Here is a 55,511-nt window from a genome sequence, read left to right on the forward strand (position 1 = left end):
CAATGGCCCAGATCGCCAGGGCGGCACCGGCCTCGATGGCCAGGCGGCGACGTCCCAGAACGTTCCGCTCCAGCCGCTCGGGCAGGGCGCGTGCCCAGGCGGCACCGGTCAGGCCAAGCGACAGCGTGAAGCAGATGTTGAGAATCAGGCCATCGGCGGCGCGGGGCATCAGCATGTAGGGCAACTGGGCGATGAGCCCGATCACCAGAACGCGTCGTGCATAGCGCAGCGGGTTGCGGGTGTTGAAGAGTCCGTGCCAGGCCACCATGGCGGCAAACAGCGGGAAGGCGATGCGCCCCAGCGATGAATCGACCCAACCCAGGCCCCAGGCGTCCGGGAACACGTAGCGGGCGAGGTGATCGAGCGTCATGGTGACCAGGGCCAGCCATTGGCCCCAGCCCGTCCAGGCGGACGAGGGGCGCGTGGCAGCAGCGGTGGATGCTTGAGGCATCATGATGTCCCTATCTGAAATGACGACCCCTCCACTGACCGACAGCGAAGCGCCGGGTTCCGCTGGCAGCGCGACTGTCGATTTCTTGCACCGGATGTCGCCGTTCGCGGGCGCTCAGGCAAGCCGGCTGCGCAGCAGGCGCAATCCATTGCCGATGACCAGCAGGCTGGCCCCCAGATCGGCGAATACCGCCATCCACAGGGTTGCCTGACCGGTGAAGGCCAGCACCATGAAGACCGCCTTGATGCCGAGCGCCAGCACGATGTTCTGGACCAGCACGGCGTAGGTGGCGCGGGACAGGCGCAGGAAGGTCGGCAGCTTGCCTAGGTCGTCGTCCATCAGCGCCACATCGGCGGTCTCGATGGCCACGTCACTGCCGGCCGCGCCCATGGAGAAGCCGATATCGGCACGGGCCAGCGCCGGTGCATCGTTGATGCCGTCGCCGACCATGCCGATCACACCGCGATGGCCGTGTTCCTCGATGATGGCGAGCTTGTCCTCGGGCAGCAGTTCGCCCCGGGCGCTGTCGATGCCGGCTTCCGTGGCGATGGCGCTCACCGCGTGCCGGTTGTCGCCGGAGAGCATCAGGGTCTTCACGCCCAGGCCATGCAGCGCCTCGATAGCCGCCAGGCTGGTGGGCTTGAGCGGGTCGCGCACGGCGAACAGCGCCAGGACCCGCTCGCTTGAGCCCAGTGCCACGACGCTGGCGCCGCGACGTTCCAGGGTCTCGATGCGTTCGGCAAGCGTCGCGTCGATCAGGCCCCGAGCTTCGGCCAGCCGGCGGTTGCCGAGCCATAGCGGCTGGCCGTCGACTCGACCCTCGACGCCCTGGCCGGGGAGTTCGCGGAAATCATCCACGCTGCCATCATCCGCATTCGGTGCGAGGGCACGATGAATGGCGGCGGATACGGGATGCGTCGAGCGCCCGGCGAGCAGGGTGGCCTGTCGCGCCAGGGCCTCGCGACTGCTGGCATCCGAGGGCTCGTCGAGGGGCTCCCAGTGTTCCAGTGTCGGCTCGCCCCGGGTCAGGGTGCCGGTCTTGTCCAGTGCCAGCCAGCTCAGGCGCCTGCCCTGTTCCAGAAAGCGGCCGCCCTTGATCAGGATGCCGGCCCGGGCGGCGGCGGAAAGGCCGCTGACGATGGTCACCGGGGTGGAGATGACCAGCGCACAGGGGCAGGCGATCACCAGCAGCACCAGGGCGCGGTAGATGCCGTCCAGCCAGGCACCGCCGGCGATCCAGGGCCAGGCCAGGGCCGTGAGCACCGCCAGGGCAAAAACCACGGGTGTGTAGACGGCGGCGAAGCGGTCGATGAATCGCTGGGTGGGGGCCTGGCTGGCCTGAGCCTGCTCGACGGCATGAATGATGCGCGCCAGGGTGGTGTCGCTGGCCACCCGGGTGGTGCGGATGTCGAAGTCGCCATCGTGGTTGATGGCACCGGCGAAGACGCTGTCGCCGGGAGCCTTGTCGACGGGGAGGCTTTCGCCGGTGATTGGCGACTCGTCCAGGCTGGGATGGCCGCGCATGACCTCGCCGTCCAGTGGCAGGCGCTCGCCGGGGAGCACCCGCACGATATCTCCGATGGCCACGTCCGCGGCGGCGACGTTTTCCCACTCACCGGATGGCGCGCGTCGCCGAGCCTGGCGGGGAGCGCTGTCGAGCAGGTCGCGAATGGCGCGGCGGGCGCGTTCCAGGGAGCGTGACTCGATATGCTCCGCCAGGGTGAACAGCACCATCACCATGGCGGCTTCCGACCAATGGCCGATCAGCAGGGCGCCGGTCACCGCCACGCTCATCAGAGCGTTGATGTTGAGGGTGCGGTGGCGGATCGCTACCCAACCCTTGCGCCAGGTCGGCAGGCCCACCAGGGTGATGGCCGGCAGCGCGAGCACCGGGGCCAGCCAGTCGGTCCAGGGCCAGGGCGTCCAGCCGACGATCTCGGCGGCCAGGGCCAGGAGGGCTGCCAGTATCAGCCGCCCCCAGGGCGTGTCGTCGCTTGCCGGCGGCTCGTCGCTCGGGTCGTCATCGGTATCCAGCGGGCGAGGCGTCATGCCCAGGTCGCGAACGCGTGCCTGAAGTGCCTCGGTATCGGCGTCGTGATGGTGGATGCTGAGTATCCTGGCCATCAGGTCGAATTCCAGGGCAGCGACGCCGGGCGCCGAGGTCAGGGCCTTGCGCAGCAGGGCTTCCTCGGTGGGGCAGTCCATCTCCTGGATGCGCAGGCGCAGCGTCTCGCTGTCCGCCGGGGCGGCCACGGCCTCGCGAGGCTCGGTGTGATGGCCGCCGCAGCAGCCATGTTCATGGGCATCGGACATCTCGGACTCCGTTCGTGGTATCTTGTGCCATGACACACCCTATAGTCTGTATAGGGTCAAGCCCTGGCTCCGAGTCGAGTGGAGGTCGATGATGAAGATCGGTGAGCTGGCGACTCGCACGGGATGTCGGGTCGTGACCATTCGCTACTACGAGCGGGAAGGCCTGCTGCCCGAGCCGGCACGCAGCGAGGCCAATTACCGTCTCTACGGCGAGACCCACGTCGAGCGCCTGGCCTTCATTCGCCACTGCCGGGCGCTGGACATGACGCTGGACGAGATCCGCGCCTTGCTGGACTGCCATGACCATCCGGCGCAGTCCTGCCAACGGGCCAATGTCCTGATCGATGAGCACCTGAGCCATGTGGAAGCACGTATCGCCCAGCTTCAGGCCCTGGAAGAAACGCTGGTGGCGCTGCGGGCCCGTTGCCAGGGGCAGCGCCCGGCCGCCGAGTGCGGCATCCTCAATGCCCTGGCGCAGCCGCCGCGGGACGAGCCATTGAATGAGGACGCCGAACACGTACCCGGTACGCATCCCCGCCTCTGAACGACGCCCACGCAGCGAGATTTGACGCCAGAAACGCCAGCGGCCCCGACAGTATCGGGGCCGCTGGCGTTTTGGGTAACAGGATGTGACACCGCCGCGAGATAAAAGTGCTCACTTTGTCGCATGCAGGCCCCTTTTGTTCGTATTCAGTGCCAGAGCAGTGACGGCTTTGTGAGAGGTTCTTAAGGAGTTTGCCAACCAAGGAAATCTGAAATGAAAAAAACAATTCTGGCAACGAGCGTCTCTCTGGCGCTGATGGCGACTGCTTCGCAGGCCTGGTCGGATGTCCGGACACTGAAGTTTCACAGCGGGCTGGCAGAATCACGGCCCGAGGCGGCGTCCCTGGAGCGCTTCTCCGAGCTGGTTGACGAGTATTCCGATGGCCAACTGCAGGTCGATGTCTACCATGCGGGGTCGCTGGGGCTGAAGGAAGCCGACATGCTGCGCATCATGCAGCGCGGCATGGTCGACATGGCGCTGATGTACGGGGAGTACTACAACCGCGATGCCCCGGAAATGGCGTCGATCTATGCTCAGGGTGCGATCACCGAGGCAGAGCAGCATCTCGACATCCTGCCCACCCTGCGCGAGCTGTATCGCGAGGGCTATGCCGACTGGGGCATCCACACCATCGGTGGCGTCGTCGCGCCGGTGTTCGATGTGGGCTTGCACTGCAAGGAGCCGGTCAATTCCCTCGAGGGTCTGCGCGACAAGAAGGTGCGCGTCTGGTCGGGCCATCTCGTCGAGACCTTCGATCGCCTAGGCATCTCGGCCCAGGTGATTCCCCAGAACGACATGTATCTGGCACTGCAGACCGGTGTCGTGGACTGTGCCTACTACCTCTCGACCGTGGCCAAGACGGTCTCGCTGCAGGAAGTGACCGACTACGAGGCCTATCTGCATCCCTGGGCAGCCTCTCCCTGGATGTTCGGGGTCAGCGATCGCACCTGGAACAGCCTGGATGAGCAGCAGCAGGAGATCCTGACGCGCGCCGGCGAGGAGATCTGGAAGGAGACTCGCGACCAGGCGGTGGACCCTGAGCGTGAGGCCGAGGCGCGTAAAGAGCGCGAGGCGATGGGCATCACGATGCTGCCGGCATTCTCGGACGAGGACGTACAGACCTTCGTGGATGCGGCCTGGGAGGCCTGGTATGAGATGGCCAGCAAAGCCGGCGACGAGGGCATTCGCTACTACGACACCGTGACCGGTGAACTCCAGAGCGATTCCCAGTAAGCCGTCATCGAGAGAGGCCTTTGATGAGAGTCTTGTCTACCTGGTTGGACAGACTGGTATACGGGGTATTCCTGATAGGCGTGTGTGGAGGGGTGTTCATGACCGGTCTCGTGCTGGTCAGTACCCTGATGAGATATCTGGCCGGGAGTCCCATCGGATTTTCCGATGAACTCTCCGGCCTGCTGTTCCTCTCCCTCTCGTTCCTGTCGCTCCCTCACGTACTGAATACCAGTCAGCACATTCGCATCGATCTGCTGGTGCGTACCTTTTCCCATCGTCTGGCCGTAGTGGCCGACATCTTCGCCAATGCGATCTTCATCGCCTTCGCCGGGATCTTCGCCTACGAGGCCTGGGACTTCATGGTGTTCTCGCTGCAGATCGGCGCGCGTTCCGAAATCAGCGGAGTGCTGCTGTGGCCCTGGATGGCGCTGATGCCGCTGTCGATGTTGCTGTGCATCCTGATCATCGTGAGAAACGGGCTGCGGGGGCTGTTTGGCCGAAATGCGTCATCATCCGAGGGGGGCCTGTCATGAGTTGGGCGATTCTAAGCGCCGGCCTGCTGGTCTTCCTGGGCAGCGGCGCCGTACTGGGAGCGGCCCTGGGGCTGACCGGCTTCATCCTGCTGCATTTCCAGGCTGGTGGAGCATCGGCGCTGGCGATCAATTCGGCGTGGAACCTGCTGACCGAGTTCACGCTCAGTGCCGTGCCGCTGTTCATCTTCCTGGGCGATATCCTGCTTGCCAGCGGCGTCTCCACTCGGGTCTACAACGGCCTGACGCCGCTGTTTCGACGGGTTCCCGGTCAGTTGCTGCATACCAATATCGCTGTCTGCACATTGTTCGGGGCGGTGAGCGGGTCGAGTACCTCCACCGCGGCGGCGATCGGTTCAGTCGGTTATCCCGAGCTGAGCCAGCGTGGTTATTCGCCGCGCATGATCGTGGGTACGCTGGCGGCAGGTGGCACGCTCGGGTTGTTGATTCCTCCCAGTCTGGCGTTGCTTATCTACGGGGCGACCCAGAACGTCTCGATCGGCAAGCTATTCCTGGCGGGCATGCTGCCCGGCCTGATGATCGCCATGGCGTTCTTCGGTTGGATCATGGTGCGCTCGAGCCTCGGTTCGTCGGTCGCACCACCGCGGGAAGAGAAGATGGACTGGGGCGCCGTGGGCCGCGGCCTGCTGGAAGTCTGGCCACTGCCGATCCTGATCTTCTTCGTGCTCGGCACCATCTACATGGGCATTGCGACGCCCACCGAGGCGGCGGCACTGGGGGTGACGGCCAGTATCGTGCTGGGCCTGACCTGGGGCGATCTCGACATGCCGAAGCTGTGGGGAGCCTTCAAGCACGCGTCGATGATGTTCGGGGCTATCGCCATGATCTTGATCGGCACCGTGATCCTGTCCCAGGCGGTGAGCCTGCTCGGCCTGCCCCGGGCCGCGGTCGATGCCATCGCCGGGCTGGGGCTGGATCGCTACGGCATCCTGCTGATGATCGTGCTCGTCTACCTGCTGCTCGGTTGCTTCTTCGACGGCATCTCCCTGCTGCTGATGACCCTGCCCATCACCTTTCCGATGGTCACCAGCCTGGGCTTCGATCCCGTCTGGTTCGGCGTCATCGTGACGCTGCTGATGGAGATCGGCATGATCACGCCGCCGGTGGGACTCAACCTGTTCGTGCTCTGCTCGATCACGCGCAATGAGGTGACGTTGCCCGATGCTGCCTGGGCCTCGTTGCCCTATTGGTTGATCCTGCTGGGGGCGGTGGGCACCTTCACGGCCTTCCCGGAGCTGATTCTCTGGCTCCCCAATCTGATGTAGTCCGACGCTCTCGGCGGTCACGCCGAGGGGCTTTCCAGGGGCACTGGGCGCGTCGACCACGCCTCGTGCCCCGCCCGGCACCTCTCGGGGCGGTGTATACCGGCCGCGCCGGCTACTCTTCCAACATCCCTTAATCAGGTCCGGTCGAGATGACAATGCTCACCGGTCACAGATATGGCGAAAAGCGCCCGATTCGACAGTCCCCTGATCAGCAAGAACCGGGCCTTCATCGAGGTGGAGACCGGCGAGGCTCCGATCGTCGACAGCCGGCGAATTGCCTTTGTCCTGTTCGAGCATTTCTCCTTGATGGCCTTCACCGGGGCGATGGATGCCCTGGTGACGGCCAATCTGGTCAAGGCACCGGTGGAGTACGAGGTTACGGTCGTGAGCATCGATGGTCGCCGGGCCATGAGCGACCTGGGCATCGAAGTCGCCGTCGACGATTCCCTGGAGGATCTCCAGGAAGAGACGCTCGATTACCTCATACTGTGCGGTGGCTATCGCCTCGAGATGCATGCAACTCCCGAGCTCAGGGTTAAACTTCGTGCCGCGGACTACGCGGGGTGCATGCTGGGAGGGCTTTGGAACGGCGCGTATTTCATTGCCGAGGCTGGCCTGCTGGATGGATACGAATGCGCCTTCCATCCCGACGGGCGCGCCATGATGCTGGAAGAGTTCCCGGCGGTGACAATCTCCTCGCAGAACCATGTCCTGGATCGTGACCGGGTGAGTTGCGCCGGCGCCAACAGCTCTCTGGACATGATGCTGTCGATCATTAGCCGGGACTGCGATATAGCCTGTATCAGTGCCATCGAGGAGGTGCTGAGCTGTGACAAGGCCGCGGAGGCGATCGATACCTCCGTGATCAGCATCGACCGGGACCTGTCGTTGCCGCAGTCGCTCAGGAATGCGCTGGAGCTGATGCACCACAATATCGACGAGCCATTGTCGATCGGTGAACTGGCGACCTGTGTCGATGTCTCGAGGCGCCAACTGGAACGCCTGTTCGGCCGCTGCCTGGAGACGACACCGGCGCGCTACTATCTGGAACTGCGCCTGACCCGGGCGCGACAACTATTGCAGCAGACCAACAAGGATCTCGCCGATATCGCCGTGGCGGCGGGGTTCGTCAGTATTTCCCACTTTCGCCGTTGCTTCAGTCAACTGTTCGGCGTTTCGCCCGGGCGCTTCCGCAAAGCGTCGCGCCAGGCCCGGTGACGGTCGCTCGGGCTGACTCGCATGAGATGCCCAAACGCACGCGGCCCCTGTTTCCAGGGGCCGCGAAGCGTCGATGTGCGGCAGGACGAGAGACTTACTCGCTGAAGTACTTGGACTCGATTTCGGCGTAGGTGCCGTTTTCCTTCAGAGTGGCGAGTGCCTCGTTGAAGGCCGCGGCCAGTTCCTCGTCGCGCTTGCGGAAGGCGATACCGAAGCCGTCGCCGAAGTATTGCTTGGGCTCGGTGATCTGCTCGCCCACGGTCTTGTAGTCACCCGCCTCGCTGTCGAGCAGGGTGGACTTGCCCACCGGGAAGTCGAGGAAGACGATGTCCAGGCGGCCGGAATCCATGTCCAGGACCATGTCGTCGGCGGTGGCGTAACGGTTCACGTCGGCCACGTCGCCGTACATGTCGGTGACATAGTTGTCCTGCAGCGTACCGCGCTGCACGCCGATGGACATGTCCTCGAGCGTTTCGGCGTCGGGCGTTTCGATTTCGCTGTCCGCCGGTGCGAACCAGGCGGAGGGCGGAGTGAAGTAGGGATCGGAGAACAGCACCTGCTCACGGCGTTTGTCGTTGATGGTCATTGACGACATGATGGCGTCGTACTTGCGGGCCATCAGGCCGGGGATGATGCCGTCCCATCCCTGAACGACCCACTCGCACTCGATGCCGATCTCTTCGCACATGGCGTTGCCGAGCTCGATGTCGAAGCCGGTCAGTTCGCCATCGGCCGTGCGATATTCCATGGGCTCGTAGGGCACGTCGACACCGATGCGGATGTCGCGGACCTCGGCGTTGGCGACACCGGCGATCATGCCGGCGCCCAGCACGCCGATGCTCAGGAGCTTGTTGAGTTTCATAGGTAGTTTTCCCTTTTTGTTGATAGCTTCACCGCGGGAGCGCGAGCCGCCCTGGGTGATGACCTATCCACCATAGCCGAAGGCCGGGTGGGTCGAAAGACCGTGAACGAACGCCGTGAACCAACGTTCGTTCGACGGTCGTCAGCCGCTGGCCGGCTTGAGATGGGCGAGTAGCCGCTTCTCCAGGTGGCGGAAGAAGTAGATGATCGTGAACGTCAGGCAGAGGTAGATGGCCGCGACGAACAGGAAGGCGTCGAAGGGCGCGTAGAAGCGCGCATAGACGAAACGGGCCGCCCCGGTCAGGTCCATGATGGTCACCACACTGGCGATGGCGCTGGCATGGAGCATGAAGATCACCTCGTTGCCATAGGCCGGCAGGGCGCGGCGGAAGGCGCTGGGCAATACGATGCGTCGCAGCATCAGGGCGCGGGACATGCCGTAGGCGCGGGCGGCTTCGATCTCGCCCTTGGGCGTCGACTTGATGGCGCCGCGGAATATCTCGGTGGTGTAGGCGCCGGTATTCAGCGTGAAGGCGATCAATGCCGGCACGAAGGGCTTCTCGAGGATGACCCACAGCCAGGTGTCCTGGATGCCCTCGACGAAGACCACGCCGTAGTAGATCAGGTAGAGCTGGACCAGCAGCGGCGTGCCCCGGAACACATAGCAATAGAAGAAGATCGGCAGGCGAATCCAGGCATGCTTGGAACCGCGGCCGATGGCCAGTGGCACGGCCAGCACCAGGCCGATGATCAGCGAGAGGAAGACCAGTTGGACGGTGGTCACCAGGCCTTCGCCATAGTAGGAGAGGGTCTGCAGGGTGAAGATGCTGTTGTCGGCCAGTTGGGCCTGCAGCCAGTTCATCAGGCTTTCCATCAGTCCGCCTCCCCGTAGCCGATGTCATAGCGCTTCTGCAGTCGCGCGAAGCCCCATTCGGAGACGCTGGCGATCAGCAGATAGACGATGGCGACGATGATCATGAAGGTGAAGGGCTCGCGGGTGGCCTTGGAGGCCTCGGCGGCTACCCGGACCATGTCGGAGAGGCCGATCACCGAGACCAGCGCGGTGGTCTTGAGCAGTACCATCCAGTTGTTCGAGAGCCCCGGCAGGGCGTGACGCATCATCTGCGGGAAGCGGATGCGGCGGAACACCAGCCAGTGGGACATGCCATAGGCGCGCCCGGCTTCGATCTGGCCGTTGTCCACGGCAAGGAAGGCGCCGCGAAACGTTTCGCCCATGTAGGCCCCGAAGATCAGGCCGATGGTCACCACGCCGGCGACGAATTCGTTGATGTTGATGAAGATGTCGATGTCGAACCGGGCGTAGAGCCAGTCGGTGAACATGTTGACGCCGATCTGGCCGCCGAAGAACAGCAGCATCATCAACACCAGGTCGGGCACCCCGCGGATCAGGGTGGTGTAGAGGGTGCCGAGGCGATGCAGCAGCCAGTTGCGCGACATCTTGGCGCTGGCGGTGATCAAGCCGAGTACGACGGCGAGTATCAGCGACAGAACCGCCAGTTCGACGGTGACCAGGGCGCCTTCCGCGAGGCGCGGGCCGTAGCCGTGCAGGTCGATCATGGGAGTCTCCTCATCCGGGTCGCCTCAGTGCTTGGGCGCCAGGAACTGCTTGAGCCGCTCGGAGGTCGGGTTGCCGAGGACCTGATCGGGCGGTCCGGCTTCCTCTACCTGCCCCTGGTGCAGGTAGATCACCTGGGTGGAGACGTCGCGGGCGAAGGCCATCTCGTGGGTCACCACGATCATGGTGCGGCCTTCCTCGGCGAGATCTCGCATGACCTTGAGCACGTCGCCGACCAGTTCCGGGTCCAGCGCCGAGGTGGGCTCGTCGAACAGCATCACTTCCGGATCCATGGCCAGTGCCCTGGCGATGGCGCCGCGCTGTTGCTGGCCGCCGGAGAGCTGTGCCGGATAGTAGTCGGCGCGGTCTGCGAGGCCGACACGCTCGAGCAGTTGCCGGGCGTGTTCGATCGCCTCGCGCTTCGACTTGCCGAGCACATGGACCGGCGCCTCGATGACGTTCTCGAGCAGCGTCATGTGGGCCCACAGATTGAAGCTCTGGAACACCATGGAAAGCTTGGCGCGCATGTCGACGACCTGCTTCCAGTCGGCCGGCTCGCGGCCGTGGCGCGTTTCCTTGAAGCGGATGGACTCGCCGTGAACGATCAACTCGCCCTCGTTGGGCTGTTCCAGCAGATTCATGCAGCGCAGGAAGGTGCTCTTGCCGGAGCCGGAGGCTCCGATGAGGGTGATGACGTCACCCTTGTGGGCCTGCAGGGACAGGCCCTTGAGGACTTCTGTATCGCCGAAGCGCTTGGTGATGTTGCGCACTTCCAGCGGGATCGGGGTATCGGCCATGAAGCGGACTCCAGTTCGGGTAAGGTCGCCTGGGTCGGGACCGGGCAGCGTGTGGGCCGGCGCGAAAAGGTGGGCGATTCTAACAGGCCAGACGGTTGTCGACAGGCCGTGTTGTGTCTTCGAGGGTGCGACCTTGGTCTATGGAGGCAGTGGTTCGATGCATAAAATAACTCCAAGTTGTTGTTATTTTGCAGTTTTATTGATCGTTTGAGAAGCGTTTAAGACGTGAATATCACGTCTCTTCATCCGGGACGGGTGTCACCAGCAGGGCCGCCCGAGCGCCGAGTTCGACCCTGGCGTTGGGGAATACCACACGCAAGGGGGTGTCGCCGACGGTGAAGGGGCCGGCCTCGGCATCCTCCGCCAGGCGCGTGCCGGGAGCGAATTCGGTGAAATTCGGTGTGTCGTCGGGAAAGCATAGCCGGAAGGCCTCGGCATGGCGGAACAGCTCGTGCTCGACCCGGAAGAAGGCCATCCGCGAAGGGGACGCCGAGGCGGGTTCGCGCCCCTCGAGCAGCGCATCGAGCAATTGACCCATGGGGGCCAGCGGGGCGAGATCGTTGGCACCGAAGGGCAGGGCGCGTCCCAGCTCCAGGGTGAAGGCCTGAGCGCCGTGGTAATGCTTGCCGTAGTGGGAGAAGGTCCAGCTATGGTCGTGCTGGTGAAGCACTGCCTGGATGTCGGCGCCGGCCAGCCATTGCCATTGCTCCGGCGTGGTGACGGCATCGGCAAAGGGCTCCACCGCGAAGCGCGGGTACTGGCTGTCGCGGATCGCCGTGTGCAGGTCGTAGTGCAAACGGGTACGGCCCGGGTGGCGGACATAGAAAGTATCCACCGCTTCCATCAGTTGGCGCGCTCGATCCGGCTCCATGCCGTCTTCGGCCAGGTCGCGACGGAACAGGCGATTGAGGTTGGTGTTGACGAAGCGCGTACCGGCGCGGATGGCCTCGAGGTTGCCTAGGATCACCAGCACGGGGCTGCCCAATCGCAGCAGGCCGGCTTCCAGGCGAGCCAGGCTGGCACCGAGCAGCTCGATGGGGGCCGTTTCGTTGCCGTGGATGCCGGCTGACAGCACCACCGCGGGTGTCCGTGTCTCGTCGGCAGTCGGCGTGAGTTCCAGCAGCCCCGGGCCGAGGACGCGGAAACGTCCGCCGGGGATGTCGCCCTGTACGGGTGCCGAGACCGATCCGTCCAGACTCCGTTCCAGCCAGTCAGCCAGCATGGCGGTCGTTCCGGCAGGGCGTGAAGGCGTTGTCGACGCTCGAGCGTCGCAGGCATGGCACGGTGATCATGTCGCTCCCGGTCGTGGTTTCGTTATTGGCCTGGCTACCTTCATCACTGTCGAGGGCAGGCTCAATACCCGGCGTCGACTTGATGAAAGAGGCGGGTGCGATAATGAAAAGCCACGCCGGGAGCGTGAGCGTCAGTCAGCGGGCTCTCAGGCGCCGCGAGCTGCGGTATACAGCGTATAGATCGACTGGCTCGCGGTCATCAGCAGACGATTGCGATCCTCCCCCGTGAAGCAGACGTTGGCGCAGATCTCGGGGAGCAGGACGCGGCCGATCAAGGTGCCGTCCGGGGCGAAGACACTGACGCCGTCGATGCCTTCGCCGCCGGAGGTTCCCACCCAGAGATTGCCATCCGCGTCGCAGGTCAGGCCGTCGTAACCTTCCTCGCGACTTTCGACGAGTCGTTTGGTGTTGTTCAGCGCCTTGCCGTCCTCGGTCAGGGTGAAGCGCGTGATGGTGGCCGGTTGGTCCGGATGGTGGGAAGGCGCGGTATCGGTAACGTACAGGCTGCGGCCATCCGGTCCCAGGGCGATGCCGTTGGGCTTGTAGAGTTCGGTGGTCAGTACCTTGGGTTCGGCCATGCCGTCTTCCCAGTAGTAGACCGCCGTGTCCAGTTGTAGCTCGCGGCGCTGCCCTTCATAGTCGATATGGGCGCCATAACCCGGATCGGTGAAGATCAGGCCTCCGCTCTCCAGGGCGACGACATCGTTGGGCGCATTGAGTGGCTTGTCATCGTAGCGTTCCGCCAGCACGCTCATGCTGCCGTCCCATTCGTAGCGTACGACGCGCGCGGGAGAATGTTCGCAGGCGATCAGGCGGCCCCGGTTGTCGAAGGTGTGGCCGTTCGAGTGGCCGACCTTGTGTCGCAGCACCGAGACCTCACCGGTCGTTTCGTCCCAGCGCATCTGCCGGGCCCGGGGGATGTCGCTGAAGACGGCATAACGACCCACGGCGTTCCAGGCCGGCCCTTCGAGCCACAGGCCGCCGGTCCACTGGCGTTCCAGGGGCGTGTTGAACAGCATGTAACGCTCGAATCGCTCGTCGATGACCTGCCAGGTGCTGTCAGGGTAACGCGATGGCGCCGTGTTGCCGGCCAGCAGGTTCGGCGCAGCGGCGGCTGCCCCGAGGGCCACGGAGGCGGTGAGAAACTGGCGTCGTTCCAGTGTCATGCGTGAGTTCCTTGTCGTTGTTGGACAGATCGGCGGACTGGGTTGCCCGTATCTTCAGCGTATGTGGTGGCAGCCAACATGTATGTTATACATTTTGACGATATGGCGTCGTCTCACCGGCCGGCAGTCCCGTCGTCATGGGAGTCAAGGGGAAAGGAAACGGAGACAACGGATGGCGCACGGTGACTATGGTGGCGATGGCGGGATAGAGCGGCCACGGGCAAGAGTATCGACGGATGCCGGGCGTCTGGCACGCCACTATACCGGTGCCGGAGATGCGGAGGGTGCGAGTGGTGAGGCGCTGGTCGAAAGGTTGCGCCGCGCCTTCATCGACAGCGGCCGGAACCCGGATCGTCTGGCCCTCGATGACATCGCCGGCATCGATCAACTGCATCTGGGCGGACGGCGAGCCAGTCGCTCGCTGGCTCGTCTCGGCGAGTTCTCGCCGGGTGTCCGCGTGCTGGATGTGGGATGCGGGACCGGCGGAGCCAGCCGGCTACTCGCCGAGGAATACGATGCCAAGGTGATCGGGATCGATATCACCGCTTCCTTTGTCGAGATCGCCGGCTGGCTGAGCCGTGCCACGGGCCTGGCGACACGCACTCGATTCTGCTGTGCCGATGCCGCTCGAGCGCCGTTGCCGGAGGCCTGTGTGGATGTCGTCTGGTGCCAGCATGCCTTGATGAACATGCCGGACACCACGGCAGTACTGGCGGAATGGCGTCGCCTGCTGGCCCCCGGAGGCAGCGTGCTGTTGCACGAGGTGGTGGCCGGCGACAATCCGGCCGCCTTGACGCTGCCGGTGCCCTGGGCCAGGGAGCGGGCGACCAGCCATCTGCAGACGCGATCGGCCCTGGAGCAGAAGCTGCAAACGGCGGGTTTCCGCCCGTGCAAGATCGCCGATGTCACCGCCGAGGCGTTGGCCTGGCGCCGCAAGCACGCGCGTCGCGAACCACAACACCAGGCCACGCCTGCGCTACCCGGGCCGGCCAGCCTCTTCGGCGACGGCTTCAGCGAGATGGGCCGCAACCTGCTCGACAACCTGGCCGACGATAGGGTGCGTATCATCGAGGGAGCCTGGTCGAGGCCGTAGGCATATCAGGCGTCGGCGGCGATTCCCCAGGCGAAGGGATCGGTCTCGTCGATGATCAGTGAGGCTTCGGCGCTGATATGGGCTCTGCCGCGCAGGTAGGGACGAATCCGTTCGCCTTCCGGTTCGTAATGGGCCACGAATTCGCTGCCGGTGATACTGGCCTGACGCCAGGACTGTCCGGGGGCCAGCTTGCCGTCGGCCGCCAGGCAGGCCAGCTTGGCGCTGGTACCGGTGCCGCAGGGCGAGCGGTCATAGGCCTTGCCGGGGCAGAGCACGAAGTTGCGGCTGTCGGCGTCAGGGTCGTCGGCGAACAGCTCGATATGGTCGATCTCCCCGCCATCCTCACCGGTGATACCCCGTGTCTCGAGCGCTTGTCGAATCGCCCAGGTGAAATCGGTCAAGGCATCGGTGTTGTCCAGTTCCAGGCGTTGGCCGTGATCGCTGACCAGGAAGAACCAGTTGCCGCCCCAGGCGATGTCGCCATGGACACGACCATGGCCGGGCACCTCCAGCGGAACCGCTCGCCGATAGCGATAGGCCGGCACATTGCGCACGGTCACGCTGCCATCCTCGTGAAGCTGCGCTTCGATGGCGCCGACCGGCGTATCGATGTGATGCAGGCCGGGCGCCAGGCGGCCATGATGGGCCAGGGAGGCCACCAGTCCGATGGTGCCGTGGCCGCACATGCCCAGATAGCCGCTGTTGTTGAAGAAGATGACGCCGCAGGTGGCTTCTGGTGTTTCCGGCTCGCAGAGCAGGGCACCGACCAGAACGTCATGCCCCCGTGGCTCCAGCATGCAGGCGGTGCGCCAGCGATCATGCTCGCCGCGCAGCCGTTCGAGCTTCTCGCGCAGGCTGCCTGCGCCGAGATCGGGAAAGCCCTCCAGCACGAGCCGCGTGGGTTCTCCGCCGGTGTGGGAATCGATCACCTGGATGCGCTTCATGCATCGTCCTCTCATTGTGTCTCGGGGTGATGGCTGGGCCTGTGATCCTGGTCGGCCATGCTTGCCAAGATAGATTATATATTTTATACATTCAACGGAACGCACTTCAGGCGAGCGATGATCATGACCCAGGCGAGCCCCGATCCAAAGGCCTCCTCACCAACCCGAGCCGCGGCGGATACCGGCCTTGACGATGCCGACATCGCGGTAGTCGGTGCCGGCGTGGTCGGCACGGCCTGTGCGCTGGAGCTGGCTCGCCAGGGCCTCCGGGTGCGGGTGCTGGACAGCGATGCACCGGGCATGGGGGCCTCCTTCGGCAATGCCGGGCATCTGGCCACCGAGCAGGTCTTCCCCATTGCCGATGCCTCGCTGTTGAAGCGTATCCCCGGGATGCTGATGGATCCACAGGGACCGCTGCGGCTCGACTGGCGATACCTGCCGAAGGCGACTCCCTGGCTGATGCGGCTGCTGTGGAACCTGCGTTCTTCTCCCTACCGGCACAGCGTGGCGGGCATCCGGGCGCTCAACGAAGCGAGTCTGGCGGCCTGGCAGGAGCTGCTGTCATCCATCGGGCGACTCGATCTGCTCTGTGGGCACGGTTCTCTGCTGGTGCACGAGAAGGCCGAGACGGCGGATGCCCTGGAGGCGTCGGCGGCACGTTTCGCCGCTCAGGGCGTTGCGCTGGAGCGTCTGAGCGGAGAGGAAGTCCATCGTCGGGTTCCCGAACTTTCCGAGCGTATCCGCGGTGGCCTGTTCTTTCCCGAGACCGGTCATGTGATCGACCCGCACCGGGTGGTCCAGGCGTTGGTGGAAGCCGCCGAGGCCGCTGGAGTGCGTTTTTCCCGGGCCGTCGTGCAGGGCGGCCAGGCCGATGCCGGTGGAGTTCGTCTGGAGACGAGCCAGGGCAGGCTGACGGTGCCTAGGGTGCTGGTCGCCGCCGGTGCCCACTCGGCGCCTCTGGTCACCGCTTTGACAGGAGTACGGGTGCCGCTGGACACCGAGCGCGGCTATCACCTGATGCTGCCGCGGGAAGTCGAGCGGCTGCCCATGGCGGTCACCTCCCTGGAGCGGCGTTTCATCATGACGCCCATGGCCGAGGGGCTGCGCCTGGCCGGCACCGTGGAGTTCGCCGGCCTCGAACGGCCTCCGCGCATGGAGCGTGCCTGGCGGCTCCGGGAGCTAGCGCAGGGCATGTTCTCCCGGCACCTGGACGAGACGGACGCGACTCCCTGGATGGGATTCCGCCCGTCCTTGCCGGATTCGCTGCCGGTCATCGATCGGACCGGGCCCGAGGGCCGGGTCTGGCTGGCCTTCGGGCACCACCATCTCGGCCTGACCCAGGCGGCGATCACCGCCCGCCTGGTCGGCCGGTTCAGTTCTCCCGAGCGGGAGTCCACGGAAATGGCATTGCCCTCGCTGGCCCCCTACCGGCTGGCACGCTTTGCCCGATAGTCAGGCCGGCGCTGGTCGGCAACGAATCAACACACATTGCGACAACAACAAGCGGAGTGAGTCATGAACGAGCAGCAAGCGGGGGGCCGCCTGCCCTCCATGGGTGAAGTGGGTGCCGTGATGGTGGGCTTCATCGCCATCATGTTCCTGTTCATCAACGTTTTCGAGTTGCCTATCCAGCTGGCACTGTTCACGTCCTGGTTCCTGGTGATGGCCCTCGGGGTGAAGCTCAAGCTTTCCTACGAGACCATGCAGAAGGGGCTGATCGACGGTATCCACAACGGCATGGAAGCGGTGTTGGTGCTGATCACTGTGGGGGCGCTGATCGGTACCTGGATCGCCGGTGGCATCGTACCCAGCATCATCTATTACGGGTTGTCGGTGATGAGTCCGCAGATATTCCTGTGTGCGGCCTTCATCATCTGTGCCATCACTTCCCTGTCAACGGGAACCTCCTTCGGCACGGCGGGGACGGCCGGCGTCGCCATGATCGGCATCGGTCACAGCTTCGGTATTCCTCTGCCGCTGGTGGCCGGTGCGGTGATCTCCGGCGCCTATGTGGGCGACAAGATGTCGCCGCTGTCCGATACCACCGTGATGACGGCCTCGCTGTGCCGAGTGAAGCTGGTGGATCACATCCGTTCCATGTCGCTGGTCAGCGGCCCCGCGGCGCTAATCGCCGCCCTGCTGTTCCTGGTGGTGGGTTTCTTCTATGTCGGTGACGACGTCGATACCCAGCGTGCCGACATGGCCATGCAGGCCCTGCAATCGCATTTCACCATCAACGGCTGGCTGCTGCTGCCGGCCGTCGTCGTCATCGGCTTGCTGATCCGCCGCTATCCCGCCATCCCGGTGATCACCTTCGGGGCCGTGATGGGGATTGTCTGTGCCTGGCTGGCCCAGGACGTGGCGCTGCTCGACGCAATGCGGACCGCCTATGTCGGCAATGCCATGCAGTCCGACGTGGACTTCCTCAACACCCTGCTCAACCGGGGCGGCATCGAGTCCATGCTCGGCGTCATTGCATTGATCCTGTTCGCCCTGGGGCTCGGCGGGCTGATGGAGCGCGTCGGTGTGCTGCAGGCGATCAGCAACAGCTTCCTGCGTTGGGCCGATAATGCCGGTCGCCTGACGCTGTCGACCATGCTGGGCGGTTTCTTCGGCAACTTCTTCGGTGGGGCGGCCTATGTCTCCCTGATCACCGCCAGCACCATCACCGAGAAGAACTACGACAAGCAGGGCATCGACCGTCGGGTACTGTCCCGCAACGCCGAGGCCGGCGGCACCATCACCACGCCCATGGTGCCCTGGACGGATGGCGGTGTCTTCATGGCCATGACGCTGGGCGTCTCGACGCTCTCGTACCTGCCGTTCCTGTGGTACCACATGCTGGTGCTGCTGATCACTCTCTTCTACGGCTACGCCAATATCGCTATCTGGCGAACCGGCGAGCCTCAGGAGGACACCGCTGTCCCGGGTGTTGCCATGAAGTCCTGAAGCGTTTGTACCTGCCATGCCGAGAATGTCTCGGTGTGGCCTCTACCGTTGTCGGGGCTCACCAAGCCAATATTACGTCTTGTTTATTGAGGGGCAGACTTTCCCAATGGGCCAGGATGATGTCCTGGCTTTCCAATACGCCCTTGAGGCGATAAATAACCACTACAGTGATGAGGTTAGTCATAATGAAAACAATGACCTGGTTTTCCACTGCTCTGGTGACGGCGGCATTTGCGTCTCAGACTCTAGCTGCCGATATCGAGTGGCGTGTTCCCACCTCAGTGCCGGATGGCTCGCCGTTCTTCGAGAATTTTCTCGAACGTTTTGCTGATAATACGGCGTTACTCACGGAAGGAAGGGTAGAAATCCAGCCTTTCGGTGCGGGAGTGATTGTGCCGGCCCTGCAAGTCTATGACGCGGTCAAGGAAGGTACCGTCGATGCTGGTCATTCGACGCCGAGCTACTTGGTCAACCAGAATCCCGTGAATGCTATCTTTGCTGGCTTTCCTGGCGGCATGGGTCCTCAGGCCTACATCAACTGGATCTACGAGGGTGGTGGTCAGGAGAAACTGCAGGAACTGCGTGCCAGTGAGGGCTTGCATTCATTGATCGTAGGGATCGGTTCCACAGAGATCTTTGCTCACTCCAACGTGCCCATCAATGGCCCCGAGGATCTCAAGGGCTTGAAGTATCGAACCTCTGGTCCATGGGCGGAGGTCATGCGCGAATATTATGATGCCGTGCCCACGGTAGTGCCGCCGGGTGACACCTATACGCTGCTGCAGCGAAAGGGTGTGGATGCCGTGGAGTGGGCGACACCATCCAGCAACCAGCTGGAAGGTTTCCATGAGGCTGCCCGTTATATCGTTGTCCCGGGAGTTCATCAGCCGACGTTCCTGTGGGAAGTGGTTGTGCGCCAGGAGACATGGGATCAGCTCCCCGACGATCTGAAGCCGCTCCTGGAAGCTGCCGCCAAACTGACAACCTACGAGGGGCTTGGCAACTTCTATCACCAGGACCTGCTGGCGATGGAGGAATACCGGGCCGGGAAGAATGAAGTCATCAGCCTGGATGAGGAGTTCATCAAGGAATTGTCCGATAACGGTCGCGCCTGGGTGGCGGAGCGTGCCGAGGAGGCGAGCCAATCCGGTGACTCGAGAATGGCCGAAATTCTCGAGGAGTATCAGGCCTATCAGCAGCGCTGGAATGCCCAGAAGGACTATCTCATAACTGACTGAACGACGCTCGGCGGGAGGCTGAATGTGTGCCACCCGCCGAGCCTCGATGTGAGAAGACAGGATGATGATCTTCAAACTGATAGACCGGCTCTCCAGTCTTTCGGCTTGGCTGAGCAAGGCGGCACTCATCGTACTGAGCGTAGCGATGCTTTATGAGGTCGTTGCACGCTACGTCTTTAATGCTTCGACGATTTGGGCTTTCGATGTCTCCTATATGGCAACGGGCATTGCTTTCATGTTTGGTGTGGCCTGGACGGCAAAGGTAGATGGCCATGTCAGAGTGGATGTATTCAGCAGTATGATGCCGCCACGTCTTTTCCGCCTCATCAATGGCGTGGTGTACACCTTGCTGATGTTTCCTGTCCTGTCCCTCATGGCCTGGCATGGCTGGAAGAAAACAGTGAATGCCTTCTTGAGTGGTGAGGTGGAGATGGTCAGCATCTGGGCACCGAAAATGTGGCCATTCTACTCTTGTATCGCTTTCGGCTTGTCTCTCCTGGCTCTTCAAGTGCTGGTCATAGGGCTGCGATCACTCATGAACGAAAACACTTGCCGGGAGACGATTTGATGGATGCGACCGTAGCCGCCCTGATGTTTCCAGGACTTTTTCTGCTTATATTTCTGGGCATTCCGATCGCCTTTGCGTTGACCATTGTTTCGGTGTTCGCCGGCTGGTTTGCCTTCGGTCCTATGGTGTTTCAGCAACTATATGGCAGCGTATTCAGTGCTGCTTCCCACTATGTTCTCTCTTCCATTCCGTTGTTCGTACTAATGGGTGCCATTCTGGAAAAGTCCGGAATCGCCAGGAACCTGTTCGATGCCATTCAGATCTGGATCGGGCGCTTACCTGGTGGATTGGCGCTCACCACTATCGCCATGGCGGCAATCTTCGCCGCGGCTTCGGGTGTGGTGGGAGCGGTGGAAATCATGATTGGCCTGATGGCTATTCCAGCCATGCGCGCCTACAAGTACAACAACACGCTGATTACTGGGACCATCTGCGCGGGAGGGTCTCTGGGAACGATCATTCCACCGACGGTCATCGTTGTCGTCTATGCAGCCTTGGCTCAGTTATCCATTGGTGCACTCTTTGCGGCCATCATCGTGCCAGGTCTGTTGATGCTGTCTCTTTTCGCCCTCTATATCGTCGGGCGTTGTCTGCTGCGTCCCCAGGATGGCCCGGCTGCAGTGGCGAGTGGTGATGACTTGCCGCTGAGTGAAAAGATCGGAATTACACTCAAGGCATTGATTCCGCCACTGTTGTTAATGTTTGCCGTGCTGGGGTCGTTGCTGGGTGGAATCGCTTCTCCCACCGAGGCGGCGGCGGTAGGAGTTGCCGGAGCGGTGGTTCTGGCAGCTATCAATGGTGGCATCTCGTTCGGTGCCATGGTCGAGTCCTTCTCGCTCACTGTGCGTATCACCGCGATGATCTTGCTGATCGTAGCAGGTGGCACCATGTTCACCGGTATCTTCGCCGTCAACGGCGGAGGGGACATGGTGGCCGATATTGCTGCAGGCTTGGGAGGAGGAACTACGGGCGTCATTCTGTTCTTTCTCGGGGTGACCTTCCTGCTCGGTTTCGTTCTCGATTGGACGTCCATCGTGCTGATCTGTGTGCCCATCTTTACACCGATCGTCAAACAGATGGGTATTGATCCGATCTGGTTCGCCACCCTGGTGTTGGTAACGATTCAGACGAGTTATCTGACACCGCCGATGGCTTCGTCGATCTTCTACCTCAAGTCGATTGCCCCGAAGGATATTACTTATGGGCAGATGTGCCGGGGTGTGTTGCCCTTCATAGCCGTGCAGCTTCTCACCCTGCTGTTGGTCGCACTTTTCCCGGCAACGGCAACTTGGTTACCTGACAGGATCGTGGGATTCTAGATGCTGCATTCTTGATGGGAGGTTGCAAGAGGGCTGGTTGGATAACAGAGTTGAAATAAAGAACGCGGATGATGGATCGTAATAATGCGCCAGTGCGCATCGCCAAGATAAACGATAAGAAGGATGAAGCATGACATTTTGCATGAAGCAAAAGACGGCAGTCGGCCCTCTGGTTGGCGGGATGTTGCTTGCCTCGGTCGCGGCGCCGGCCAGTGCCGCCGAGGTCAAGAACGTGATCCTGATGATCGGGGACGGCATGGGGCCCCAGCAGGTGGGGCTATTGGAAACCTATGCCAACCAGGCTCCCGATTCCATCTACGATGGCGAGCCGACGGCGTTTCACCAATTGGCCAAGGAAGGCGTCGTCGGTTTTTCCCTGACGCATCCCGAGGATGCCGTCGTCGTGGATTCCGCCTGTTCCGCCACGCAGTTGGCGAGTGGCATCTACTCCGGTAGCGAGGTGATCGGTATCGATGCCGAGGGCAATCCCGTCGAGACGGTACTCGAGCTTGCCCAGGCCCGGGGCAAGGCGACCGGTCTGGTTTCGGACACTCGCCTGACCCATGCCACGCCCGCAGCCTTCGCCGCCCACCAGCCCCATCGTTCGCTGGAGAACGAGATCGCCGTGGACATGCTGGAAGTAGGGCCCGACGTCATGCTCTCGGGCGGACTGCGCCATTGGGTGCCGCAATTGGCGAGCGAGGATGCCGAGGTCACGAGCCTGATGGATGGCGCTTATGAGCCGGCGTCCAAGCGTCAGGACGATCGAAACCTGCTCGCGGAAGCCGTCGAAAAGGGCTATGGCCTGGCGTTCAGCCGCGAGCAACTCGAGGCCGATCAGAGCGACAAGCTACTGGGCCTGTTTGCCAACTCCGGCATGGCCGATGGTATCGAGTATCGCAATACCAGGGACGACGCCGACCGCCTCGAGCCGACCCTGCACGAGATGACGCAGGCCGCGCTGAACAGGCTCGAGCAGGACGAGGACGGTTTCTTCCTGATGGTCGAAGGCGGTCAGATCGACTGGGCGGGGCACTCGAACGATGCCGGCACCATGCTCAACGAGATGGTCAAGTTCGAGGAGGCGGTTCAAGGTGTCTACGACTGGGCCAAAGGACGCGAGGACACCGTGATCCTGGTTACCGCGGATCATGAAACGGGCGCGTTCGGGCTCAGTTATTCATCGGCCGACCTGCCGGAGCCGCAGTCGAAGTCGGGCCCTGCCTTCGCGGAACGGGACTATGCGCCCAACTTCAACTTCGGCGACTTCGCGCTTCTCGATTCCCTCTATCAGCAGAAGGCCAGCTTTTCGACCCTGCTGAGTGAGTTCGGGGCACTCGAAGAAGAACAGAGAACGCCGGCTCGTCTGATGGAAATGGTCAATGCCAACAGCGATTTCCAGATCGACGAAGAGCAGGCGGAAGCGGTCCTGGCCGATAAGCCGAACCCCTACCACGTGGAGGGTCACAGCTATCTCGAAGCCGAGGAGGTCCCGGCCATCCAGGACTTTGATGCGTTCTACCCCTATAACGATCGGGGCAATGTACTGGGGCGTGTTCTGGGTACTGCACAGAATGTCGTCTGGGGCACCGGTACCCATACCCACACTCCGGTGAATGTCTTCGCCTGGGGGCCGGCCGAGACCATTCTGCCGGTATCCTCGATCCAGCATCATTCCGAGGTCGGTCAGTACCTCAAGTCGCTGGTCGAGTGACTCGGTACGGGTGGCCCTTCTTGCTGCACTCCGGTGAAGGAAAGGGCCGTCCCGGAACGTGATGCCGATTACAGCTGGGCGGTGTCCGGTGTCTGACTGGCCTGGACCCGCCCCTCCAGCACGGCGACGATCCCTTCGCAGGCTTCCAGGATGTGCCGCTCCAGCAGTTGGCAGGCGGCGTCGGCGTTGCCTTGCCTGGAGAACTCGAGCAGGTCGTGGTGTTCGCGTTCGGCCTTCTCGATCTCCCGGGTATAGAGAAGCTGCATGCGGATATAGCGGTCCGACTTGGTATTGAGCTGCGATACCAGGTTCATGGCCTCGGGAAGATCGGCGGGGCTGTAGAGCGCCTCGTGGAAGGCGAAGTTGTAGTCGCTCCAATTGTCGATCTGGCTGCCGCTGTCGAGGGCGGCATCGTACTCCAGGAGGATGCGCTCGGCCTTGTGCAGGGCGGATTCGGTCATCAGGGGGATGGCGTGGCGTAGCAGGTGGCTTTCCAGCAGTACTCGCAGGTCGAAGAGTTCGCGGATCTTGGCTACCGAGAGTTCGGTGGTGAAGGCGCCGCGGTGCGGGTAGAACTCCACCAGGCCTTCGGCCTCCAGGGTAAGCAGTGCCTCGCGCACCGGAATCCGGCTGACGTCATAGTCCGCTGCCAGGGCATCCTGGCGGAGCTGGGTGCCCCCGGGGAACTCGCCGTTCAGGATGCGGTGGCGGATATCATCGGCAACGAACTGGGCGCGGGTCTTGTAGGCCATGATGGGTTCGGCGACTCGAAAAAGAAGTTTTATACAGTATACATGAGCCTTTGGTCATTCTGGAAAATCGTCATGCACGCCCCTCGATGAGGATGTCGTTCTTGAGCATGAGGTGAGGTTTCCATGGGATGGGGGCTTTTTTTGGCCGGCGAGGCTTTAAAAGTCTTTTTGAAGATTGTATAAAATATAAAAAGACATCGACAGCGGACGGCAACCAAGGCACTGGACTGACCCGAGAACCCGGAGGAAACAATGACGAACGACAATATCTTCACTGGCTGTATTCCTGCCCTGATGACGCCCTGCACGCCGGAGCGCAAGCCGGACTACGATGCGCTCGTCGCCAAGGGGCGCGAACTCATCGATATCGGCATGAGCGCCGTGGTGTATTGCGGCTCGATGGGGGACTGGCCGCTGTTGAGCGAGGCCGAGCGCCAGGAAGGCGTGGCGCGCCTGGTCGCCGCCGGCATCCCGACGATCGTGGGCACCGGTGCGGTGAATTCCCGGGAGGCCGTGTCCCACGCCACCCACGCTGCCGAGGTCGGCGCCCAGGGGTTGATGGTGATTCCCCGCGTGCTGTCGCGCGGTACCTCGGCGGTGGCCCAGAAGGCCCATTTCTCCGCCATCCTCAAGGCAGCGCCCAATCTGCCGGCGGTGATCTACAACAGCCCCTATTATGGCTTCGCCACCCGTGCCGATCTGTTTTTCGCCCTGCGGGAAGAGCATCCGAACCTGATCGGCTTCAAGGAGTTCGGCGGCGCCGACGACCTGCGCTATGCGGCGGAGAACATCACCTCGCAGGACGATGACGTCACCCTGATGGTCGGCGTCGACACCACGGTGGTCCATGGCTTCGTCAATTGTGGCGCGACCGGTGCGATCACCGGCATCGGCAACGCGCTCCCCCGGGAGGTCCTGCACCTGGTCTCGCTGAGCAAGCAAGCCGCGCGAGGCGACGTCAAGGCGCGCCGTCAGGCACAGGAACTCGACGCCGCCCTGGGCGTGCTGTCTTCCTTCGACGAGGGGCCGGATCTGGTGCTGTATTACAAGCACCTCATGGTGCTGAACGGCGAGCGCGAATACGCCTTGCACTTCAACGAGTCCGATGCCCTCAGCGATGCACAGCGCAACTATGTGGAAGCGCAGTACGCGCTGTTCCGCGAGTGGTATGCGCAGTGGTCCGCCGACATTCGCGACGGCCATTGAATCGAAGCGAGGCAGCTGCAAGGAGACGAATATGACATTGGAAGGCAAGTTGCTGATCGGCCAACAGGCCATCGAAGGTAGCCGCGCGGCGATCCAGGCCATCAATCCGGCCACCGGCGAGCGCCTCGAGCCGGGCTATCCGGGCGGGACTCAGGACGACGTCGAGCGGGCCTGCGAACTGGCCTGGACGGCGTTCGACACCTACCGTGAAACCTCGCTGGAGGCGCGTGCCGGCTTTCTCGAGGCCGTCGCCGACGAGATCGAGGCCATCGGCGATGCGCTGATCGAGCGTGCGGTGGCCGAGACCGGCCTGCCGAGGGCGCGCATCCAGGGCGAGCGTGGGCGTACCTGCGGCCAGCTGAGGCTGTTCGCCAGGACCGTGCGTGCCGGCGAGTGGCTCGATGTGCGCGTCGATCCCGCGCTGCCGGATCGCCAGCCTCTACCACGCGCCGATCTGCGTCAGCGTCATGTCGCCCTGGGGCCGGTGGTGGTGTTCGGCGCGAGCAACTTCCCGCTGGCCTTCTCCGTTGCCGGTGGCGACACGGCATCCGCCCTGGCCGCCGGTTGCCCGGTGATCGTCAAGGCGCATTCCGCGCACCCTGGTACCAGCGAGCTGGTCGGGCGGGCCATTCAGGCGGCGGTCAAAAAGTGCGACCTGCCGGAAGGCGTGTTCTCACTGCTGTTCGGCTCCGGCCGTGAAGTCGGTCAGGCCCTGGTCACCGACCCGCGAATCAAGGCGGCCGGCTTCACCGGTTCGCGCAGTGGCGGCCTGGCGCTATGGCAGGCCGCCCAGTCGCGTCCCGAGCCGATTCCCTTCTACGCCGAAATGAGCTCGATCAATCCGGTGTTCCTGTTGCCGGCAGCGCTCGAGGCGCGCGGCAAGGCGCTAGGCGAGGCCTTCGCCGGTTCGCTCAACATGGGAGCCGGTCAGTTCTGCACCAATCCGGGGCTGGTGCTCGCGATCAAGGGTCCGGCACTCGATGACTTCGTTGCCGCCGCCGGAGAGGCGGTCGCGGCCAGTGCTGCCCAGACCATGCTCACCCCGGGGATCTTCGAGGCCTATGAAAGCGGCGTCGCCGCCCTGGCCGACAGCGACAGGGTGCGTGAAATTGCCCGCGGCCAGAAGGGCGAGGGGCCCAATCAGTGCCGGACCGGTCTGTTCGCGACCTCGGCGGAGGATTTCCTGGCCAGCGAGACGCTGCAGGCGGAAGTCTTCGGCCCCACCTCGCTGGTGGTCGAATGCTCGGATGCCGCCGAACTGGCCAGGGTAGCCGAGCATCTGGAAGGCCAGCTCACGGCCACGCTGCAGATGGACGATGCCGACCTGGATGCCGCCCGCGCATTGCTGCCAACGCTCGAGCGCAAGGCGGGGCGCATCCTGGTCAACGGCTGGCCCACCGGCGTCGAAGTGTGCGACGCGATGGTTCACGGCGGCCCCTTCCCGGCGACATCGGATTCCCGCACCACCTCCGTGGGCACTGCGGCGATCTTCCGTTTCCTGCGCCCGGTCTGCTACCAGGACATGCCGGATGCGCTGCTGCCGGATGCACTCAAGGCACATAACCCGCAGGGGCTCGACCGGCTGGTCGACGGCCGGCGTGAGGGCTGATCGCGCCTGAGCCCTCGTCGGCGTTGCGGTCAGCCCGCGATGCGCTCGGCGATGGCGCGGCCCAGGGCCTCCGTCGAGCCCTGGCCGCCGAGGTCCGGCGTCAGGAGGCGCTCGTCGCCTTCCTCGAGCACCGCTTCGATGGCGGCGAGCATGGTGCGGCCGGCCTCGGGGTGACCCAGATGTTCGAGCATCATCGCCCCGGACCAGATCTGGCCGATGGGATTGGCGATGCCGCGCCCGGCGATGTCGGGCGCGCTGCCGTGCACCGGCTCGAACAGGCTCGGGAAGCGTCCTTCCGGGTTGATGTTGGCCGAGGGCGCCACGCCGATGGTGCCGGTACAGGCCGGGCCCAGGTCGGAGAGGATGTCGCCGAACAGGTTGCTGGCCACCACCACGTCGAACCAGTCCGGATGCAGCACGAAGTTGGCGGTCAGGATGTCGATGTGGAACTGGTCGACCGAGACCTCCGGATAGCCCTCGGCGGCGGCCGCCACTCGCTTGTCCCACCAGGGCATGGTGATGGCGATGCCATTGGACTTGGTGGCCGAGGTGAGTTTCTTGCGGGGGCGGCTGGCGGCCAGGTCGAAGGCGTATTTCAGGACGCGGTCGACACCGGTGCGGGTCATCACCGTTTCCTGGATGACCACTTCGCGGTCGGTGCCCTCGAACATGGTACCGCCGACGCTGGAATATTCCCCCTCGGTGTTCTCGCGCACCACGTAGAAGTCGATGTCGCCGGGCTTACGGCCGGCCAGCGGGCTCTTGATGCCGGGCAGCAGCCGGCAGGGCCGCAGGTTGACGTACTGGTCGAACTCGCGGCGGAACTGCAGCAGCGATCCCCATAGCGAGACATGGTCCGGCACCTTTTCCGGCCAGCCCACCGCGCCGAAGAACAGGGCATCGAACTCGCCCAGGGTGTGGCGCCAGTCCTCGGGCAGCATCCGGCCGTGTTCGAGGTAATAGTCACAGCTGGCGAAATCGAAGGTCTCGAAGTCGAGCGCGATATCGAAGCGTCGTGCGGCGGCCTCCAGGGCGCGCTGGCCCTCCGGCGTCACTTCGGTGCCGATGCCGTCTCCGGGGATGATGGCGATGCGATGGGTCATGGTGTCGCCTCTCTCGTCGTTTCGGGGTGATGTGGCAGGTCGTCGTGCAACGGGACGTCGGCTGCCTCGATCAGGAAAGTCTACTGCCTGGGCCGGGAGAGATAATCAGGCTAGAGTGAAAGGTATTATTGCGCATGAGTGGAGAATTCCTTGGCCCAACTCGATGACCTGGCATTCTTCCAGCATCTGGCCCGAGCCGGCAGCCTGACTGCCACCGCCCGTGAGCTGGGGCTCTCGCTTTCGGCGGTGAGCAAGCGGCTCAAGCAGCTCGAGGCACGCCTGGGGGTGTCCCTGGCCAGCCGCACCACCCGGCGATTGACGCTGACTGCCGAGGGTGAGCTCTACCTGAGCCGTGGAGCGACGATCCTCGACGAACTCGGCGAGCTGGAGGAAACCCTGGGCGATCACCGTGCCGAGTTGTCCGGTCCTTTGCGCATCAATGCCACCTTCGGGTTCGGGCGGCAGCATGTGGCGCCGTTGTTCTCGGCTTTCTGCCGTCGGAACCCGCGTATCGAGGGCAGTCTCGAGCTGACCAACTTCCCCGCCAGCCTGTTCGATCAAGGTTTCGACATCGGTATCCGGGTCGGTGAACCGCCGGATTCGCGCCTGGTGGCGCGTCGTATCCTCGCCAACCGGCGTGTGCTGTGCGCCGCTCCGTCCTATGTGGCGACGATGCCGCCGCTGCGCGATCCGCGCGACCTGCCGTCGCACCCCTGCCTGGTGATTCGCGAGAACGGCAGCGACTACGCCGTGTGGCGGTTCCAGCGTCGCGATGCGCCGGACGAGGAACGTGCGGTGAAGGTAGCGGGTCCCATGGCCAGCAACGATGGCGAAGTGATTCGCCGGCTGGCCCGCGACGGCCACGGTGTGGCGCTGCGTTCCTGGTGGGACGTGCACGATGACCTGGCCGCCGGGCGCCTGGTAGAGCTGCTGCCGATGTGGCGGGGCGTGCGTGCCGACTTCCATGCCGTGTATCATCAGCGCCGCCATGTGCCCTTGCGGATCCGTGCCTTCATCGCTTATCTCGAACGGGAGATGGCTGGGCGCGTGCCGTCGCGCGTGCCGCCCCGGAGTGTCATGACAGGAGAGTCGCCCCAGTGAATGTGCTGATGTTCACCAATACCTATCAACCGATCGTCGGCGGGGTCAGCGAGTCGGTGCAGCGGCTCAAGCGTCAGCTGTGCATGGCCGGCCATCGCGTGCTGGTGGTGGCGCCTCGCCTGGAGGGGCAGCCCGAGAACGAGACGGATGTGGTCAGGGTGGCGGCGGTGCAGCACTTCAACGGCAGCGACTTTTCCTTGCCGGTACCGATGCCCGGACAGCTCTACGAGGCCATCGAGGACTTCGAGCCGGACATCGTCCATTCCCATCATCCCTTCCTGCTGGGCGATACCGCCGCGCGTGCAGCCGAGACCTATGGCCTGCCGCTGGTGTTCACCCACCACACCCTCTATGAGCACTACACCCACTATGTGCCCGGGGATTCGCCGCGCATGCAACGCTTCGCCATTGCCCTGGCCACCCAGTACAGCTGGCTGTGCGACAGCGTCATCGCGCCCAGCGAGAGCATTCGCGACCTGCTGCTCGAGCGTGAAGCCAACTCGGCGATCCGCGTGGTGCCGAGCGGCGTCGACACGGCACGCTTTGCGCTCGGCAATGGCGAAGACTGCCGGCGTCGCATGGGGATTCCCGCCGATGCCTACGTCATCGGTCATCTGGGCCGGTTGGCCCGGGAGAAGAATCTACCCTTCCTGGCCGAGGCGGTGTCGCTGGCGTTGCTCGAGCGACCCGATGCGCATTTCCTGATCGTCGGCGATGGTGACGCCGCCGAGGCGATGCGCGAGATCGCCGAGGAGCAGGGAGTGGCGGAGCGTTTCCACTTCACCGGGCGGTTGCAGGGGCGGGCACTGATCGATGCCTATCACGCCATGGATGTGTTCGCCTTCGCGTCGCACAGCGAGACCCAGGGCATGGTGGTGGCCGAGGCGATGGCCGCCGGATTGCCGGTGGTGGCGGTCGCCGCACCGGGTGTCGTCGAAGTGGTGGTGGATGGCGACAACGGACGCCTGCTGCCGGAGGACGACGCCGAGGCACTGGCGCGAGCGCTTTGTGAACTGGCCGACGAGCGATGTCGTGAGCCCTTGCGTCGGCATGCCCTGGAGACGGCGGCGAACTACGACGAGCGACGCTGTGCCGAACGCTGCCTGGCGGTCTATCGCGAGGTCATCGCCCGGGGCGGGCCCTTCACCCACGCCGACGATGGTGGCTGGGATCGGGTGCGTGGCCGGCTGGGCGCCGAGTGGCAGATGCTGCGCTATCGCGGTCGCTTGCTGCGCCACCTGGTGCAGGAAGAGTGGGAACAGGAGCGTCCGTCCTGGTGGCCGAAGGGTCGCCATGACGAGCCCGGCGTTCCTTCGAAATGACCCGTTTCAGCAGCGGCGGCGTTTCTCCGCCCAGCGCTTGAGGCCGTACAGTACGCCCACGCCTGCCACCAGCCCCAGCAGGGAGAAAATCACTTCCTGACTGCTTTCCGCGGTGACCAACTCGCCGAGCTGGCTGCCCAGCAGGGTGACGCCGACCAGCCCCGGCACGATGCCGAGGGTCGAACCGATCATGTAGTCGCGAAAGCGCAGGTGGAAGGCACCGGCCATCATGTTGGTCAGGGTGAAGGGCGCCAGGGGCAGCAGGTTGACGACCGTCATGGTGCGGATGCCGCGGCCCGAGAGGTAGCGGGAGAGTCCCTTGAGGTGCTTGCCGCCGTGGCGCAGCAGGGCATCGCGCCCCAGCCGGCGACCGATCCACCAGGTCAGCACGGAGGCGGCCAGGGTGCCGGCCAGGGCATAGGCGAAGCCCCACCAGGGGCCGAACAGCAGGCCGGTCAGGGCGACCAGCAGACTCAACGGGAACATCACCAGCGAGGCGCCGGCGTAGACGGCGATCACCACCAGCACCGCCCAACTGGTGTCGCGCCAGGCCACCGAGCCCTGGACCAGGGCCATCAGGCTGTCCACGGTGAGCAGATCCTGCATGGCCAGCCATTGCCACAGCAGGCCGAGGGAAACGAGAGCCAGCAGGATGATGAAGAGAATGCTGAGAGGACGGGACATGGGGCGAGCGATTTCCTGGTGAACGTCTCGCCATAGCATACGGCAGAGTGCCCGATGGCCAAAACGGCCATCGGGTCGCGGCGATCAACGTGAGGCGAGGGCCTTTTCGACCGCCGGCCAGGCGGGATCGCCGTCGCGGGTCGTCACGCCTTCCAGCATGGCCTGGACACGCTCGGGATGCTCGCGCAGCCACTGTTGGGCCACGGCCTCGACGCCCCTTTCCTTCTGGCCGAACTCGCGAATCATCCAGCTCTGTTCCTCGGCGGAGAAGGTGAAGTTGGCGAAGAAGTCGACCAGGTTGGGATGGGCCTCGGCGTAGTCGCTGCGCGCCACGCTCAGCACCTGGCTGGCCCCGTTGTTCTCGCCGAACAGGTCCTGGGGATCGTCGAGATAGCGCATGTCCATCTCGAGGTTCATCCAGTGGGGCGTCCAGCCGACCCAGACGATGGGCTCCTCACGGGAGATGGCGTCGCGGGCGGCGGTGAGCATGCCGACCACGCTGGTGTCCACCAGTTGCCAGTCGCCCAGCCCCCAGGTGTCGTTGTCGATGGCCTCGTTGAGGATCTCGCTGGCCGCGGAGCCGGCGCCGAAACCGAAGATCTTGCCTTCGAAGCTGTCGCGGTTGGCGTCCAGGTCGGCGAAGCTCTGGATGCCTTGCTCGTAGAGGTACTCGGGAACGGCCAGGGTCATGCGTGCCCCGTCGACGTTGTTGGCCAGCGGAGTGATGGCGCCGCTCTCCTCGAGCGGGGTGTAGATGCTGTTCTGGGCCGGCAGCCAGCCGCCGAGAAAGACATCCAGATCACCGCTGTCGAGCCCTTGATAGACGACCTGCATGCCGAGCTCTTCGGCGCGTGTCTCGTAGCCGAGCGGCTCCAGCAACTGGGCGGCGATCTCGGTCTTGACGGTGATGCCGGGCCAGGCCGGTACGCCGAAATCCAGGGTGGCGTCGTCGGCCAGTGCCGGTGCGGCAAGGCCGAGGGCCAGGGGCAGGCTCAGCAGGGCGGATGTCGAACGGACTCGCATATTGTTGTCTCCTGATGGTCGGGCGGCAGGACCGCCCGGGGTGGGTTCAAGGGGGATGTCTCGTCTCAGGCGGAGCGCGCCAGGACTCGCAGACGCGACTCGAGCAGGTCGAGGTCGAGATAGGTGCCTTGCAGGTGACGGCGCCCGCTGTTGGGATCGAAGGCGTTGCGCCCATGCAGCACGCGGCGATTGTCGAAGGCGATCATCTGGCCGGGCAGCAGGCTGAACTCGAGACGCTGGCGCGGGTCGTGCACCAGGTTCCAGAACTCGCGGTAGGCGCGATACCAGGCGTCGGCCTTCTCCAGGGGCAGGCACAGGGAGTCGCGGATCCAGTTGTTGAAGCGCACCTCGAGCAACTGGCCGTCATGGTCCAGCGTCAGGATGGGCGCGCGCCAGGCGATGTCGTGCTCCTCATCCTGGAAACGGAAGTCGATGGGCGTCTCGCTGAGCAGCCGGAAAGACTCCGGGGAGCGCTCGCGCAGCGCCTCGGCGGCGGCGAAGCCGTCGGTGAAGGTCGACTCACCGCCCTCGGCGTCGTTTTCCAGGCAGTAAAGCAACTGGATGTCCGGCGGCTGGCGCCAGTTGGGCAGATCGGTGTGCAGCGGCAGGCCGATCGCCGTGTAGGCGGCGTTGTTGGGATTGGGCTTGGAGCGCACGTCGAAACGGGCACCGAAGTTGGTGGCGCGCAAGGGGCCGATGCGCTCGGCCAGTCGACTGACTTCCTCGTCGGCCAGGGGGCCGTTTTCGAGCAGCACCAGGCCGTCGCGCAGCAGGGCCGTCAGCCATGCGCGTTCCCCGGCAGCACCCGCCACGAAATCGGCGTGGTCGACACGCACCGGCTGGAAGTCCTCGGCCCAGGGACGACGTGCTGGAACATGGTCGCCACTTTCCTGGCCGGGACGGCGTTGCCGGAGCCAACCGGCGTCGAAGCGGCTGATGTGGCCGTCGGCCCAGGTCAGTTCGAGGTTGCCGTCCTCGAGGCGTGCCTCGGGAGCCGAGTCGGGAAGCTCGAGAGGGATGTACAGGCGCTCGCGGGTCGTGGTGTGGCGGCATTCCGTGCAGGGGCAGTGATCGCGCAGCCAGCTCAACGGGAAGTGGGCCTGTTGACGGTCCTCCCAGGTCAGCGTCACTCGGGCTCCGCTGGTCAGGGCGTCGACCAGGGCATGCTCGCCGCTATGATCGGTCAGCTCGCTCATCGGCCAGATGACGCGGGTGTGCCGGGCCTCGGACGGAGTGGCAGTCGTCATGGTTGCCTCCTGTGATTCGTGTGGTGCACAGGGTGGCGATTGCCCAGGGCACTGACAAACGATTAATCTGGCCCCTATGGCCAAGCTCAGCTTATGTGTGACTTTTTCATGGCAGGAGATGTTTCATGGCGGGATTGCCTCCCCTGGGATGGCTGCAGGCCTTCGAGGCCGCGGCGCGCACGCTCAGTTTTACCGCCGCCGGCCACGAGCTGGGAGTGACCCAGGCGGCGATCAGTCAACGCATTCGCCTGCTCGAGGATCGTCTCGGCCAGAAGCTGTTCGTGCGTCATCCCCGCAGCCTGAGCCTGACGCCGGCGGGCCAGGCCTGGCTGCCATCCATCCAGGATGCCTTCATGCGCCTCGGCGAGGGCACCAGCGAGGTGTTCGGTGGCGCGGTCGGCGATGCCCAGGTGACGCTGCGTACCACGCCCGTGATCCAGCAGAACTGGCTGGCACCGCGCCTGCCGGCCTTCCAGCGTGCGCATCCCGAGATTGCCGTACGCCTGGTCAGCGCCATCTGGCCCGATGATTTCGGACCCGAGGGGGCGGATATCGAGATCCGCTACGGGCGTGGCGACTGGCAGGGCGTCGACGCGGTGTCGCTCGGCGAGGAGTCGATGCTGCCGGCCTGTTCTCCGGCGTTGGCCCGTGAAATCGCCGAGCCGTCGGACCTGGCGGGGCACACCCTGCTGCACGCGGTCGGCTTCGCCGTGGGCTGGCCGACCTGGCTGGAGCAGGCCGGGCAACCGGGCCTGGAGGCGCAGTGTCCGTCATTGACCTGCGACAGTCAGGTCATGACCCTGGCCCTGGCCGGACAGGGCGGAGGCGTGGCCCTGACGCACCGACGCTTGCTCGAAGGGCGGGACGATCTGGTGGCACCGCTGGCCCTGGCGGTGCCCAGCGATGAAGGCTTTTGGCTGGTACGCCCGGCACGGCGGCGGCCCCGTGAAGAAGCGGCCCGGCTGTGGGAATGGCTGGTGGCTCGCCTGTCGTCTTGAGTCGGGGGCCGGCGGGTGGCAGGATAGCCGAGTTGCATGGGGACCATGCCTGCGGAATCTGACCATGATCGGGCTTGAGACGTTACGACATCGCACGCGAGGGAGCCGCCTGCTGGCGCTGCTCCTCGTGCTGGTCGTGCTGAGCCCGAGCCTGGCGACGCCTGCCATGGCGGCATGTGCCGCAGACTGCATCATGGCCCAGGCCACCCCGAGCGATGTCGATGACGAGCCGGGCTGCGTTGTCTGCTCCCCCGTGCCGACCCACGCCGCATTGCCGGACACGCGAGCCGAGCCGCTGGCTAGCGGCCCTGCGCCGGCAATGATCGATCATATCCCCCAGCCTCCTCGTCGCCCTCCCAGAGCCTGACCGCACGACCGACCATTGCTCGGTGGCGCGTCTGCCGCCGATATGTTCAATGTACGTTCGTCGAGGGTCATGCCATGACGACCAACGAATGTTTTTCCATGATGAGTGCCATGGGCTGGCTGAGCTGGATAATGCCCCTTGCCGTTCTTGCGCTGCTTGGCCTGGGCATCGCGGCCCTGATCAAGTATCTCTTCATGCCCCGTTCCCAGTCCGACCGAGGAGTTCGCTCATGAACCGCCGAATCGCTTCCCTGATGCTGTCCAGTGCACTGCTGGCGGGCCCTTCCTTGGCTCATGCCGCCTTGCCCGACGCGGCGACACTCTACAAGAACCCGCAGTGTGGCTGCTGCGATGACTATGCTCGGCATCTCGAGGAAATGGGCGTCGACGTGACCATCGTCGACGATGCCGATTTGAACGAGATCAAGTCGGCCGCTGGCGTGCCATATGGTCTCGGGGCTTGCCATACCATCGAAATGGGCAACTACTGGATCGAAGGACATGTGCCCATGGAGGCCCTGGAGGCATTGTATGAGCAGCGCCCCGATGCCGATGGCATCGGACTCGCCGGCATGCCGATCGGCACGCCTGGCATGCCCGGTCAGAAGCAGGATGACTGGGATGTCTATCGGTTTACCGATGGTGAGTCCGCTCCCTTCATGACCCTCTAGGGTCATCACGCTGTACCACGCGTTTCGCCCCCGGCCATGGCCGGGGGTTTTGCGTTTCGGGTGCAGGAATCGGTCAACCCTGAATCGCAGGGCGTTAAGAGTGGGTTAAGCATTCGTCTGGATGCTGTGGTCGTGACGGTTTTTCGGGAGCGACTGCATGTATCTGCTGACGGCGATTCGCCGCAATGAACGGATGAGACGACTGGGCAAGACGCTCGAAAGAAGCGCCAAGGCCTGGTGCTTCAGGCTGCTCTCCCGGCGTGGCGGTAATGCTCGGGCGGCGGGACCGGAGACATTGAAGGGTGTGCAGCGTGTCCTGCTGGTAAGGCCCAATTTTCGCATCGGCAATGCCGTGATCGGGGCTCGCTTCATCCAGGCATTGACTGAGAGCCGAGCGGATATCGAGATCGATTACCTGGGAGCGGACACGACCCGCGCGCTCTTCGAGGGGATGCCGCTTGCCCGATATCACGCCTTGAGTCGCTCCATGCCGCTTCGGCCCTGGCGACTGCTGCAGTTGCTGATGCGGTTGCGTCGACGTGACTATGATCTTGCCATCCAGGTCGGCGAGGGCTCTCTCACCAGTTGGCTGTGCATGCGTCTTTGCGGCGCTCGCCGGACTCTCGGGCAACGCGGCCGGCTGGAAGCGAGTTATGACTGGGTCGGTGATGTGTCCCGCGGTCACGCCTATGAGTGGGGGAGTGCCCTGGCGGCGTCGCTGGGTCTTGCGTGGGAACCTCGCCCCTGGATGGTGATATCCGCACGGGAGCGAGCTGCCGCCGCGTCCCTGGCCGGGGCAGGCGATTCAACGTCGCCCGTCGGCATCTTCGTCGGCGGTCACCTGGACAAGCGTTTTCCGTTCAGCTTCTGGCAGGCACTGCTGGGTGAACTCGAGCGTCGCCGACAGCCCTATCTGGTGCTGCTGGGGCCGGAAGAGGAGGCTGGTCGCGCCCGGCTGGAACAGGCCTGCGGCTTTCATGGTCGTGTGGTGCCAGCCGTTTCCCTGCGTTGCTGCGCTGCCTTGCTGGCCAATCTGTCACGGCTGATCACGCCGGATACGGGGCCCATGCACATGGCGGTCGCTCTGGGCGTTCCCGTGGTGGCACTGCTCAATGTCGACGGTTCCCGCAAGTTCACGCCCCGAGGGCCGGAAGATAGGGTGTTGTTTCGGCCGGCACCGGCAAGGGTCGCCGAACTGGTCTCCCCCGGAGCGAGGCGTGAGCGATCGCATGACGCGGTAAAAGCCCTGCCGTGTCGCCCATCTGCCCCGATGGATGCAGAGGTCGGTCTGACATGAAGCGCCCGCTCGGAGTATTCGGACATGCCGGGGGCGGGCCGCTCGCAAAATGGTGGGCCGTGCGAGAGCGGCTGCCGGCCTTGTCGCCGCAGGCGCTCACCCTGGCGGCCTGCCTGGCATTCACGCTGTTCTACAATGGGCGGTTCTGGTCATCGACATTCGGCGCGCAGCCGGTGGCGAGCCTCGCCGATTGGGCTCGGTTGCTGAGTGACGGCGTGCTCATGACCGCCTTGCAATTCGTGGTTGTGGTGCCGTGGATCAATCGGTTCAGTGTCAGGCCGTTACTGTCGATTCTGCTGCTGATGGCGGCGGCGATCAGCTATTTCACCGGTCACTACGGGACCTATTTCGATACCCACATGATCGACAATGTGCTGCAGACGGACACTCGGGAGGCCGACGAGCTGCTGACGTCGGGGCTGGCGCTCCATCTGCTGCTGTATGCCGGGCTGCCGATATGGGTCGTATGGTTCTGGCCGTTGAGGCGGCGTACCTGGAGGCGCGGTCTGGCCATGTCGCTGCTGTGGCTGGCGGGTGGTGTCGGCGTGTCGATCGTGGCGCTGCTGATTTCCTTCCAGAGCCTGTCGTCCCTGATGCGCAACCATCATGAGCTGCGCTACCTGGTCACGCCGGGCAATGCCATCGTCTCGACCGAACGGGTGATGACAGCCGAGGAGCCGTTGCCGGAGGAACGCCTGCCTGTCGGCGAGGATGCCCATCGGCTGGCCAGCGGCACCGACAAACCGCGTCTTCTGGTGCTGGTGGTGGGCGAATCCGTGCGGGCAGCCGACTGGGGGCTTTCCGGTTATTCGCGCCAGACGACGCCCCGCCTGGCGAAGCGAGACGTCCTGAACGTGGGCGAAGTGACGAGTTGCGGGACCAGCACGGCGGTATCCTTGCCCTGCATGTTCTCCCCCATCGGCAAGGCCGATTACGACGAGCGCTACATTCGCAGCCACGAATCGCTGCTGGATGTGCTGCAACGCGCAGGCTATCGGGTCATGTGGATCGACAATCAGTCGGGGTGCAAGGGCGTCTGTCGTGGCGTCGAACAATACGCGCCGGCGCCCGACGCCTATCCATCGCTCTGTGATGGGGACACTTGTCTCGACGGCGTCCTGGTCGAGGAGTTGAAGAAACGCATCGCCTCGCTGAATTCCGACACGGTGATCGTGCTGCATCAGCTCGGCAATCATGGCCCCAGCTATTACCGGCGCTACCCCGATGCCTTCAGGGCCTTCACGCCTGCCTGCGACAAGGCCGATCTGGCGGAGTGTTCTCGCGAGGCCATCGTGAACAGTTACGACAATGCGGTCCTTTATACCGATAGTGTCCTGGACCAGCTGATCGGGGTCCTGGAACGCCACGCCTCGATGGCCAGCGCTCTGTTGTATGTCTCCGATCATGGCGAATCGCTGGGCGAAAACGGCATCTATCTGCATGGATTGCCCTATGCCATTGCCCCGGAGGAACAGACCCGGGTGCCCATGATCTGGTGGTCATCCCCGGCGTTCGAGCGTTCTGTCGGACTTCAGCGAGACTGTCTGGCCCGGCACGCTGCCCAGGGGCTCAGCCATGATCATCTCTTTCATAGCCTGCTTGGCCTGCTGGGTGTCGAAAGTCGCAGCCGGGATCCTCGGCTGGACATTTCCCAGGGCTGTCGGGGAGCGGTGTCGGCGGAGCCCGCTGGTCGATTAAGCAAACCTTAAGAATGTATCCGTAGTGTCCCTCGCGTGGAGAACCGATGCTTCCCGAGGAGACTGCATCATGAGAACGCTGGCAATGGGCACTCGCGATTCATGGCTGACAAAGGAAAGCTGGCAGGTGGGCGTGTTGGTCCTGGTAGGCACGTTGCTGCTGGCGGCAGGGCAATGGGGCCCGGGTTGGTCGTTGGTGGACCTGCCGCTGGGGCTGGCCAGCCTGGGAGCCGTGGCGGTCGTTCTGGTAGCGCCTGGCATGACGCATCCGGAAGAGTTGCTGGAGTCCACGAATAGCCTGCTATTATCCAGCCTGGCGACGCTCACCGGCTTTCACCTGTTTGCATGAGCGGATCGAAGGGCTCGGCGTGGAGCAGAAGCCGGGAAGCCGTCATTGGCTTCTCCTGCGCTTTTCGGTATTGGGAACGAGGCATGTATGCGGGTGCTGCTTGTGGAAGACGATCCCTTGCTGGGCGATGGCATCAGGACTGCCCTGCAGCGGGAAGGATATGCCGTCGACTGGCTGGAAACCGGCAGGGATGGCATTGCGGCAATCCGCCATGATGATTTTTCGGCGGTCATTCTGGATCTGGGCCTGCCGGATATCGACGGCATGGAAGTGCTGGACAAGATTCGACATGCCGGCTCCTTGCCGGTACTGATACTGACGGCCCGCGATGCGGTCGAGTCGCGCATTTCCGGCCTGGATGGTGGAGCCGATGACTATGTGCTCAAGCCCTTCGATCTTCAGGAGCTGCTGGCGCGTCTCCGGGTCATCATGCGCCGTGCCGAGGGACGTTCATCTCGCCTGCTCGAGGTGGGCGAGCTATGTATCGACGAGGCTCGGCACCGTGTCTCCTGGCAGGGAAACGACATCTCGCTCACCCGTCGCGAGTATGCCCTGCTGCTGGAACTGGCGCGTCATCCAGGCCGGGTGATGACCCGACCGCACCTGGAGGATCTGCTGTATGGCTGGGAGGATGAAGTGGCATCCAATGCCGTGGAAGTGCATGTCCATCACTTGCGCAAGAAGCTCGACAGGCATCTGATCGCCACGGTGCGCGGTGTCGGTTACCGCCTGGATACCGCAAGCGAATGACCTCGATACGTCGCTATCTGACACGCACCATGGCCCTGGTGATAGCGGGGGCGACCCTGCTTGTCGTCACGGCCGCCTACTTGATCACGGCCCATGAGACCGAAGAGATTCTCGACGCCCAGTTGAGCCTGCAGAGCCGGGTCGTGGCCGGCCTGATGGAAGGTGACACATCGACGGAGACCTATCGCCGGATTGCCGAACGACTGACCCAGCCCGGGCATTTCGCGCGTTTCTACCAGGATGGTCAGCCCCTGTCGGACGTGGATTCGGCGAATGCCGAGCTCTACCACCATGAAGAAAGAAAGCTGTCGGTGGGGTTCTGGCACCAGGATGGTTCGCCCCTGCTGATGGGTGCCGTATGGAGCGATGCCGGCCCCTTTCCTGCGCCCGAAGAAGAGGGCTATGCCTGGGTGGATTACGGTGGCGAAAAATGGCGGGTCTTCTCGATGTTCGACGAGTCGAGCCGGACCTGGATTCGCTCGGGCGTCAAGGCGTCATTCATGCAGGAACTGGAGCGCAAGGTGACGCTTGGCAATTTCGTGCCCATGCTGCTGGCCCTGCCGATCCTGCTGCTTGCCATGGGCTGGATCGTTCGGCGTGGCCTGCGTCCCATCGGCTCGTTGTCCCGACAGGTCGCCAGCCGTGGTGAACGCGAGCTGGCCTTTCTCGATGTCGAGGTGCCAAGGGAGCTGACGGGGCTTCGCAAGGCGATCAACGAATTCATTGCCCGCTTGCGCGAGACGCTCGAGCGAGAACGCCGCTTCACGGCGGATGCCGCCCATGAGCTGCGCACGCCCTTGGCCGGCTTGAAGATCCATCTCGATAATGCGCGTTCGGGCGAAAGAGATTCTCTCGAAAAGGCGTATCAGGGCGTTGAACGCCTGCAGCGGGTGGTCGAGCAACTGCTGACGCTGGCCCGCCTGGATCGCCGGGAAAACAGGCAGGCGCAGACGCTCGATCTTTATCCCCTGGTGCTGGAAATGGTGGCCGAGCTGTGGCCCTGGGCCGAGAGTCGCGACCAGCAGGTGACGGTGAAGGGTGTGCAGGCATTGCCGATCAGGGCCGATGCTGCCGAGGCGGGAATTCTGGTGCGTAACCTCTTGGATAATGCGCTGCGCTACACGCCGGCCTCCGGTCGTGTGGAGATAGAGTTGTCGGAAGTCGATGACTCGGCCGTGCTCAGGGTCCGCGACACGGGACCGGGTATTTCCGACGACTTGCTGGATACCGTCACCGAGCGCTTCCGGCGCGGGACCGATCAACGTACTACCGGTAGCGGTCTGGGACTTTCCATCGTGGCGGAACTGGTCGAGCGTCAGGGGGCCCGTCTGACGCTGGACAACCGGCAGCCCCATGGCCTGGAAGTCTGCCTGGCGTGGCCCCGGGCCGACGATTGACGGCCGGGCATTCAGGTGCGGTCGGCAGGAGCGGTCCCGGTGTGGCAGGACAGCGGATCCTGCCGAAAATAGCGTGACAGCAGGTCGTAGAGGGCCGGATAGGCCTCGTGCAGTATGCGGGGTGCGGTGAAGAAGTATTCGCAGGAGACCGCGAAGCATTCGCCGGGATGGCTGGCGGCATAGTCGTCGATGGGCGTGGCCTCGCCGCGTGCGAGGCGTGCCTGAAGATCGTCCCAGACGGCGGAGAAGGTGCGGTGCCATTCCTGGGGGGCCATGTCGCCCGAGAGCGGCGGATAGCCGTCGGCATCCAGGGAGTTGCCCATGTCCAGCTTGTGGGACAACTCGTGGATCAGCACATTGAAGCCGTTCAGGCCACCGCTGGCCATCAGGTCCGGGTAGGCGACCACCACTGGCCCCTGGTGCGAGGTCTCGCCGGCGCGCTCGTCGTCGTACTCATGCATCACGCCGAATTCATCCATCTCTTCGACCCGGCGGTGAAAGGCCTCGGGCAGGATCAGGATCTCGTGCACGCCGGCCAGGGCGTCGCGATGGTCGCGCTCGTTCCAGCCAAGGGTCAGCAGGCAGGCCTGGGCCGCCAGGGCCAGGCGCGCGGGAGCGTCGAACTCGACGTGTTCGGCCACCAGGTCGGGATGCAGGCTCAGGCGCTTGTCGTGCACGAAACGCCAGGCCCGGTGGCCCAGTCGATCGGCCAGGTCGGCGGGCAGGGCGGCGAGCAGCGGCAACCTGGCCCGAGCCTCCCGCCAGTCGTGCTCGGGGAAGGGGTGGCGCGCCTCGAAACGTGCGGCACGCCAGCGTCGCAGACGTTGCAGCACGGTGTCAGCCTTCCTCCACGCCGGTACGGCCACCGGATTTCCAGGACCAGTCGCGCCAGCGCAGGTCGAACAGGTCCTGGCGGCGGTCCTTGAGATTGGTCACCGAGCCCTCGTTGCGCACCACCTTGAGGCGGTTCAGGTCGAGGTCGGAAAACATGATCATCTCGGTGTTGGGGGTGGTCTCGGCGAGCACCGCATCGTGGGGAAATGAAAAGTCCGAGGGCGAGAACACCGAGGATTGGGCGTACTGGACGTCGAGGTTCTCGATGGACGGCACGTTGCCGACGCTGCCGCACAGCACCACGTAGCACTCGTTCTCGATGGCCCGGGCCTGGGCGCAGTGGCGCACCCGCAGGTAGCCGTTCTTGGTGTCGGTCCAGAAGGGCACGAAGAGGATGTCCATGTCCTGGTCGGCCAGCAGCCGCGAGAGTTCGGGAAATTCCACGTCGTAGCAGATCTGGATGCCGACCCGGCCGGCGTCGGTCTCGAAGACTTGCAGCTCTTCGCCGCCTTCGATCACCCAGTCGCGGCGTTCCTGGGGCGTGATGTGCAGCTTGGCCTGGCGCTCGACAGTGCCGTCGCGATGGCAGAGATAGGCGACGTTGTAGAGGTGGTCATCCTCGGCGACCTCGATCATCGAGCCGGCCACGATGTTGATGTTGTAGGAGACCGCCATGCGCGACAGTTCGGTCTTGAAGCGTTCGGTGAAGCCGGCCAGAAAGCGGATGGCGGCCAGCTGGTCCTGCTGGGCGGCGCGATCCTGCAGGCCCATCAGCGGCGCGTTGAACAGCTCCGGAAAGACGGCGAAGTCACTCTGGTAGTCGGCCAGGGCATCGACGAAATATTCCACCTGCTGCAGCACCGCCTCCACCGAGGCGAATTCGCGCATCTGCCACTGTACCGCGCCGACGCGAACCTGGGTGCGGCGTGTCTCGAGCACCCGCTCCGCCGGCTCGAAGAGAATGTTGTTCCACTCCAGCAGGGTGGCGTAGCCCTGGGATTTCTCGTCCTCTGGCAGATACTTGCGCAGCAGCCGCTTGACCTGGAAGTCGTTGGCCAACTGGAACGACAGGATGGGATCGTGGATTTCCTTGCGGGCCACCTTGTCGATGTACTCGGTGGGCGACAGCTCATCGGCGTACTGGTGGTATTGGGGGATGCGCCCGCCGGCGAGGATCGCCCGCAGGTTCATCGAGCGGCACAGCTCCTTGCGAGCCTCGTAGAGGCGTCGGCCCAGCCGATAGCCGCGATAGGCCGGATGGATCAGCACATCGAGGCCGTACATGGCGTCGCCTTCGGCATCGTTGAGGATGATCTCGCGCTGGCCGATCAGGTCGTCGTACTGGTGAGGGTTGGAGAAGTCGTCGTAATCCACCCGTACCGTCAGTGCCACGCCGACCAGGCGTCCATCGTCCTCGATGCCGATCTGGCCGTCCGGAAACTCCTCGATCAGCCGCTCCATGGTGTGTTCCGGCCAGGCGCCGCCGAGATCGTCGTAGACGGCGTCCATCAGCGTCTTGAGCTGGGGATAGTCATCCGGCGTCAGGTTGCGCAGGTTGAGATGGAGATCATCGAGAGACATGGCGCGTCCTTTATCCTGTCGAGGCGGCGAAAGGGCAGTCTAGCATGCCTGGCAGGTCGCACCTCCAGCGTCATGGCCGGCGTCCCGGCGCGTCGTTAGGTGCCGGGGCGGTGCGGCCCAAGGGCGACGTCAGGGTCTGCGCCATGATGACACCGGCGAGCACCAGGGCGCCGCCGAAGACATGGAACAGGGCGAGTCGTTCGCCGAGGACGGCCATGGCGATGAGGGCGCTGAACAGCGGCATCAGATTGATGAAGATGCTGGCGCGACTGGCGCCGATACGACGGATGGCCAGCATCCACAGGTAGGTCGTGACGATGGAGGCCGGAATGCCGGCATAGGCAATGAGGCCGGCGTTGCTCGAGGTGACCGGAGTCATGGGGCCGAGCAGGTAAGGCGGCAGCAGGATCAGCACGGCGCAGATCACCTGGCCGTAGAGCAGGACCCAGGGCGGCAGCTCGAGCGGCCAGCGCTTGAGCATCACCCCGTAGAGGGCATAGCAGGTCGCCGCGACCAGCATCAGTGCATCGCCGCTGGCGATCTCGAGCTCGAGCAGTGACAGAGGATTGCCGTGTCCCAGCAGCAGGGCGACGCCGCAGAGAGCGAACAGCCCGCCGAGGATACCGCCGACGCTCGGCGGCTCCCGCAGGATCAGCGCACTGAGCAGCACGGTGAGCAGTGGCACCATGGCGGCGAGGATGCCCATGTTGGTGGCCGAGGTGGTTTCGGCGGCGACATAGGCGAGCCCCTGCCAGAGTCCCATGCCCAGCAGGCCGAGCACGGCCAGCTTGGGCCACTCGCGACGCAGGGTGTCGCGATACCGCCAGGCGGCGGGTGCGACGAAGGGCGTGAGGACCGCGAGTGCCAGCAACCAGCGGAGAAAGGCGATGCTGCTTGGCGCGATGGCGCCGACGGTGAGCTGGTTGATGGTCATGTTGCCCGACCAGATCAGCACGGCGCCGAGTGGCGGCAGGAAGAGAAGTAACGGCATGACGACCCTGATGCGACGAAACGGGGCCCCGTTCGTCGGGGCCCGGAAATGGTGTTTCGATGATACGGGGGAATCGATGAGAGTGCTAAGGGAGGCGAGTGATGACGTCAGGCGGCCTGGCGGCGCAGTTGGCGCAACTCGCCGTTGAGTGCCCTGATGATCGAGTAGCACATCAGAATCATCACGATGGAGAAAGGTATCGCCGTTGCCGTCACCCCCGCCTGGAGTGCCGACAGCCCGCCGCCGAGCAGCAGCACGATGGCGATCAGGCCTTCCACCGCCGCCCAGAACATGCGCTGGGGCCGGGGGGCATCGATCTTGCCACCGGCGGTGATGGTGTCGATCACCAGCGAGCCGGAGTCCGACGAGGTGACGAAGAAGATCAGCGCCAGGATGATGCCCAGGGTCGACATCAGGCCCGACAGCGGCAGCTCGTTGAGCATGCCGAACAGCGACAGCTCGGGGCTGTAGTTGTCGATCACGTATTCCTTGACCAGGCTGCCGGCCGGGTTGGCATAGAGCTGATCGAGGGCCGTGGCACCGAACACGCCCATCCAGATGAAGATGAACAGGCTCGGGATCAGCAGCACGCAGATCACGAACTCGCGCACCGTACGGCCCCGCGAGACGCGGGCGATGAACATGCCGACGAAGGGGGCCCAACTGACCCACCAGGCCCAGTAGAAGATGGTCCAGGCCTGGCGATAGGCATCGTCCTCGCGGCCGAAGGGCGCCGACAGCGGCATGAACTCCGTGACGTAGGTCTCAAGGCCGGTCCAGAAGCCGCTCAGTGCCGCCAGGGTCGGGCCGGCGAACAGCACGAAGAAGAAGAACAGTACGGCCATGACCATGTTGATCTCGGAGAGCTTCTTCACGCCGCCCTCGAGTCCGCGCCACACCGAGACCAGCGCGACCGCCGTGACCAGCACGATGACGATGACCTGGGTGGTCGCATTGACGTCCAGGCCGAAGACGAAGTTCATTCCGGCGTTGGCCTGCTGGGCGCCTAGGCCGAGCGAGGTGGCCAGGCCGAACAGGGTGGAGAACACCGCCAGGATATCGATGGCGTGGCCCCACCAGCCCCAGACGCGCTCGCCGAGGATCGGGAAGAACGCCGAGCGAATGGAGAAGGGCAGGCCCTTGTTGTAGGTGAAGATGGACAGTGCCAGCGCCATCACCACATAGACGGCCCAGCCATGGATACCCCAGTGCAGGTAGGTGCCGGCCAGCCCCATGGCGGTGGCGTCGGCGATAGCGTTCGGATTCAGTGCCCCGTCGGCGCCAAAGGGAGAGGCAATGCCCAGCGGCAGAGAGACATTGGCGTGGTAGACCGGCTCCAGCACGCCGAAGAACAAAAGCCCGATACCGATGCCGGCCGCGAACAGCATCGCGAACCAGGACAGATAGCCATGATCGGGGCGGGCATCGGGCCCGCCCAGGCGGACCTTGCCGTAGGGCAGTACGACCAGCGCCAGGCAGAACAGGATGAAGCCGTCCACCACGATCATGAAGTAGCTGTCCAGGGTGCCGGTGGAGAAACTGACGATGGACTGGAAGATGCTGCCTGCCTGCTGCGGAAACAGCAGGGTGAGGACGATGAAAATGATCGAGGCCAGCGCCGAGACGACGAAGACCCGGTTGTGGATATCGAAGCCGAAGGGGCCCAGTCGCCCCTGGATATTGTCCTGGCCGACGACGTAATCCGTCTGCATGTCGCTTGTCACTGCAGGAGGCGTCGGGTCGCTTGGAATGCTCATGGGAGACTCCTCCTCTGACCGGCAGTGGAGTCACATGCAGGTTGGCCGGCAGGCGGTCCCAGGAAGATGGGCGGATGAGTGCGACTTGTTGTTGCTGGATGTCGTGTCATGTTGAATGCCTCTCATCTTGTTATCACGGTATCGATGGCATCGTTGTCGTCGAACAGGGCTGGCCCGGGGCGGCCGGTGACCCCCTCATGCCGGAGCGGTGTCGGGGGTCGGAAAGCGTGAACGTGCCTCGAGATCGTCCAGGTCGATAGTATTGCGCATGTACTGGGTGCTGGCATCGAATTGCGGCTGATGATCCCAGGTCGTCACCTTGCCTTTCATGAGCGATCGGGCGATCAGCTTGCGACGACGCTGGCTATCGACTACCTGGTCGTAGAACTCATCGAGATTCCAGCGCCGGGCCACTTCCTCGCGGAATTCCTGGCGCAGCTCCCGATAGTCATCCAATTCGGCCAGGTTGGTCAGTTCCAGGGGATCGGTCTCGAGATCGAAGAGCTGGTCCGGGTCGGGTGCCGAATGGACGAACTTGTAGCGTCCGCGACGAATCATCAGCAGGGGGGCGATGGCGCCTTCGCCGCAGTATTCGCCGATCACTTCGTCGTGACCGCCCCGGCCCGTCAGGTGGGGGAGCAGGCTGCGGCCATCCAGGGGAACCGCATAGTCGGGGGCTTCACCGCCGTTGCCAAGCTCGGCGAAGGTCGGCAACAGGTCGACGGTGGAGACCGACTGGCTGACCCGGCCAGGGGAAAATCGCTTGGGGGCATGCACGAGCATGGGGACGCGTGCCGAACGCTCGAACCAGCTCATCTTGAACCAGAGACCCCGCTCACCAAGCATGTCGCCATGATCGCCGGAGAAGACGATGATGGTGTCCTCGTCCAGTCCGGTTTCCTCGAGTGCCTTGAGCACCTTGCCCAGTTGATCGTCGACGTAGCTGATTTCCCCGTAATAGGCGTGTCGTGCATTGCGGATCTGCGCTTCGTCGAGCGTGTTTTCGTCGAGCTGATAGATATAGCGCAGCCGTTGGGAGTGAGGGTCCATCAGATCGCGCGAATAGGGAACGCTTGGCATGTCGATTTCGTCATGCTCGTAGCGATCCCAGTATTCCCGGGGAATGGTGTAGGGGTCGTGCGGGTGCGTCAGCGAGACCGTCAGACAGAAGGGGCGCTGCTCTCCATTGCGGGCGTAGTCGTAGAGGAAGCGTTGGGCGCGAAAGGTCACTTCATCGTCGAAGTCGAGTTGATTGGAGCGCACGCAGGGCCCGGCCTGAATGACCGATGACATGTTGTGGTAGTAGCTGGGGCGTTTGTCGAAGTTCTCCCAGTCGACGTACCAGCCGTAGTCGGCCGGATAGATGTCGGTGGTCAGGCGCTCCTCGAAGCCATGCAACTGGTCGGGGCCACAGAAGTGCATCTTGCCGGATAGCGCGGTGAGGTAGCCGGCATCGCGAAGATAGTGGGCGAAGGTCGGGGTATCGGCCGGCAGGTCGGCAGCATTGTCATAGGCGCCGATGCGCGATGGCAACTGGCCCGCCATCAGAACGAAACGCGATGGGGCGCATAGCGGGCTATTGCAGTATGCCGAGTCGAATACCACACCTTCGCTGGCCAGGCGCGACAGGTTGGGCGTCTTGACGACGGGGTGGCCGTAGAAGGGCAGCGAGGGGGCGGCGATCTGATCGGCCATCAAGAACAGGATATTGGGCTGACGAGCAGTCATTGTTGGGCTCCCGGTCATGGTGGGGGATAGCATGCTGTCAGTCTCTCTACTAATGCTTTACTCTGTAAACTCGGTGTTTTTTTATGTCATGTATTAGCTGAGGGAATGTCATTGCTGGACAGGAAAGTCTCGCCGAACAGCTTGCGCGTCTTCGAGTCGGCTGCCCGGCATCTGAGCTTCACCGCCGCGGCCCGGGAACTGCGTTCCACGCAGTCGGCCATCAGTCAGCAGATTCGCGCCCTCGAGGAGCAGCTCGGCTTGCGCCTGTTCGATCGGGTGTACCGAGGGGTGAGATTGACCGAGCCTGGCCAGTCGCTCTTCGCCAGCGTTCGGGAAGGCTTCTCCCTCATGGAGAAGACCATCGAGCAGTTGCAGCAACGGCACCGCAATCCCCGGTTGAACATCCTGACCGACTTTTCCCTGGCATCGTATTGGCTGATGCCCCGCTTGCCGGCGTTTCGGCGCGATCATCCGCATATCGATGTGCGCATCATGACCAACCAGGGAGGAGTGGACTGGCGCGGGCAAGAGGCAGATGTGGCGATCGCGTTCTGCGACGCCCGGACGTTGGAAGACAGGCCGCGCCTGTTTCACGAGGACGTCTTCCCGGTCTGCAGCCCGGGGTTTCTCGAGATGCATGGGGCCATTGAGGATCCGACGCGGCTCGCCGAGTTGCCCTTGTTGACGCTGACGGCCGACCAGGGCCAGGGCTGGCTGGACTGGCCGAGTTACTTCGAACGCCTGGCCGGCATGGCCTACGGCGAGTCATCGGAGTTGATCTTCAACAACTACACGTTGTTGATTCAGGCGGCGATTGCCGGTCAGGGCGTGGGGCTCGGCTGGAAGGGACTGGTGGATGACTTGATCGAGCGCGACATGCTGGTGGGACTGAGCCACCTCAGGGTGGCAACGTCCTGCGGCTACGGACTCATCGATGTCGATCCGAGTGATGAGGCCCCGGCCAAGCGGGCCTTTCTCGACTGGGTGATGGCGAATCGGTGACGTCGGCAGGGCGCGTCGCTGATTCAGCGGAGCTGACTGTCCTTGCTGCCGCGGCGGTTGAAGGCGCTGGTGGCGCTGTCCCGCTTGTCGCGTTCGGCCTGGCAATCGATGCACAGGCGCACGCCGGGCACCGCTTCCCGGCGCGCCTCGGGGATCGGGGCGTCGCATTCCTCGCAGTGGCTGAGGCTTGCACCGCTCGGCAGGCGGCTGCGCGAACGCCGTACGGCGTCGTCGACCGTGCTTTCGATCTGTTCCTGCACGCCACCGTCTTTTGCCCAGCCGCCTGCCATGTCAGGCCTCCTGAAGATATGTTCGCTGTCCAGGTTTCAGCTTAGCGATTCACGCGAGCGCCGACCAGCGGTCATAGCACTGCGGCGATGCCGGATTTCGCCACCTGGGCATCCTGGTCGGCCTTGACGCCGGAGACGCCGACGGCGCCGATCACCTGGCCGTCGATGACCACCGGCACGCCGCCTTCGAGCAGCCCTTCCAGCGGTGCGGAAAGAAAGGCGGTGCGTCCCTCGTTGATCATGTTCTCGAAGAACTGGGTTTCCTTGTGGCTGAGGGCGGCGGTACGCGCCTTGCGGGCGCTGATCATGGCGGTCATCGGCGAGGCGCCGTCGAGCCGGCGCAGGCCGAGCAGCTCACCGCTGTCGTCGGCCACGGCCACGGTGATGGTCCACTGGTTGGCTTCGGCCTCGCGCTGGGCGGCGTCGAGAATGGTGTTGACCTCGGCGAGGCCGAGAATGGCTTTGGTCTTCATGAATGACTCCTTGTGGTTGTATTGAATCAAGAGCTAAGGGCTCATGGCCTGGTTGGGTGCTTTGTCATGACAACGCTTCGTCGACGAGTTCGATCCAGTGTCGTACCGGCGTGCGGTCGGCACCGGCGAGGTGGCTCTGGCAACCGATATTGGCCGTCGCGATGACGTCTGGTCGGCCTTCTTCCAGGGCGTCGAGCTTGTTGTCGCGCAGTTGGGTGGCAAGCGTCGGTTGCGTGATGGAGTAGGTGCCCGCCGAGCCACAGCAGAGGTGGGCGTCGCGTACCGGCGTCAGTTGAAAACCGAGCCGGGCGAGCAGGCCCTCGACATGGCCACCGAGCCGTTGGGCATGCTGGAGGGTGCAGGGGCAGTGAAAGGCGAGCCGCCCGTTGTTCTCGAGTGACAGGCCGTCGAGCGGCTCGTCCTCGAGGATTTCCACCAGGTCCCTGGCCAGGGCGCTGACGCGGGCGGCCTTGTCGGCGTAGGCCGGATCATGGGCGAGCATCTCGCCATATTCCTTGACGAAGGCGCCACAGCCGCTGGCGGTCTGGACGATGGCCTCGCAGCCGGCTTCGATATGCGGCCACCAGGCGTCGATATTGGCCCGCGCCCGGTCGCGGCCGGCGTCCTGGGCGTCGAGATGGAAGTCGACGGCGCCGCAGCAGCCGGCCTCGGGGGCCGGCGTCAGGCCGATGCCGAGCCGGTCAAGCACGCGCGCGGTGGCGGCATTGGTGTTGGGCGACAGACTGGGCTGGACGCATCCTTCGAGGATCAGCATCTGGCGCTCGTGGTCCCGCCCCTCGGGTCGGATGCCGGCGTCCACCGGCGTGGCGGGCAGCTTTTGCTTGAGCGTACCGGGTACCACTGGCTTGAAGGTCAGGCCGAGCTTGAGCAGGGCCCGGAAGCGCCGGGGATCGACCAGCGCCTTGCGCAGACCGAAACGCAGGGCACGTTCGCCGGCCTTGCGTGGCACGCGGCGCTCGATCTCGGCGCGGCCGATGTCGAGCAGCTTGTGATATTCCACGCCGGAAGGGCAGGTGGTCTCGCAGTTGCGGCAACTGAGGCAGCGGTCCAGGTGCAGCCGCGTCTCCTCGGTGGCCTGATGGTCGTCGTCGCGGCTCTCCAGCAGCGTCTTCATCAGGTAGATGCGGCCGCGCGGGCCGTCGCGTTCGTCGCCCAGCAACTGGTAGGTGGGGCAAGTAGCGTTGCAGAAGCCGCAGTGCACGCAGGTGCGCAGGACCCGCTCCGCCTCGCGGAGATGCGGCTGCTCCAGGTCTTGCTCGGTGAAATGGGTCTGCATGTCAAAGCTCCGCGTAGAGTCGCCCGGGATTGAAGATGCCGTTGGGGTCGAGCTCGGCCTTGAGCCGCCGGTGGTACTTGGCAAGCACCGGCGACAGAGGCGTGAAGGGGCTGTCGGTGCCGGCTGTCCAGCGCGTGGCGTGGCCGCCCAGGCGCACCGCCTCGGCATGCACGCTCTCGTCCGGCGCGGCGCTGCGCAGCCAGCGCTGGGCGCCCGCCCAGTCGTGAAGCATGGTGGCCTCGTCGACATCCTCCAGCTCGGGCGCGGGCGCCTGCTGGGGAAGCGAGAGCCGCCACAGTGACCGCGGATCGTCCTGCCGAGTGAAGAAGTCCAGGTGCTGTTCCCGTAGCGACGCCCAGAAGGCGTCGTCCAGGGCGTCGCCGCCGAGTCGTTGGCCCGTGGCCTCGACCGAGCCGGGGCCACCTTCCAGGCGGATATGGAGGGCGCCGTCGAACCAGGTGGCGGCGGTGATCGGCAGCGGCTTTTGGCCCCATTCGACGAGGCGACGGCGGGCTTCGGCGAGGGGCATCTCGAGGCGCAGGCTGCGTTGGGCGGCCGGCTTCGGCAGTACCTTCAGGGAGACTTCGGCGAGCAGGCCGAGGCTGCCCTGGGCACCGACCATCAGCCGCGACAGGTCGTAACCGGCCACGTTCTTCATCACTTCGCCGCCGAAGCGCAGCGATTCGCCGTGTCGGTCGATCAGGCGGATGCCCAGCACGAAGTCGCGCACGCTTCCGGCCCAGGGGCGGCGCGGCCCCGACAGACCGCTGGCGACCATGCCGCCGACGGTGGCGGTGTCGCCGAAGTGAGGTGGTTCGAAGGGTAGCCGTTGCCCCTGCTCGTCGAGGCGCGCTTCCAGCTCGGCCAGGGGCGTGCCGGCGCGGACCGAGACGATCAATTCCACCGGGTCATAGCGGGTGATGCCGCAGTGCTCGCGGGTGGAGAGTGTCTCGCCAGTGACGGGCCGGCCATGGAAGGCCTTGGTGTCGCCGCCGACGATACGCAGCGGCGTGCCCTCGGCATCGGCGCGGCGGATGCGCTCGCCGAGTGCCTCGCTGATGTCCCGGTCCGGCAGGGAGTGATGCTGTGATGCCATGATGACTCCTCAGAAACGGGGCAGCTCGGGGTGTGGCAGCTCGCCGTGGTGCACGTGCATGGCACCGAACTCGGCGCAACGGGCCAGGGTGGGAATGTTCTTGCCCGGGTTGAGCAGGCCCACCGGATCGAAGGCTGCCTTCACGGCGTGGAAGGTGGTCAGCTCGCCGGTCGGGAACTGGACGCACATCTGGTTGATCTTCTCGCGCCCCACGCCGTGCTCACCGGTGATCGAACCGCCGGCCGCCACGCAGGCTTCGAGTATCCGGCCTCCCAGGGCCTCGGCACGTTCGAGCTCGCCTTCGCGGTTGGCGTCGAACAGGATCAGCGGGTGCATGTTGCCGTCGCCGGCATGGAAGACGTTGGCGACCCTCAGGCCGTACTCGGCGGAGAGTTCGGCAATGGTGCCGAGGACCTCGGGCAGGGCGCGGCGCGGGATGGTGCCGTCCATGCAGTAGTAGTCCGGCGAGATGCGTCCCACCGCCGGGAAGGCGTTCTTGCGGCCGGACCAGAAGCGCGCCCGCTCGGCCTCGTCGCGGGCGAGTCGGATATCGGTGGCGCCGGCGCTTTCGAGCACGCCGCGTACCGTGTCGACGTCGTCGTCCACGTCGGCCTCCACGCCGTCCAGCTCGCAGAGCAGGATCGCTTCCGCCTCCACCGGGTAGCCGGCGTGGATGAAGTCCTCGGCGGCGCGAATCGCCAGGTTGTCCATCATCTCCAGGCCGCCGGGGACGATGCCCGCGGCGATGATGTCGCCCACCGCCTTGCCGGCCTTGCCGACGTCGTCGAAGCTGGCCATCACCACCTTGGCCGTCTCGGGCTTGGGCAGCAGCTTGACGGTAACCTCGGTCACCACGCCGAGCATGCCTTCGGAGCCGTTGAACAGCGCGAGCAGATCGAAGCCCGGGGCATCCAGGGCCTCGCCGCCGAGTCGCATCCGTTCGCCCTCGAGGGTGACGATCTCCAGGGCGAGCACGTTGTGCACCGTCAGGCCGTACTTCAGGCAGTGCACGCCGCCGGCATTCTCGGCCACGTTGCCGCCGATGGAGCAGGCGATCTGCGACGACGGGTCGGGTGCGTAGTAGAGCCCGTGGGGGGCCGCCGCTTCGGAGATGGCCAGGTTGCGAACGCCGGGCTGGACGCGGGCGATGCGCGCCTCCGGATCGATGCTCAGGATGCGCTGGAAGCGCGACATCACCAGCAGCACGCCGCGCTCCAGCGGCAGGGCACCGCCGGACAGTCCGGTGCCGGCGCCGCGCGTGACCACGGGGACGCCGAGCTCATGGCAACGGCGCATCAGGGTGACGACCTGATCGAGATCACTGGGCAAGGCCACCAGCATGGGCAGTACGCGATAGGCGGCCAGACCGTCGCACTCGAAGGGACGCAGGTCCTCCTCGCGGTGCAGCAGGGTCATGCCCGGCAGGGCGGTTTGCAGCTCGGCGAGCACCTCCGCCTTGTCGCGGCGGGGCAACTCGCCGTCGAGTCGCTCGTCGAAGAGGAGATTCATGGTGGCTCCGGTGTCACGGAATGGCATCCACTGATCTCGATGCTAGGGAATAGTGCATCATAAATCTATGGAATTATTTTCCGTTTTTTGCGGTCGATGGAGTGGATAGCACGGCGACCGCCCTTGGCCGAATCGCCGCCCTGTCCCGTCATGCTGTACCACGATAGGCGCTGTTGACGGCTCTGGCGACTCCAGGATCATTGGTCTTACCAGTTGCGACGAGATGACCGTCGAATCCCGTGGGCGTCATCAGGCTGGCGATTCAAGGGGTTGGCTGGCATTTCAAACACGGCTTCCCCGTCGTGGCGTACGAATGGCTATACCAATGGACAAGAGGCGTGCTGGCTGCATTGGCGGGAGGGGACAACTGCTGGCACTATCGGCACTTCCCTTTATCGAATGCGAGGAGTCGGCATGACACGGGTGCTCTACGATCTCTGTGGCCTTGACGAGGCGCTGCGTTTTTCTCCCTACTGCTGGCGGGTACGCTATGCCCTGGCCCACAAGGGACTCGATGTCGAGACGCGCCCCTGGCGCTTCACCGAGAAGCAGGCCCTGGCCTTCGCCAATCATGACAAGGTGCCGGTGCTCGTCGATGGCGAGACGGTCGTCCCCGAAAGCTACGAGATCCTGCGTTACCTGGACCGCACCTATCCCGAGGCGCCGCTGCTGGGTGACGGCGTGGCGGATGCGCGCGGGCGTTTCTTTGCACATTATGCCGAGCGTTCCCTGGCACCGGCGATGCTGCGCATCATCATCATGGATCTGCTCAGCGCCATTCATCCCGACGACCGCGCCTATTTCCGCGAGTCCCGCGAGAAGCGCTTCGGCCGCAGCCTGGAGGAGTTCCATTCGCCGGTGAGGGGGCTTTCGCAGCTCGATACCGCTCTGGAGCCGTTGCGCGGACGCCTCGCGGAGGCGCCGTATCTCGATGGCGAGGCACCGGGCGGGGCCGACTACATCGTCTTCGGCAACTTCATGTGGGCGCGTTGCGTCTCCAGCGCCGACCTGGTCTCCAATGCCGATCCGGTCTATGCCTGGCTCGAGCGCATGCTCGACCTGTATGACGGGCTGGGCCGCCAGGCGACGCGGATTACGGATATTGAGGGCGCTTACCGCTGAAGAGCGGGAGGGCTCTTATCCCGGCTGGCTGCCCAGTAAGCGAATCACTTCATCGTCGTCGACCGGCTCGAAATCGGCGTAGAACTGGCCGACGGCACGAAAGTGCGCCGGTGCCTCGGGGCAGATCACCTCGTCGGCGAGACGTTCCAACCGTGCCAGGGTTTCCGGTGGCGCCACGCCCAGGGCGGCGATCAGGCGCGCCGGGCCGCGTGGTCGCAGGCTTTCCAGTGCGGTTGTCATGGTCGCTCCGGTGGCGCTGCCATCATCCACCACCACGACGATGCGCTCGGCAGGATCGATGGGCGCGCGCACCGGCGTATAGCGCTGGCGGCGTTCCGCGATCAGTGCCTGCTGTCGTTCGATTTCCCGGTTGATCGCGGCCTCGCCGAAGCGATTGGCGGTGTCCTCGAGCCAGATTCGGTCACCCTCGCCGACGGCACCGATGGCGAATTCCGGGTTGCCCGGCGCGCCGAGCTTGCGCACCAGCACGACATCCAGCTCGCCCTCCAGGATATCGGCGATGCGTCGCCCCATGGGCACGCCGCCCCGGGGGATGGCGAGAATCAACGGATTCTGCCCTTTCAGATGGGAGAGCCGCCGTGCCAGCGACTCGGCGGCTTCCAGTCGATGACGGAACATCGCGTCGTCCTCAATGCCGCTTGCCGTTCCGTCAGTATAGTGCGCCTGCCCCGAGCGTTCAGGCGACGCGGTCGTGCAGGCGGAAGGCTGCGATCCGGTTGATCTGTTCGATGGCGGTGCGGCGCTCTTCGGCGGGATCGTTCTTCAGGCGCGTCTCGAAGGCGTCGAGAATGGCATGGCGGTCGCTGCCCTTGACGGCCATCACGAAGGGAAAGCCGAACCGCGCCTTGTAGGCCTCGTTCAGGCGTTCGAAGCGGGCCATCTCTTCCGGCGTGCACTGGTCGAGGCCGGCGCCGGCCTGCTCCCGGGTGGAGTCGTCGGTGAGTTCGCCGGCGATGGCGGCCTTGCCGGCCAGGTCGGGGTGGGCGCGAATCACTTCCAGCTGACGCTCGGCATCGGCCGAGGCGAGCACCTCGCCCATGACGGCGGCGAGTCCTTCCGGAGTGTCCTGAGCGGCGCCCAGACCACGTTCCCAGGCCAGCTCGGCCACCCAGGGCGAGTGCTCGTAAATGTCACCATACTGATTAA

Annotated in this window: 53 protein-coding genes (2 of these 53 cut by a window edge); 27 read left to right on the plus strand and 26 right to left on the minus strand. The window is 64.3% G+C overall.

The annotated features are described in order from the left end of the window. A protein-coding gene (locus HELO_RS02860) for a TraX family protein (protein ID WP_013331296.1) crosses the window boundary here: on the minus strand, positions 1 to 454 show its 5' portion. The gene continues 344 nt to the left of window position 1, outside the view; 454 of the gene's 798 nt are visible here — the first part of the coding sequence; the start codon lies at positions 452 to 454; the stop codon falls past the left edge of the window. A gap of 111 nt (positions 455 to 565) precedes the next feature. Next, on the minus strand, positions 566 to 2,764 hold the full coding sequence (locus HELO_RS02865) for a heavy metal translocating P-type ATPase (protein WP_013331297.1): 2,199 nt from the start codon (positions 2,762 to 2,764) through the stop codon (positions 566 to 568). A gap of 91 nt (positions 2,765 to 2,855) precedes the next feature. Here HELO_RS02865 and cadR point away from each other — a divergent pair, with 91 nt between their 5' ends. From cadR to HELO_RS02890, 5 genes are all read left to right on the plus strand, one after another. Further along, on the plus strand, positions 2,856 to 3,308 hold the full coding sequence (cadR, locus tag HELO_RS02870) for a Cd(II)/Pb(II)-responsive transcriptional regulator (RefSeq protein WP_013331298.1): 453 nt from the start codon (positions 2,856 to 2,858) through the stop codon (positions 3,306 to 3,308). 213 nt (positions 3,309 to 3,521) lie between these two features. After that, a complete protein-coding gene (locus HELO_RS02875) occupies positions 3,522 to 4,541 on the plus strand; it encodes a TRAP transporter substrate-binding protein (RefSeq protein WP_013331299.1) in 1,020 nt (339 codons plus the stop codon). Positions 4,542 to 4,639: 98 nt separating this feature from the next. Next, a complete protein-coding gene (locus tag HELO_RS02880) occupies positions 4,640 to 5,074 on the plus strand; it encodes a TRAP transporter small permease (protein WP_232519612.1) in 435 nt (144 codons plus the stop codon). Next, entirely contained in the window at positions 5,071 to 6,357 is a 1,287-nt protein-coding gene (locus tag HELO_RS02885; protein WP_013331301.1) for a TRAP transporter large permease, read from the plus strand. Before HELO_RS02880 ends, HELO_RS02885 begins: the two co-directional genes overlap by 4 nt. Positions 6,358 to 6,531: 174 nt before the next feature. Then, positions 6,532 to 7,575 carry a GlxA family transcriptional regulator gene (locus HELO_RS02890; protein WP_013331302.1) on the plus strand — a complete coding sequence of 348 codons (1,044 nt, stop codon included), beginning with the start codon at positions 6,532 to 6,534 and terminating at the stop codon, positions 7,573 to 7,575. 94 nt (positions 7,576 to 7,669) lie between these two features. Here the strand turns inward: HELO_RS02890 and HELO_RS02895 are convergent, their stop codons facing one another. The 6 genes from HELO_RS02895 to HELO_RS02920 all read right to left on the minus strand — a co-directional run bounded on the left by HELO_RS02895 (position 7,670) and on the right by HELO_RS02920 (position 13,267). Then, positions 7,670 to 8,437 carry an ABC transporter substrate-binding protein gene (locus HELO_RS02895; protein ID WP_013331303.1) on the minus strand — a complete coding sequence of 256 codons (768 nt, stop codon included), beginning with the start codon at positions 8,435 to 8,437 and terminating at the stop codon, positions 7,670 to 7,672. A 141-nt stretch (positions 8,438 to 8,578) separates the two neighbouring features. After that, a complete protein-coding gene (locus HELO_RS02900; protein WP_013331304.1) occupies positions 8,579 to 9,310 on the minus strand; it encodes an ABC transporter permease in 732 nt (243 codons plus the stop codon). Then, positions 9,310 to 10,014: an ABC transporter permease gene (locus tag HELO_RS02905; protein WP_013331305.1), complete on the minus strand. Its 705-nt coding sequence runs from the start codon at positions 10,012 to 10,014 to the stop codon at positions 9,310 to 9,312. Before HELO_RS02905 ends, HELO_RS02900 begins: the two co-directional genes overlap by 1 nt. 24 nt (positions 10,015 to 10,038) lie before the next feature. Further along, positions 10,039 to 10,809 carry an ABC transporter ATP-binding protein gene (locus tag HELO_RS02910; protein ID WP_013331306.1) on the minus strand — a complete coding sequence of 257 codons (771 nt, stop codon included), beginning with the start codon at positions 10,807 to 10,809 and terminating at the stop codon, positions 10,039 to 10,041. A 232-nt stretch (positions 10,810 to 11,041) separates the two neighbouring features. Beyond that, on the minus strand, positions 11,042 to 12,031 hold the full coding sequence (locus tag HELO_RS02915) for a succinylglutamate desuccinylase (protein ID WP_013331307.1): 990 nt from the start codon (positions 12,029 to 12,031) through the stop codon (positions 11,042 to 11,044). Positions 12,032 to 12,247: 216 nt separating this feature from the next. Continuing rightward, entirely contained in the window at positions 12,248 to 13,267 is a 1,020-nt protein-coding gene (locus HELO_RS02920) for an SMP-30/gluconolactonase/LRE family protein (RefSeq protein WP_013331308.1), read from the minus strand. A 172-nt stretch (positions 13,268 to 13,439) separates the two neighbouring features. Here HELO_RS02920 and HELO_RS02925 point away from each other — a divergent pair, with 172 nt between their 5' ends. Further along, entirely contained in the window at positions 13,440 to 14,360 is a 921-nt protein-coding gene (locus HELO_RS02925; protein WP_013331309.1) for a class I SAM-dependent methyltransferase, read from the plus strand. Between the two features lie 5 nt (positions 14,361 to 14,365). Here HELO_RS02925 and HELO_RS02930 read toward each other — a convergent pair whose 3' ends face one another. Further along, positions 14,366 to 15,304: a 4-hydroxyproline epimerase gene (locus tag HELO_RS02930; protein ID WP_013331310.1), complete on the minus strand. Its 939-nt coding sequence runs from the start codon at positions 15,302 to 15,304 to the stop codon at positions 14,366 to 14,368. Positions 15,305 to 15,427: 123 nt separating this feature from the next. On the opposite strand from HELO_RS02930, the gene HELO_RS02935 reads away from it, so the two are divergent. The 6 genes from HELO_RS02935 (at position 15,428) to HELO_RS02960 (ending at position 23,092) form a co-directional block, all read left to right on the plus strand. Further along, on the plus strand, positions 15,428 to 16,756 hold the full coding sequence (locus tag HELO_RS02935) for an NAD(P)/FAD-dependent oxidoreductase (protein ID WP_013331311.1): 1,329 nt from the start codon (positions 15,428 to 15,430) through the stop codon (positions 16,754 to 16,756). Between the two features lie 63 nt (positions 16,757 to 16,819). Then, positions 16,820 to 18,253 carry a Na+/H+ antiporter NhaC gene (gene nhaC / locus HELO_RS02940; protein ID WP_013331312.1) on the plus strand — a complete coding sequence of 478 codons (1,434 nt, stop codon included), beginning with the start codon at positions 16,820 to 16,822 and terminating at the stop codon, positions 18,251 to 18,253. 185 nt (positions 18,254 to 18,438) lie between these two features. Next, positions 18,439 to 19,491, plus strand: coding sequence for a TRAP transporter substrate-binding protein DctP (gene dctP, locus HELO_RS02945; RefSeq protein ID WP_013331313.1), 1,053 nt, complete (start codon positions 18,439 to 18,441; stop codon positions 19,489 to 19,491). A gap of 61 nt (positions 19,492 to 19,552) precedes the next feature. After that, positions 19,553 to 20,059: a TRAP transporter small permease subunit gene (locus HELO_RS02950; RefSeq protein WP_041601871.1), complete on the plus strand. Its 507-nt coding sequence runs from the start codon at positions 19,553 to 19,555 to the stop codon at positions 20,057 to 20,059. Continuing rightward, entirely contained in the window at positions 20,059 to 21,378 is a 1,320-nt protein-coding gene (locus HELO_RS02955; protein ID WP_013331315.1) for a TRAP transporter large permease, read from the plus strand. Before HELO_RS02950 ends, HELO_RS02955 begins: the two co-directional genes overlap by 1 nt. Before the next feature lie 142 nt (positions 21,379 to 21,520). Continuing rightward, a complete protein-coding gene (locus HELO_RS02960) occupies positions 21,521 to 23,092 on the plus strand; it encodes an alkaline phosphatase (protein WP_041602374.1) in 1,572 nt (523 codons plus the stop codon). A 68-nt stretch (positions 23,093 to 23,160) separates the two neighbouring features. Here the strand turns inward: HELO_RS02960 and HELO_RS02965 are convergent, their stop codons facing one another. Beyond that, positions 23,161 to 23,844 carry a GntR family transcriptional regulator gene (locus tag HELO_RS02965; protein WP_013331317.1) on the minus strand — a complete coding sequence of 228 codons (684 nt, stop codon included), beginning with the start codon at positions 23,842 to 23,844 and terminating at the stop codon, positions 23,161 to 23,163. 252 nt (positions 23,845 to 24,096) lie between these two features. Here HELO_RS02965 and HELO_RS02970 point away from each other — a divergent pair, with 252 nt between their 5' ends. Together HELO_RS02970 and HELO_RS02975 are read left to right on the plus strand one after the other, a co-directional pair. After that, complete coding sequence (locus HELO_RS02970; protein WP_013331318.1) at positions 24,097 to 25,050, plus strand: dihydrodipicolinate synthase family protein; 954 nt, start codon at positions 24,097 to 24,099, stop codon at positions 25,048 to 25,050. A 31-nt stretch (positions 25,051 to 25,081) separates the two neighbouring features. Continuing rightward, positions 25,082 to 26,659, plus strand: coding sequence for an aldehyde dehydrogenase (NADP(+)) (locus tag HELO_RS02975; RefSeq protein WP_013331319.1), 1,578 nt, complete (start codon positions 25,082 to 25,084; stop codon positions 26,657 to 26,659). Positions 26,660 to 26,688: 29 nt separating this feature from the next. Here the strand turns inward: HELO_RS02975 and HELO_RS02980 are convergent, their stop codons facing one another. Continuing rightward, positions 26,689 to 27,762 carry a tartrate dehydrogenase gene (locus HELO_RS02980; protein WP_013331320.1) on the minus strand — a complete coding sequence of 358 codons (1,074 nt, stop codon included), beginning with the start codon at positions 27,760 to 27,762 and terminating at the stop codon, positions 26,689 to 26,691. Positions 27,763 to 27,912: 150 nt separating this feature from the next. On the opposite strand from HELO_RS02980, the gene HELO_RS02985 reads away from it, so the two are divergent. Together HELO_RS02985 and HELO_RS02990 are read left to right on the plus strand one after the other, a co-directional pair. Beyond that, positions 27,913 to 28,863, plus strand: coding sequence for a LysR family transcriptional regulator (locus HELO_RS02985; RefSeq protein ID WP_013331321.1), 951 nt, complete (start codon positions 27,913 to 27,915; stop codon positions 28,861 to 28,863). Next, positions 28,860 to 30,185 (plus strand): glycosyltransferase, encoded by a 1,326-nt coding sequence (locus tag HELO_RS02990; protein ID WP_013331322.1) that lies wholly within the window; start codon positions 28,860 to 28,862, stop codon positions 30,183 to 30,185. Before HELO_RS02985 ends, HELO_RS02990 begins: the two co-directional genes overlap by 4 nt. 6 nt (positions 30,186 to 30,191) lie before the next feature. Here HELO_RS02990 and HELO_RS02995 read toward each other — a convergent pair whose 3' ends face one another. The 3 genes from HELO_RS02995 to HELO_RS03005 form a co-directional block, all read right to left on the minus strand. Next, entirely contained in the window at positions 30,192 to 30,869 is a 678-nt protein-coding gene (locus HELO_RS02995) for a TVP38/TMEM64 family protein (protein WP_041601872.1), read from the minus strand. Positions 30,870 to 30,953: 84 nt separating this feature from the next. After that, positions 30,954 to 31,892: an ABC transporter substrate-binding protein gene (locus tag HELO_RS03000; protein ID WP_013331324.1), complete on the minus strand. Its 939-nt coding sequence runs from the start codon at positions 31,890 to 31,892 to the stop codon at positions 30,954 to 30,956. Between the two features lie 65 nt (positions 31,893 to 31,957). Continuing rightward, the gene (locus HELO_RS03005) at positions 31,958 to 33,139 is read right to left on the minus strand and encodes a TauD/TfdA family dioxygenase (protein ID WP_013331325.1); all 1,182 of its coding nucleotides are present in this window, start codon (positions 33,137 to 33,139) and stop codon (positions 31,958 to 31,960) included. A gap of 125 nt (positions 33,140 to 33,264) precedes the next feature. On the opposite strand from HELO_RS03005, the gene HELO_RS03010 reads away from it, so the two are divergent. From HELO_RS03010 to HELO_RS03045, 9 genes are all read left to right on the plus strand, one after another. Further along, a complete protein-coding gene (locus HELO_RS03010; RefSeq protein ID WP_013331326.1) occupies positions 33,265 to 34,137 on the plus strand; it encodes a LysR substrate-binding domain-containing protein in 873 nt (290 codons plus the stop codon). Positions 34,138 to 34,201: 64 nt separating this feature from the next. After that, the gene (locus HELO_RS03015) at positions 34,202 to 34,504 is read left to right on the plus strand and encodes a hypothetical protein (RefSeq protein WP_041601873.1); all 303 of its coding nucleotides are present in this window, start codon (positions 34,202 to 34,204) and stop codon (positions 34,502 to 34,504) included. A gap of 74 nt (positions 34,505 to 34,578) precedes the next feature. Beyond that, on the plus strand, positions 34,579 to 34,737 hold the full coding sequence (locus HELO_RS19285; protein ID WP_174208836.1) for a hypothetical protein: 159 nt from the start codon (positions 34,579 to 34,581) through the stop codon (positions 34,735 to 34,737). Further along, the gene (locus tag HELO_RS03020; protein WP_013331327.1) at positions 34,734 to 35,174 is read left to right on the plus strand and encodes a DUF411 domain-containing protein; all 441 of its coding nucleotides are present in this window, start codon (positions 34,734 to 34,736) and stop codon (positions 35,172 to 35,174) included. The genes HELO_RS19285 and HELO_RS03020 overlap by 4 nt, the downstream gene beginning before the upstream one ends. A 157-nt stretch (positions 35,175 to 35,331) precedes the next feature. Then, positions 35,332 to 36,471 carry a glycosyltransferase family 9 protein gene (locus HELO_RS03025; protein ID WP_013331328.1) on the plus strand — a complete coding sequence of 380 codons (1,140 nt, stop codon included), beginning with the start codon at positions 35,332 to 35,334 and terminating at the stop codon, positions 36,469 to 36,471. Next, a complete protein-coding gene (locus HELO_RS03030) occupies positions 36,468 to 38,180 on the plus strand; it encodes a phosphoethanolamine transferase (protein ID WP_013331329.1) in 1,713 nt (570 codons plus the stop codon). Before HELO_RS03025 ends, HELO_RS03030 begins: the two co-directional genes overlap by 4 nt. Positions 38,181 to 38,238: 58 nt before the next feature. After that, positions 38,239 to 38,517, plus strand: coding sequence for a hypothetical protein (locus tag HELO_RS03035; RefSeq protein ID WP_013331330.1), 279 nt, complete (start codon positions 38,239 to 38,241; stop codon positions 38,515 to 38,517). Positions 38,518 to 38,604: 87 nt separating this feature from the next. Further along, positions 38,605 to 39,267, plus strand: a complete 663-nt coding sequence (locus tag HELO_RS03040) for a response regulator (RefSeq protein ID WP_013331331.1) — start codon at positions 38,605 to 38,607, stop codon at positions 39,265 to 39,267. After that, positions 39,264 to 40,664 carry a sensor histidine kinase gene (locus HELO_RS03045; RefSeq protein ID WP_013331332.1) on the plus strand — a complete coding sequence of 467 codons (1,401 nt, stop codon included), beginning with the start codon at positions 39,264 to 39,266 and terminating at the stop codon, positions 40,662 to 40,664. Before HELO_RS03040 ends, HELO_RS03045 begins: the two co-directional genes overlap by 4 nt. 11 nt (positions 40,665 to 40,675) lie before the next feature. Here the strand turns inward: HELO_RS03045 and HELO_RS03050 are convergent, their stop codons facing one another. The 5 genes from HELO_RS03050 to betC all read right to left on the minus strand — a co-directional run bounded on the left by HELO_RS03050 (position 40,676) and on the right by betC (position 47,555). Then, positions 40,676 to 41,497 (minus strand): M90 family metallopeptidase, encoded by an 822-nt coding sequence (locus HELO_RS03050; RefSeq protein WP_013331333.1) that lies wholly within the window; start codon positions 41,495 to 41,497, stop codon positions 40,676 to 40,678. 4 nt (positions 41,498 to 41,501) lie between these two features. After that, on the minus strand, positions 41,502 to 43,079 hold the full coding sequence (locus HELO_RS03055; RefSeq protein ID WP_013331334.1) for a bifunctional GNAT family N-acetyltransferase/carbon-nitrogen hydrolase family protein: 1,578 nt from the start codon (positions 43,077 to 43,079) through the stop codon (positions 41,502 to 41,504). A gap of 70 nt (positions 43,080 to 43,149) precedes the next feature. After that, positions 43,150 to 44,070: a DMT family transporter gene (locus HELO_RS03060; RefSeq protein WP_013331335.1), complete on the minus strand. Its 921-nt coding sequence runs from the start codon at positions 44,068 to 44,070 to the stop codon at positions 43,150 to 43,152. A 107-nt stretch (positions 44,071 to 44,177) separates the two neighbouring features. Beyond that, positions 44,178 to 45,827, minus strand: a complete 1,650-nt coding sequence (locus HELO_RS03065) for a BCCT family transporter (RefSeq protein WP_013331336.1) — start codon at positions 45,825 to 45,827, stop codon at positions 44,178 to 44,180. A gap of 195 nt (positions 45,828 to 46,022) precedes the next feature. After that, a complete protein-coding gene (gene betC, locus HELO_RS03070; RefSeq protein ID WP_013331337.1) occupies positions 46,023 to 47,555 on the minus strand; it encodes a choline-sulfatase in 1,533 nt (510 codons plus the stop codon). A gap of 105 nt (positions 47,556 to 47,660) precedes the next feature. Here betC and HELO_RS03075 point away from each other — a divergent pair, with 105 nt between their 5' ends. Then, positions 47,661 to 48,557: a LysR family transcriptional regulator gene (locus tag HELO_RS03075; RefSeq protein ID WP_013331338.1), complete on the plus strand. Its 897-nt coding sequence runs from the start codon at positions 47,661 to 47,663 to the stop codon at positions 48,555 to 48,557. A 23-nt stretch (positions 48,558 to 48,580) separates the two neighbouring features. Here the strand turns inward: HELO_RS03075 and HELO_RS03080 are convergent, their stop codons facing one another. From HELO_RS03080 to glcD, 5 genes are all read right to left on the minus strand, one after another. After that, positions 48,581 to 48,847 carry a DksA/TraR family C4-type zinc finger protein gene (locus HELO_RS03080; RefSeq protein WP_013331339.1) on the minus strand — a complete coding sequence of 89 codons (267 nt, stop codon included), beginning with the start codon at positions 48,845 to 48,847 and terminating at the stop codon, positions 48,581 to 48,583. Positions 48,848 to 48,918: 71 nt separating this feature from the next. Beyond that, positions 48,919 to 49,320, minus strand: coding sequence for a heme-binding protein (locus tag HELO_RS03085; RefSeq protein ID WP_013331340.1), 402 nt, complete (start codon positions 49,318 to 49,320; stop codon positions 48,919 to 48,921). Positions 49,321 to 49,384: 64 nt separating this feature from the next. After that, positions 49,385 to 50,617, minus strand: coding sequence for a glycolate oxidase subunit GlcF (gene glcF, locus HELO_RS03090; protein ID WP_013331341.1), 1,233 nt, complete (start codon positions 50,615 to 50,617; stop codon positions 49,385 to 49,387). A 1-nt stretch (position 50,618) separates the two neighbouring features. Next, the gene (gene glcE / locus HELO_RS03095) at positions 50,619 to 51,713 is read right to left on the minus strand and encodes a glycolate oxidase subunit GlcE (protein WP_013331342.1); all 1,095 of its coding nucleotides are present in this window, start codon (positions 51,711 to 51,713) and stop codon (positions 50,619 to 50,621) included. A 9-nt stretch (positions 51,714 to 51,722) separates the two neighbouring features. Next, positions 51,723 to 53,222, minus strand: coding sequence for a glycolate oxidase subunit GlcD (gene glcD / locus HELO_RS03100; protein WP_013331343.1), 1,500 nt, complete (start codon positions 53,220 to 53,222; stop codon positions 51,723 to 51,725). Positions 53,223 to 53,636: 414 nt separating this feature from the next. On the opposite strand from glcD, the gene HELO_RS03105 reads away from it, so the two are divergent. Further along, the gene (locus HELO_RS03105; RefSeq protein WP_013331344.1) at positions 53,637 to 54,344 is read left to right on the plus strand and encodes a glutathione S-transferase N-terminal domain-containing protein; all 708 of its coding nucleotides are present in this window, start codon (positions 53,637 to 53,639) and stop codon (positions 54,342 to 54,344) included. Between the two features lie 15 nt (positions 54,345 to 54,359). On the opposite strand, the gene HELO_RS03110 is transcribed toward HELO_RS03105, so the two are convergent. Both HELO_RS03110 and uraD read right to left on the minus strand, forming a co-directional pair. Continuing rightward, complete coding sequence (locus HELO_RS03110) at positions 54,360 to 54,983, minus strand: phosphoribosyltransferase (RefSeq protein WP_013331345.1); 624 nt, start codon at positions 54,981 to 54,983, stop codon at positions 54,360 to 54,362. 58 nt (positions 54,984 to 55,041) lie between these two features. Next, positions 55,042 to 55,511: the 3' portion of a 2-oxo-4-hydroxy-4-carboxy-5-ureidoimidazoline decarboxylase gene (gene uraD, locus HELO_RS03115; RefSeq protein WP_013331346.1), read on the minus strand. It continues 55 nt past the right edge of the window; 470 of the gene's 525 nt are visible here — the last part of the coding sequence; its start codon lies off the right edge, out of view; it ends in the stop codon at positions 55,042 to 55,044.

Origin of the sequence: Halomonas elongata DSM 2581, assembly GCF_000196875.2 — a bacterium.
GTDB lineage: Bacteria > Pseudomonadota > Gammaproteobacteria > Pseudomonadales > Halomonadaceae > Halomonas > Halomonas elongata.

Coding starts and splice junctions, on each gene's coding strand:
- HELO_RS02865 (WP_013331297.1), bottom strand. CDS start 2,764: ATGTCCGATGCCCATGAACATGGCTGCTGCGGCGGCCATCACACCGAG.
- cadR (WP_013331298.1), top strand. CDS start 2,856: ATGAAGATCGGTGAGCTGGCGACTCGCACGGGATGTCGGGTCGTGACC.
- HELO_RS02875 (WP_013331299.1), top strand. CDS start 3,522: ATGAAAAAAACAATTCTGGCAACGAGCGTCTCTCTGGCGCTGATGGCG.
- HELO_RS02880 (WP_232519612.1), top strand. CDS start 4,640: ATGACCGGTCTCGTGCTGGTCAGTACCCTGATGAGATATCTGGCCGGG.
- HELO_RS02885 (WP_013331301.1), top strand. CDS start 5,071: ATGAGTTGGGCGATTCTAAGCGCCGGCCTGCTGGTCTTCCTGGGCAGC.
- HELO_RS02890 (WP_013331302.1), top strand. CDS start 6,532: ATGGCGAAAAGCGCCCGATTCGACAGTCCCCTGATCAGCAAGAACCGG.
- HELO_RS02895 (WP_013331303.1), bottom strand. CDS start 8,437: ATGAAACTCAACAAGCTCCTGAGCATCGGCGTGCTGGGCGCCGGCATG.
- HELO_RS02900 (WP_013331304.1), bottom strand. CDS start 9,310: ATGGAAAGCCTGATGAACTGGCTGCAGGCCCAACTGGCCGACAACAGC.
- HELO_RS02905 (WP_013331305.1), bottom strand. CDS start 10,014: ATGATCGACCTGCACGGCTACGGCCCGCGCCTCGCGGAAGGCGCCCTG.
- HELO_RS02910 (WP_013331306.1), bottom strand. CDS start 10,809: ATGGCCGATACCCCGATCCCGCTGGAAGTGCGCAACATCACCAAGCGC.
- HELO_RS02915 (WP_013331307.1), bottom strand. CDS start 12,031: ATGCTGGCTGACTGGCTGGAACGGAGTCTGGACGGATCGGTCTCGGCA.
- HELO_RS02920 (WP_013331308.1), bottom strand. CDS start 13,267: ATGACACTGGAACGACGCCAGTTTCTCACCGCCTCCGTGGCCCTCGGG.
- HELO_RS02925 (WP_013331309.1), top strand. CDS start 13,440: ATGGCGCACGGTGACTATGGTGGCGATGGCGGGATAGAGCGGCCACGG.
- HELO_RS02930 (WP_013331310.1), bottom strand. CDS start 15,304: ATGAAGCGCATCCAGGTGATCGATTCCCACACCGGCGGAGAACCCACG.
- HELO_RS02935 (WP_013331311.1), top strand. CDS start 15,428: ATGACCCAGGCGAGCCCCGATCCAAAGGCCTCCTCACCAACCCGAGCC.
- nhaC (WP_013331312.1), top strand. CDS start 16,820: ATGAACGAGCAGCAAGCGGGGGGCCGCCTGCCCTCCATGGGTGAAGTG.
- dctP (WP_013331313.1), top strand. CDS start 18,439: ATGAAAACAATGACCTGGTTTTCCACTGCTCTGGTGACGGCGGCATTT.
- HELO_RS02950 (WP_041601871.1), top strand. CDS start 19,553: ATGATGATCTTCAAACTGATAGACCGGCTCTCCAGTCTTTCGGCTTGG.
- HELO_RS02955 (WP_013331315.1), top strand. CDS start 20,059: ATGGATGCGACCGTAGCCGCCCTGATGTTTCCAGGACTTTTTCTGCTT.
- HELO_RS02960 (WP_041602374.1), top strand. CDS start 21,521: ATGAAGCAAAAGACGGCAGTCGGCCCTCTGGTTGGCGGGATGTTGCTT.
- HELO_RS02965 (WP_013331317.1), bottom strand. CDS start 23,844: ATGGCCTACAAGACCCGCGCCCAGTTCGTTGCCGATGATATCCGCCAC.
- HELO_RS02970 (WP_013331318.1), top strand. CDS start 24,097: ATGACGAACGACAATATCTTCACTGGCTGTATTCCTGCCCTGATGACG.
- HELO_RS02975 (WP_013331319.1), top strand. CDS start 25,082: ATGACATTGGAAGGCAAGTTGCTGATCGGCCAACAGGCCATCGAAGGT.
- HELO_RS02980 (WP_013331320.1), bottom strand. CDS start 27,762: ATGACCCATCGCATCGCCATCATCCCCGGAGACGGCATCGGCACCGAA.
- HELO_RS02995 (WP_041601872.1), bottom strand. CDS start 30,869: ATGTCCCGTCCTCTCAGCATTCTCTTCATCATCCTGCTGGCTCTCGTT.
- HELO_RS03000 (WP_013331324.1), bottom strand. CDS start 31,892: ATGCGAGTCCGTTCGACATCCGCCCTGCTGAGCCTGCCCCTGGCCCTC.
- HELO_RS03005 (WP_013331325.1), bottom strand. CDS start 33,139: ATGACGACTGCCACTCCGTCCGAGGCCCGGCACACCCGCGTCATCTGG.
- HELO_RS03010 (WP_013331326.1), top strand. CDS start 33,265: ATGGCGGGATTGCCTCCCCTGGGATGGCTGCAGGCCTTCGAGGCCGCG.
- HELO_RS03015 (WP_041601873.1), top strand. CDS start 34,202: ATGATCGGGCTTGAGACGTTACGACATCGCACGCGAGGGAGCCGCCTG.
- HELO_RS19285 (WP_174208836.1), top strand. CDS start 34,579: ATGACGACCAACGAATGTTTTTCCATGATGAGTGCCATGGGCTGGCTG.
- HELO_RS03020 (WP_013331327.1), top strand. CDS start 34,734: ATGAACCGCCGAATCGCTTCCCTGATGCTGTCCAGTGCACTGCTGGCG.
- HELO_RS03025 (WP_013331328.1), top strand. CDS start 35,332: ATGTATCTGCTGACGGCGATTCGCCGCAATGAACGGATGAGACGACTG.
- HELO_RS03030 (WP_013331329.1), top strand. CDS start 36,468: ATGAAGCGCCCGCTCGGAGTATTCGGACATGCCGGGGGCGGGCCGCTC.
- HELO_RS03035 (WP_013331330.1), top strand. CDS start 38,239: ATGAGAACGCTGGCAATGGGCACTCGCGATTCATGGCTGACAAAGGAA.
- HELO_RS03040 (WP_013331331.1), top strand. CDS start 38,605: ATGCGGGTGCTGCTTGTGGAAGACGATCCCTTGCTGGGCGATGGCATC.
- HELO_RS03045 (WP_013331332.1), top strand. CDS start 39,264: ATGACCTCGATACGTCGCTATCTGACACGCACCATGGCCCTGGTGATA.
- HELO_RS03055 (WP_013331334.1), bottom strand. CDS start 43,079: ATGTCTCTCGATGATCTCCATCTCAACCTGCGCAACCTGACGCCGGAT.
- HELO_RS03060 (WP_013331335.1), bottom strand. CDS start 44,070: ATGCCGTTACTTCTCTTCCTGCCGCCACTCGGCGCCGTGCTGATCTGG.
- HELO_RS03065 (WP_013331336.1), bottom strand. CDS start 45,827: ATGAGCATTCCAAGCGACCCGACGCCTCCTGCAGTGACAAGCGACATG.
- betC (WP_013331337.1), bottom strand. CDS start 47,555: ATGACTGCTCGTCAGCCCAATATCCTGTTCTTGATGGCCGATCAGATC.
- HELO_RS03075 (WP_013331338.1), top strand. CDS start 47,661: ATGTCATTGCTGGACAGGAAAGTCTCGCCGAACAGCTTGCGCGTCTTC.
- HELO_RS03080 (WP_013331339.1), bottom strand. CDS start 48,847: ATGGCAGGCGGCTGGGCAAAAGACGGTGGCGTGCAGGAACAGATCGAA.
- HELO_RS03085 (WP_013331340.1), bottom strand. CDS start 49,320: ATGAAGACCAAAGCCATTCTCGGCCTCGCCGAGGTCAACACCATTCTC.
- glcF (WP_013331341.1), bottom strand. CDS start 50,617: ATGCAGACCCATTTCACCGAGCAAGACCTGGAGCAGCCGCATCTCCGC.
- glcE (WP_013331342.1), bottom strand. CDS start 51,713: ATGGCATCACAGCATCACTCCCTGCCGGACCGGGACATCAGCGAGGCA.
- glcD (WP_013331343.1), bottom strand. CDS start 53,222: ATGAATCTCCTCTTCGACGAGCGACTCGACGGCGAGTTGCCCCGCCGC.
- HELO_RS03105 (WP_013331344.1), top strand. CDS start 53,637: ATGACACGGGTGCTCTACGATCTCTGTGGCCTTGACGAGGCGCTGCGT.
- HELO_RS03110 (WP_013331345.1), bottom strand. CDS start 54,983: ATGTTCCGTCATCGACTGGAAGCCGCCGAGTCGCTGGCACGGCGGCTC.